Annotated in this window: 41 protein-coding genes and 1 pseudogene (1 of these 42 cut by a window edge); 18 read left to right on the top strand and 24 right to left on the bottom strand. The window is 73.3% G+C overall.

The window, feature by feature from the left end; translation table 11 throughout:
- Positions 1–344 precede the first annotated feature (344 nt).
- Both OIU81_RS26525 and OIU81_RS26520 read left to right on the top strand, forming a co-directional pair.
- Positions 345–1,955, top strand: coding sequence for a multicopper oxidase family protein (locus tag OIU81_RS26525; RefSeq protein ID WP_329151695.1), 1,611 nt, complete (start codon positions 345–347; stop codon positions 1,953–1,955).
- Positions 1,956–2,098: 143 nt separating this feature from the next.
- On the top strand, positions 2,099–3,853 hold the full coding sequence (locus tag OIU81_RS26520) for an NAD+ synthase (protein ID WP_329151693.1): 1,755 nt from the start codon (positions 2,099–2,101) through the stop codon (positions 3,851–3,853).
- Positions 3,854–3,933: 80 nt separating this feature from the next.
- On the opposite strand, the gene OIU81_RS26515 is transcribed toward OIU81_RS26520, so the two are convergent.
- The 4 genes from OIU81_RS26515 to OIU81_RS26500 all read right to left on the bottom strand — a co-directional run bounded on the left by OIU81_RS26515 (position 3,934) and on the right by OIU81_RS26500 (position 8,984).
- Complete coding sequence (locus OIU81_RS26515) at positions 3,934–5,169, bottom strand: MFS transporter (RefSeq protein ID WP_329151691.1); 1,236 nt, start codon at positions 5,167–5,169, stop codon at positions 3,934–3,936.
- A gap of 240 nt (positions 5,170–5,409) precedes the next feature.
- Complete coding sequence (locus OIU81_RS26510; protein WP_443074165.1) at positions 5,410–6,414, bottom strand: endonuclease/exonuclease/phosphatase family protein; 1,005 nt, start codon at positions 6,412–6,414, stop codon at positions 5,410–5,412.
- 279 nt (positions 6,415–6,693) lie between these two features.
- Positions 6,694–7,368: a TetR/AcrR family transcriptional regulator gene (locus tag OIU81_RS26505; protein WP_329151689.1), complete on the bottom strand. Its 675-nt coding sequence runs from the start codon at positions 7,366–7,368 to the stop codon at positions 6,694–6,696.
- Positions 7,365–8,984, bottom strand: a complete 1,620-nt coding sequence (locus OIU81_RS26500; protein WP_329151688.1) for an MFS transporter — start codon at positions 8,982–8,984, stop codon at positions 7,365–7,367. Before OIU81_RS26500 ends, OIU81_RS26505 begins: the two co-directional genes overlap by 4 nt.
- A 192-nt stretch (positions 8,985–9,176) precedes the next feature.
- Between OIU81_RS26500 and panB the strand changes: the two genes are divergently transcribed.
- Both panB and OIU81_RS26490 read left to right on the top strand, forming a co-directional pair.
- Entirely contained in the window at positions 9,177–10,037 is an 861-nt protein-coding gene (panB, locus tag OIU81_RS26495) for a 3-methyl-2-oxobutanoate hydroxymethyltransferase (protein WP_329151686.1), read from the top strand.
- 382 nt (positions 10,038–10,419) lie between these two features.
- Positions 10,420–13,317 carry an ATP-binding protein gene (locus OIU81_RS26490; RefSeq protein ID WP_329151684.1) on the top strand — a complete coding sequence of 966 codons (2,898 nt, stop codon included), beginning with the start codon at positions 10,420–10,422 and terminating at the stop codon, positions 13,315–13,317.
- On the opposite strand, the gene OIU81_RS26485 is transcribed toward OIU81_RS26490, so the two are convergent.
- The 6 genes from OIU81_RS26485 to OIU81_RS26460 form a co-directional block, all read right to left on the bottom strand.
- Positions 13,284–14,339 (bottom strand): class I SAM-dependent methyltransferase, encoded by a 1,056-nt coding sequence (locus OIU81_RS26485; protein ID WP_329151683.1) that lies wholly within the window; start codon positions 14,337–14,339, stop codon positions 13,284–13,286. The two genes, OIU81_RS26490 and OIU81_RS26485, sit on opposite strands and share 34 nt — an antisense overlap.
- Positions 14,336–15,523 carry a glycosyltransferase gene (locus OIU81_RS26480; RefSeq protein WP_329151682.1) on the bottom strand — a complete coding sequence of 396 codons (1,188 nt, stop codon included), beginning with the start codon at positions 15,521–15,523 and terminating at the stop codon, positions 14,336–14,338. The genes OIU81_RS26485 and OIU81_RS26480 overlap by 4 nt, the downstream gene beginning before the upstream one ends.
- A complete protein-coding gene (locus OIU81_RS26475) occupies positions 15,520–16,329 on the bottom strand; it encodes an alpha/beta fold hydrolase (RefSeq protein WP_329155368.1) in 810 nt (269 codons plus the stop codon). The genes OIU81_RS26480 and OIU81_RS26475 overlap by 4 nt, the downstream gene beginning before the upstream one ends.
- Positions 16,326–16,592 carry an acyl carrier protein gene (locus OIU81_RS26470; RefSeq protein ID WP_329155366.1) on the bottom strand — a complete coding sequence of 89 codons (267 nt, stop codon included), beginning with the start codon at positions 16,590–16,592 and terminating at the stop codon, positions 16,326–16,328. The genes OIU81_RS26475 and OIU81_RS26470 overlap by 4 nt, the downstream gene beginning before the upstream one ends.
- 74 nt (positions 16,593–16,666) lie before the next feature.
- The gene (locus tag OIU81_RS26465) at positions 16,667–21,331 is read right to left on the bottom strand and encodes a polyketide synthase (protein WP_329151681.1); all 4,665 of its coding nucleotides are present in this window, start codon (positions 21,329–21,331) and stop codon (positions 16,667–16,669) included.
- A 1-nt stretch (position 21,332) separates the two neighbouring features.
- Positions 21,333–28,361 (bottom strand): SDR family NAD(P)-dependent oxidoreductase, encoded by a 7,029-nt coding sequence (locus OIU81_RS26460; RefSeq protein WP_329151680.1) that lies wholly within the window; start codon positions 28,359–28,361, stop codon positions 21,333–21,335.
- A gap of 281 nt (positions 28,362–28,642) precedes the next feature.
- Between OIU81_RS26460 and OIU81_RS26455 the strand changes: the two genes are divergently transcribed.
- Positions 28,643–29,671: an ATP-binding cassette domain-containing protein gene (locus OIU81_RS26455; RefSeq protein ID WP_329151679.1), complete on the top strand. Its 1,029-nt coding sequence runs from the start codon at positions 28,643–28,645 to the stop codon at positions 29,669–29,671.
- Positions 29,668–30,498: an ABC transporter permease gene (locus OIU81_RS26450; RefSeq protein WP_329151678.1), complete on the top strand. Its 831-nt coding sequence runs from the start codon at positions 29,668–29,670 to the stop codon at positions 30,496–30,498. Before OIU81_RS26455 ends, OIU81_RS26450 begins: the two co-directional genes overlap by 4 nt.
- 60 nt (positions 30,499–30,558) lie before the next feature.
- On the opposite strand, the gene OIU81_RS26445 is transcribed toward OIU81_RS26450, so the two are convergent.
- Complete coding sequence (locus tag OIU81_RS26445) at positions 30,559–33,939, bottom strand: AfsR/SARP family transcriptional regulator (RefSeq protein WP_329151676.1); 3,381 nt, start codon at positions 33,937–33,939, stop codon at positions 30,559–30,561.
- Positions 33,940–34,108: 169 nt separating this feature from the next.
- Here OIU81_RS26445 and OIU81_RS26440 point away from each other — a divergent pair, with 169 nt between their 5' ends.
- On the top strand, positions 34,109–34,897 hold the full coding sequence (locus OIU81_RS26440) for a site-2 protease family protein (RefSeq protein WP_329151674.1): 789 nt from the start codon (positions 34,109–34,111) through the stop codon (positions 34,895–34,897).
- 40 nt (positions 34,898–34,937) lie between these two features.
- On the opposite strand, the gene OIU81_RS26435 is transcribed toward OIU81_RS26440, so the two are convergent.
- The 6 genes from OIU81_RS26435 to OIU81_RS26410 all read right to left on the bottom strand — a co-directional run bounded on the left by OIU81_RS26435 (position 34,938) and on the right by OIU81_RS26410 (position 40,259).
- On the bottom strand, positions 34,938–35,165 hold the full coding sequence (locus OIU81_RS26435) for a hypothetical protein (protein ID WP_329151671.1): 228 nt from the start codon (positions 35,163–35,165) through the stop codon (positions 34,938–34,940).
- Between the two features lie 98 nt (positions 35,166–35,263).
- Complete coding sequence (gene npdG / locus OIU81_RS26430) at positions 35,264–35,995, bottom strand: NADPH-dependent F420 reductase (RefSeq protein ID WP_329151670.1); 732 nt, start codon at positions 35,993–35,995, stop codon at positions 35,264–35,266.
- Positions 35,996–36,105: 110 nt separating this feature from the next.
- Positions 36,106–36,954: a carbohydrate ABC transporter permease gene (locus OIU81_RS26425; protein WP_329151669.1), complete on the bottom strand. Its 849-nt coding sequence runs from the start codon at positions 36,952–36,954 to the stop codon at positions 36,106–36,108.
- Positions 36,951–37,937: a carbohydrate ABC transporter permease gene (locus OIU81_RS26420; protein ID WP_329151668.1), complete on the bottom strand. Its 987-nt coding sequence runs from the start codon at positions 37,935–37,937 to the stop codon at positions 36,951–36,953. Before OIU81_RS26420 ends, OIU81_RS26425 begins: the two co-directional genes overlap by 4 nt.
- A complete protein-coding gene (locus OIU81_RS26415) occupies positions 37,934–39,268 on the bottom strand; it encodes an ABC transporter substrate-binding protein (RefSeq protein ID WP_329151667.1) in 1,335 nt (444 codons plus the stop codon). The genes OIU81_RS26420 and OIU81_RS26415 overlap by 4 nt, the downstream gene beginning before the upstream one ends.
- A gap of 307 nt (positions 39,269–39,575) precedes the next feature.
- On the bottom strand, positions 39,576–40,259 hold the full coding sequence (locus tag OIU81_RS26410; RefSeq protein ID WP_329151666.1) for a FadR/GntR family transcriptional regulator: 684 nt from the start codon (positions 40,257–40,259) through the stop codon (positions 39,576–39,578).
- Positions 40,260–40,422: 163 nt separating this feature from the next.
- On the opposite strand from OIU81_RS26410, the gene OIU81_RS26405 reads away from it, so the two are divergent.
- The 3 genes from OIU81_RS26405 to OIU81_RS26395 all read left to right on the top strand — a co-directional run bounded on the left by OIU81_RS26405 (position 40,423) and on the right by OIU81_RS26395 (position 43,646).
- Positions 40,423–41,406, top strand: coding sequence for a dihydrodipicolinate synthase family protein (locus tag OIU81_RS26405; RefSeq protein ID WP_329151665.1), 984 nt, complete (start codon positions 40,423–40,425; stop codon positions 41,404–41,406).
- 131 nt (positions 41,407–41,537) lie between these two features.
- Positions 41,538–42,167 (top strand): hypothetical protein, encoded by a 630-nt coding sequence (locus OIU81_RS26400; protein ID WP_329151664.1) that lies wholly within the window; start codon positions 41,538–41,540, stop codon positions 42,165–42,167.
- Positions 42,168–42,239: 72 nt separating this feature from the next.
- Positions 42,240–43,646: an MFS transporter gene (locus OIU81_RS26395; protein ID WP_443074049.1), complete on the top strand. Its 1,407-nt coding sequence runs from the start codon at positions 42,240–42,242 to the stop codon at positions 43,644–43,646.
- Positions 43,647–43,696: 50 nt separating this feature from the next.
- On the opposite strand, the gene OIU81_RS26390 is transcribed toward OIU81_RS26395, so the two are convergent.
- Positions 43,697–43,939 carry a hypothetical protein gene (locus OIU81_RS26390; RefSeq protein WP_329151661.1) on the bottom strand — a complete coding sequence of 81 codons (243 nt, stop codon included), beginning with the start codon at positions 43,937–43,939 and terminating at the stop codon, positions 43,697–43,699.
- 65 nt (positions 43,940–44,004) lie between these two features.
- Between OIU81_RS26390 and map the strand changes: the two genes are divergently transcribed.
- Both map and OIU81_RS26380 read left to right on the top strand, forming a co-directional pair.
- Positions 44,005–44,862, top strand: coding sequence for a type I methionyl aminopeptidase (gene map / locus OIU81_RS26385; RefSeq protein WP_329151659.1), 858 nt, complete (start codon positions 44,005–44,007; stop codon positions 44,860–44,862).
- 214 nt (positions 44,863–45,076) lie between these two features.
- Complete coding sequence (locus tag OIU81_RS26380) at positions 45,077–45,784, top strand: biliverdin-producing heme oxygenase (protein WP_329151657.1); 708 nt, start codon at positions 45,077–45,079, stop codon at positions 45,782–45,784.
- Between the two features lie 42 nt (positions 45,785–45,826).
- Here OIU81_RS26380 and OIU81_RS26375 read toward each other — a convergent pair whose 3' ends face one another.
- A complete protein-coding gene (locus OIU81_RS26375; RefSeq protein WP_329151655.1) occupies positions 45,827–46,492 on the bottom strand; it encodes a PhzF family phenazine biosynthesis protein in 666 nt (221 codons plus the stop codon).
- Positions 46,493–46,824: 332 nt separating this feature from the next.
- Between OIU81_RS26375 and efeO the strand changes: the two genes are divergently transcribed.
- The 4 genes from efeO to OIU81_RS26355 all read left to right on the top strand — a co-directional run bounded on the left by efeO (position 46,825) and on the right by OIU81_RS26355 (position 51,279).
- Positions 46,825–47,979 carry an iron uptake system protein EfeO gene (gene efeO / locus OIU81_RS26370; protein WP_329151654.1) on the top strand — a complete coding sequence of 385 codons (1,155 nt, stop codon included), beginning with the start codon at positions 46,825–46,827 and terminating at the stop codon, positions 47,977–47,979.
- A 28-nt stretch (positions 47,980–48,007) separates the two neighbouring features.
- A complete protein-coding gene (efeB, locus tag OIU81_RS26365; protein WP_329151653.1) occupies positions 48,008–49,357 on the top strand; it encodes an iron uptake transporter deferrochelatase/peroxidase subunit in 1,350 nt (449 codons plus the stop codon).
- 67 nt (positions 49,358–49,424) lie between these two features.
- Positions 49,425–50,417, top strand: a complete 993-nt coding sequence (gene efeU / locus OIU81_RS26360) for an iron uptake transporter permease EfeU (RefSeq protein ID WP_329151652.1) — start codon at positions 49,425–49,427, stop codon at positions 50,415–50,417.
- Positions 50,404–51,279, top strand: a complete 876-nt coding sequence (locus OIU81_RS26355) for a hypothetical protein (RefSeq protein WP_329151650.1) — start codon at positions 50,404–50,406, stop codon at positions 51,277–51,279. Before efeU ends, OIU81_RS26355 begins: the two co-directional genes overlap by 14 nt.
- Before the next feature lie 114 nt (positions 51,280–51,393).
- Here OIU81_RS26355 and OIU81_RS26350 read toward each other — a convergent pair whose 3' ends face one another.
- The 5 genes from OIU81_RS26350 to OIU81_RS26330 form a co-directional block, all read right to left on the bottom strand.
- On the bottom strand, positions 51,394–52,137 hold the full coding sequence (locus tag OIU81_RS26350; protein ID WP_329151648.1) for a bifunctional DNA primase/polymerase: 744 nt from the start codon (positions 52,135–52,137) through the stop codon (positions 51,394–51,396).
- Positions 52,138–52,299: 162 nt separating this feature from the next.
- Entirely contained in the window at positions 52,300–52,896 is a 597-nt protein-coding gene (locus OIU81_RS26345; RefSeq protein WP_329151646.1) for a TetR/AcrR family transcriptional regulator, read from the bottom strand.
- A 121-nt stretch (positions 52,897–53,017) separates the two neighbouring features.
- Positions 53,018–53,974, bottom strand: coding sequence for a small ribosomal subunit Rsm22 family protein (locus OIU81_RS26340; protein ID WP_329151644.1), 957 nt, complete (start codon positions 53,972–53,974; stop codon positions 53,018–53,020).
- Between the two features lie 65 nt (positions 53,975–54,039).
- Positions 54,040–55,095: a serine hydrolase domain-containing protein gene (locus OIU81_RS26335; RefSeq protein ID WP_329151642.1), complete on the bottom strand. Its 1,056-nt coding sequence runs from the start codon at positions 55,093–55,095 to the stop codon at positions 54,040–54,042.
- Positions 55,096–55,172: 77 nt separating this feature from the next.
- On the bottom strand, positions 55,173–56,495 hold the full coding sequence (locus tag OIU81_RS26330; RefSeq protein ID WP_329151640.1) for a multidrug effflux MFS transporter: 1,323 nt from the start codon (positions 56,493–56,495) through the stop codon (positions 55,173–55,175).
- 32 nt (positions 56,496–56,527) lie between these two features.
- Between OIU81_RS26330 and OIU81_RS26325 the strand changes: the two are divergent.
- Positions 56,528–56,710, top strand: a pseudogene (locus OIU81_RS26325) (hypothetical protein); the annotation flags it as partial.
- Positions 56,711–57,222: 512 nt separating this feature from the next.
- A protein-coding gene (locus tag OIU81_RS26315; RefSeq protein ID WP_329151637.1) for an SDR family oxidoreductase crosses the window boundary here: on the top strand, positions 57,223–57,671 show its start. 487 nt of this gene lie beyond the right edge of the window; 449 of the gene's 936 nt are visible here — the first part of the coding sequence; it begins with the start codon at positions 57,223–57,225; its stop codon lies beyond the right edge, outside the window.

Raw genomic sequence — 57,671 nt, 5'->3', positions numbered from 1 at the left:
GGCGATACCGGCGCGGACGACCGCATCCGGCGGCCGGGCCGGGCGGTGGTCCCCCGATTGGCGGCTCATACCGGGAGGGCCATACCCCTAGGGGGTAGGGTCCCAGGGGTGGAGCCTCCCCGGCTGCCGCCGGATTGTCGTTCCGTCGAGAGGGACGCGATGTGCGAACAGGGCAAGGCCGCCGCGTGGCGCGGCGAGCTGCTGCTGTTCACGGCCCTCCGCGCCCGGCCGCCGGTGCTGCGCACGGAGGAACGCGCCCGGCCGCCGGCACCCGTCACGGCCGGCGGCAGCGCCCTTCGCCTCCGCCCCCACCTCACCACCGAGACCCCCACGAGGTGCTCCCCATGCGTACGCACTCCCGCCGCGCCGTGCTCGGCGCGGGTATCGCCGTCGCCGGCAGCGGTCTGCTGCCCGCCGGTGCCACCCACGCATCCGGCTGCGTCCGTACCGGCACGCGCGACAAGAACGGCATGGACCTCTCACACGGGCCCGGCGGCGACACCCCGCCGGACGGCTATGTCTCCCCCGACGGGCCGGAGGTCGCCGAGGCCGAGCGCAAGCGGGGCTCGGGCCCGGTGCGCAGCACCTCGCTGACGGCCACCGAGACCGAACTGGACCTGGGCGGTCTCACCGTCCGGACCTGGGCCTACGACGACCGGCTGCCCGGCAGAGAGCTCCGGGTCACGGCGGGCGACCGGCTCGCCCTGACCCTCGCCAACCACCTGCCGCAGTCCACGACCCTGCACTGGCACGGGCTGGCGGTGCGCAACGACATGGACGGCGTCCCCGGCCTGACCCAGCGCTCCCTCGCGCCCGGCGCCTCCTTCGACTACCACTTGACGATCACCGAGCCCGGCACCCACTGGGTGCATCCGCACTCCGGCACCCAGCTGGACCGCGGGCTGTACGCGCCGCTGATCGTCGACGACCCCAAGGAACCGCTCTCGTACGACAGGGAGTGGATCGTCATGATCGACGACTGGGTCGACGGGGTCGACGGCAGCGACCCGGACTCGGTGCTGTCCGAGGTGAGCGGGGGCCGGTTCCACGGCGGAATGAGCCATGACGGCACGGACCTCGGCGGCGCGAGCGGCGGCAAGGGGACCGGGGGCACCTCGAACGGCCCGTCACGGATGCTGATGGGCGCCAAGAGCAGGCTGCTCGGCGGCGACCCGGGCGATGTGGACCACCCGTTCCACCTCATCAACGGCCGGAGCACCAAGGACCCGGAGATCTTCCGGGCCCGTCCCGGCGACCGGATCCGGATCCGCTTCATCAACGCGGGCAGCGACACCGCCTACCGCGTGTCGCTCGGCGGCCACCGGATGACCGTGACCCACACCGACGGCTGGCCGATCGAGCACACCGACACCGATACGCTGCTGCTCGGTATGGCCGAGCGCTATGACGTCCTGGTCACGGCCGGGGACGGGGTCTTCCCGCTCACCGCGCTCGCCGAGGGCAAGAAGCGCTCCGCGCTGGCCGTGCTGCGCACCGGAGGCGGCGAGGCGCCCGACGGGGCCACCCGGCCCAGGGAACTGCGCGGCCGGGTGCTGACCGCGGAGCGGCTCCGGGCCGCGGAGTCGGTACGGCTCACCCCGCGCGACCCCGACCGCACGCTGGTGATGACCGCCACCGGCTCCATGGGCAGGTGGAACTGGGCGATCAACTCGAAGCCGTACACCTCGTCCCAGCGGTACCCCGTCGAGGCGGGTGAGCGGGTCCGGATCCGCTTCCGCAACCACACCCGGATGTGGCACCCGATGCATCTGCACGGCCACACCTTCGCGCTGCCCGACGACGGCCCCCGCAAGGACACCCTGGTACTGCTGCCCGGCCGGTCCGTGAACGTCGACTTCGACGCCGACAACCCCGGGCTGTGGATGGTCCACTGCCACAACGTCTACCACTCGGCGTCCGGGATGATGACGGTCGTCGGCTACCGGAAGAAGTAGGAAGAAGTAGCAGGAGAGAAGAGAGGGGAAGTGGGGGGCAGCCGGCTCACGGGCCGCTCCCCGGGCGGTCGTCACCCCCGCGCGACACCGGCGACACCGTCTCCGACCCCCCATTGCGTCAGAAAGACGATTACACTGGCGGGGTGCCTCACCTTCGCCTCGCCCTCAATCAGATCGATTCGTGTGTCGGCGACCTCGCCCGGAACGCCGAGACGATCCTGCACTGGACCCGGCACGCCGCCGGCCAGGGCGCACACCTCGTCGCGTTCCCCGAGATGGCGCTGACCGGCTATCCCGTCGAGGACCTCGCGCTGCGCTCCTCGTTCGTCGAGGCGAGCCGCAACGCGCTGCGCGCACTGGCCGGCCGGCTGGCCGGGCAGGGCCTGGGCGACCTCCCGGTGATCGTCGGCTATCTCGACCGCGAGGACCGCGACGAGCCCCGCTACGGCAGGCCCGCGGGCGCCCCCCAGAACGCCGCCGCCGTGCTGCACCGCGGCGAGGTCGCCCTCACCTTCGCCAAGCACCACCTGCCCAACTACGGGGTCTTCGACGAGTTCCGCTACTTCGTCCCCGGCGACACCCTGCCCGTCATCCGGGTGCACGGGGTGGATGTCGCGCTCGCCATCTGCGAGGACCTGTGGCAGGACGGCGGCCGGGTGCCGGCCACCCGCAGCGCCGGCGCCGGGCTGCTGGTGTCGGTCAACGCCTCGCCCTACGAGCGGGACAAGGACGACACCCGGCTGGAGCTGGTGCGCAGGCGGGCCCGGGAGGCCGGCTGCACCACCGCCTATCTGGCGATGACGGGCGGGCAGGACGAGCTGGTCTTCGACGGTGACTCGCTCGTCGTCGACAGGGACGGCTCAGTGATCGCACGGGCACCGCAGTTCGCGGAGAGCTGTGTGCTGGTCGATCTGGACCTGCCGGCCGCGGCCCCCGCGCCCCCCTCGGGCATCCTGAACGACGGGCTGCGCGTCGACCACCGCGTCCTCACTCCGGACCCGCTGCCGTACTACGCACCCCGGACGCCCGGGGGTGCGGCCGAACGCCTCACGGACCTCGAGGAGATCTACTCCGCGCTGGTCGTCGGGCTGCGCGCCTATGTCACCAAGAACGGCTTCCGCAGTGTGGTGCTCGGCCTCTCCGGCGGCATCGACTCGGCGCTGGTGGCCACCCTGGCCTGCGACGCGCTGGGGGCGGAGCAGGTCCACGCGGTGGCGATGCCCTCCCGCTACTCCTCGGAGCACTCCCTGACCGACGCCGCCGAACTCGCCCACCGTACGGGCCTGTCCTTCCGTACGGTGCCGATCGGCCCGATGTTCGACGCCTATATGCAGGCGCTGCCGCTGACCGGGCTGGCCGAGGAGAATCTCCAGTCACGGCTGCGGGGCACCACCCTGATGGCGCTCTCCAATCAAGAGGGTCATCTGGTCCTCGCCCCCGGCAACAAGTCCGAGCTGGCGTGCGGCTATTCGACCCTCTACGGCGATTCGGTCGGCGGCTACGGCCCCATCAAGGACGTCTACAAGTCCGTCGTCTACCAGCTGGCCCGCTGGCGCAACCAGGCCGCCGCCGACCGCGGCCACACCCCGCCGATCCCGGAGCACACCCTCACCAAGCCCCCGAGCGCCGAACTGCGCCCCGGCCAGGTCGACACCGACTCGCTCCCCGACTACGACGTCCTGGACCGCATCCTGGAGCTCTATGTCGACCGCGACCGGGGCCGCGAGGAGATCGTCGGCCGGGGCTTCGACGCCGAGCTGGTGACGCGGGTGCTGCGGATGGTCGACCGCGCCGAATACAAGCGCCGCCAGTACCCGCCGGGCCCGAAGATCTCGTCGAAGGGCTTCGGCAAGGACCGCCGGCTGCCGATCACCAACCACTGGCGGGAAGGCGACTGACGGCCGCCGGGGCCCGTGCCGCCGCCCGGCGGCACGGGCCCCGGCCCGTGCCGCCGCCCGGCCGTTCGGCTCGTGCGCCCTCAGCTCCGGCGGGCCCCGGCCGGCAGTTGCGTGCCGGCGGGCGGCTCCGCGTCCGCCGTGTCGCTGCGGGCCACGATGCGGGAGGCGTCGTGCGCGCCGCGGTCCAGGAAGCCGGCCAGCAGGGCGACGGCCAGGCCCAGGGCGGCCAGCACCGCGCCGACCAGGGGCGGGGAGGTCCAGCCCCAGCCGGCCGACAGGGCCAGGCCGCCCACCCAGGCACCGCCGGCGTTGGCGAGGTTGAAGGCGGACTGGTGGGAGGCGGCGGCCAGGGTCGGGGCCTGCTGGGCCTTGTGCATGACCAGCATCTGCAGCGGCGTGGTGGTCAGGAAGCCGACGGCGCCGATGAGGACGACCGTCACCAGCGCCGCCCCCTTCAGGTGCGCGGTGAAGTGAAAGGCCGTCAGGACGAGGGCCAGGGCGGCCAGTGAGACGTAGAGGGTGGGGCGCAGGGCCCGGTCGGTGAGCGGGCCCGCGGCCAGGGCGCCGAGGGTCATCCCGATGCCGAAGAGGGCGAGCACCACCGGGACCGAGCCCGCCGCGAAGCCGGTGACCTCGGTCAGCATCGAGGCGAGATAGCTGTAGACGGTGAAGACCCCGGCGAAGCCGAAGACGGTGGTGAGCAGGCCGAGCAGCACCTGGCGGTGGCCCAGCGCACGCAGTTCGCGGCCCAGGCCGGTGCGTTCGCCGGCCGGCAGCGGCGGGAGCAGCCGGACCAGGGCGGCCATGGCGACCAGGCCGATGGCGGCGACGACGAGGAAAGTGGCGCGCCAGCCGAGCTGCTGGCCCAAGAGGGTCGCGGCGGGGACGCCGACGATGTTGGCGACGGTCAGGCCGAGGAACATGGTGGCGACCGCGCGGGCCTGCCGGCCCTCGCGCACCAGCCGGGCGGCGACCACCGCGCCGACGCCGAAGAACGCCCCGTGCGGCAGACCGGCCAGCAGCCGGCCGGCGATCAGCAGGCCGAAGGTGGGTGCCAGGGCGGAGGCGAGGTTGCCGACCGTGAAGACCGCCATCAGCGCCACCAGCATCCGCCGGCGCGGAATGCGTGCGCCGAGGGCCGTCAGGAGCGGGGCGCCGAGGACGACGCCGAGGGCGTAGGCGGAGACGAGGTAGCCGGCGGTGGGGACCGAGGTGCCCAGGTCGTCCGCGACCTCGGGCAGCAGGCCCATCATCACGAATTCGGTGGTGCCGATGCCAAAGGCTGCGACTGCGAGGGCGAGCAGAGCCAAGGGCATGAAAGACCTTCCCGGGGTGTGCGTGCGGACGGGCACACGGAGAGCGGACCGCGAGCGCTGAGCACGGTGGAACCGTCAGCGCTAAGTACCTTTACGGAACAAAGTCTCTCAGGCGCGGTATTCCGGCCGGGGAACGGGGCGTGACGAGCCCGTTTCCACCCGCCGTCGGCCGGGCGCCGCCCCTCCGCCCGTCCGCCCGTCCCTCCGCCCGTCCGTCCGCTGTCCGCCGTCCGCCGTCCGTCAGATCTTCACCGAGGCCGCGACCGGCAGGTGGTCGCTACCGGTCGACGGCATCACCCAGGCCTTGACCGGGGACATCCCCTTCATCATGATCTGGTCGATCCGGGCCATCGGGAACGAGGCCGGCCAGCTGAAGCCGAAGCCGTCGCCCGCCGCGCCCTGCGCGGAGCGCATCTGGGAGGTGACCGGGGCCAGCGAGCGGTCGTTCATGGTGCCGTTGAGGTCGCCGAGCAGCACGACCTTCTGCACCGGGTCCGCGGCGATCGCCTCACCCAGCGCCTTGGCGCTGGCGTCGCGCGGGTTGGCGGTGAACCCCTTCTGGGGGTTGACCCGTACCGACGGCAGATGGGCGACGTAGACGGCGAACTGCTGGCCGTCGACGGCGGTGACGGTGGCCCGCAGCGCGCGGTTCCACCCCATCTTGGTGTCCACCGGCCGGGTGTCGGTCAGCGGGCGCTTGCTCCACAGGCCGACCGTGCCCTCGATCGTGTGGTACGGATACGCCTTCGCCAGCCCCTGGCGGTAGGTCGACAGGGCGTCCCCGGACAGCTCCTCCAGGGCCACCACATCGGCGCCGGACGCCACGATGTCCTTGGCGGTGCCGGCCGGGTCGGGGTTTTCGGCATTGACGTTGTGGGTGACGACGGTGAGGTTGCCGCCCTCGCCGGCCTTGTCGGTGACCTGGCTCCCGAAGAGGTTGACCCACACGATGGCCGGCAGCAGCAGGGCGACCAGCGCGGTGGCCGAGCGGCGCAGCACCGCGGCGATGAGCAGCAGCGGGATGCCCAGCCCCACCCACGGCAGGAAGGTCTCCAGCAGACTGCCCAGGTTCCCCACGGTGTTGGGGATCCGGGCGTGCAGGATCATCACCAGCCCGAGCAGGACGGCCAGCACCGCGAGCACGATGCCCCGCCGCCAGGTGCCCTCGGGGCGCCACCAGTTCCGCAGGCGTTCGGCCCGGGAACCGGCCTGCCCGGGGGTGTGCCCCTGCCCCGGTTCCGTCATGTATGCCTGCGCCATGTAGCTGCCCTCGCTGCCTTGCTCGCTGCGCCTCACCTGTGATCTCCGACCCTAGGCGATGACCCGTAATGTGCTTTCTTAGAAGTGAGGACGGCGCGCTGCCGGGGCGGGGTTCCGGCCTCGGCATGTGTGACAACGGCTGTGACAGAACGGGCATGCTCCGGTCATACGGCACACGGGAGCGGACCGGTCGTGCCGGGCGCGGCCGCGGCCTCGACGGAGGGACGCTCCGGGTGGCCCAACCCTGCCGGGGCGCCGCGGAGTTCAGCCCGCCGCCGTCGCCGCCGTGGGCCGTACGCCGGGCCGTACGCCCTCCAGGACGAGGTCGACGAGGTCCGCCGGGAGCCCCTCGGGCAGATCCGTGCGGTCGTGGAGGAGGGCGCGGGCCAGCATCGGGCCCACGAAGAGGTCGGCGAGGGTGTCCAGGTCGTGGTCGGCGCGGATCTCGCCGTTCGCCACCCCGCGCCGCAGCACCCCGAGCAGCGCCTCGTGGCGGGCCCGGATGACCGTGGCGTGGTACTCCGCCCACAGCTCGGGCTGGGCCCGGACATGGCTGACGACGGTGCGCAGCAGGGCCGAGCCGCGCTTGGCGAGGCCGCGGTGGCGCAGGAACTCCAGCAGCGAGACCAGGTCGTCGCGGACCGAGAGGCCGGCGGCCGGCGGGCTCGGGACGTCCAGCGACCGCATGACGTCGAGCATCAGGGCGCTCTTGCCGGACCAGCGGCGGTAGACGGTGGCCTTGCCGACTCCCGCCTCCCGGGCGATGCGTTCCATGGACAGCTCACCTATGGAGACACCGTCCTCGATCAGGCTGAGCACGGCCTCGATGATGGCGGAGTCGGCCGCTGCGCTGCGCGGCCGGCCGCGGCGCCCGGGGACCGCCGGTTCCGGCTGCCCCCCGTCCGCCGCGACCTCGTGGTCCTCCGCCGCCCGGTTCATCGCTGCACGCCCGCCTTCCGCTCTTCCTGGGGCTCCGCCGGCTGCGGTGCCGGGACCATTTTGCCTGGCAGGAACGCCGCGGCCACCATGGTGCCGATCATCGCGACGGCGGCCGAACCGAGCGCGGTGATGTGCATGGCGTGGACGAAGGCGTCGTCGGCGGCGGTGGTCAGCGGCCGGCCGGCCGGGCCCAGCCGGGCCGCGAGGGAGAGGGTCGCCTCGATGGACTCGCCGGCCGCGTGCCGGACGGCGGCCGGCAGTCCGGGCAGCGCGTCGAGCGTGCCCTGGATGCGGTCGCGGTAGCTGGTCGACAGCAGCGAGCCGAGGACGGCCACGCCGAGGGTGCCGCCGACCTGCCGGAAGACGTTGTTGAGCGCCGAGCCGGAGCCGGCCTTCTCGCGCGGCAGCGACTGCATGACCGCGACGGTGGCCGGCGGCATGATGTGCGCCATGGCGGAGCCCTGGATGAAGAAGAGCGCCTCCATGAGCCACAGCGGGGTGGCGGTGTCCAGCAGCAGCAGGCCCACCATGGTGGTGGCCACCACGAACATGCTGAAGGTGCACACCGCCCGGGCGCCGTAATGGTCCACCGCGAGCCGGGCCCGCGGCGCGAAGATCAGCTGAGCCGCGGCCAGCGGCAGGATCAGCAGCCCGGCCTGCAGCGGGGAGTAGCCGCGCACGCTCTGGACGTAGAAGACGATGAAGAACGTCACGCCCGTGAGCGCGAAGAAGACCAGCGCGATGGCGGTGATCGCGGCCGAGAAGGCGGGGACGCGGAAGTAGCCGATGTCGATCGACGGGTGGTCGCTGCGCTTCTGGTGCACCACGAAGACGGCCAGCACCAGCACCCCGCCGGCGATCGGGCCGACCACCTGGGCCTCGGTGAAGTCGGCGAGCTGGCCGCCCTTGATGATCCCGTAGACCAGCAGCACGAGTCCGATGACGGACAGCAGCACCCCGGCCGGGTCCAGCCGGCCGGGCCGGGGGTCGCGGGAGTCGGGCACCAGGATCAGCATCGCGACCAGCGAGAGCACCACGATCGGCGCGTTGATCATGAAGACCGAGCCCCACCAGAAGTGGTCGAGCAGCAGGCCCCCGGCGATCGGGCCGACCGCGATGGCCACGCCCACCCCGCCGGCCCAGATACCGATCGCCTTGGGCTGCTCCTCCCGCTCGAAGACGTTCATCAAGATGGCGAGGTTGGAGGGCATCACGAAGGCGCCGCCCACCCCCATCAGCGCGCGGAAGGTGATCAGCTCCGCGGGCGAGCCGGACACCCCGGCGAGTACCGACCCGGCACCGAACACGGCCAGGCCGAAGAGCAGCATCTTCTTGCGGCCCAGACGGTCGCCCAGCAGTCCCGCGGTGAACAGCAGCCCGGCGAAGACCAGGGTGTAGGAGTTGATCGCCCACTCCAGCTCACTCTGGGTGGCGCCCAGCCCGACGGGGGCGGGGGTGGCGATCGTCTTCATGGCGACGTTGAGGATCGAGTTGTCCAGCACCACGATCAGCAGGCTGAGCATGAGAAGGGACAGGATCGCCCAGCGGCGGCGGTGGATACGGTCCGGGATCCGGCGGTCGGGGGGTGTGCCCGGGGCGGGGGGTGAGGTGACCATTTGGTCACCCTATGCAGTCACCGATACGGTCCCGTTCCGTATCGGAAGGAATCGCGGGCGGGTAGGGCCACCCGGGTGACCGAACGGGGTCCGGCCGCTCCCCTTTTCCTTTGCGGGCGAGCCGTGCCAGCATGGACGGGAGTCCGGGGACACCGTCAGGGTGCCTCGAGATGAGGAACAGGAGACGTCATCATGACGCAGCCTTCGCCTGCCCAGAAGCCGGTCGCCAAGTCTCTGTACGGGGGCTCCGGGTCGCGCCGGATCACCGTCCGGGACATCGCCGCCGCCAAGGAGCGCGGTGAGAAGTGGCCGATGCTCACCGCCTACGACGCGATGACCGCCTCCGTCTTCGACGAGGCCGGCATCCCGGTGCTGCTCGTCGGGGACTCGATGGGCAACTGCCACCTCGGCTACGAATCCACCGTGCCGGTCACCCTGGACGAGATCGTCATGCTGTCCGCGGCGGTCGTCCGGGGCACCACCCGCTCCCTCGTCGTCGGCGATCTGCCGTTCGGCACCTACCAGGAAGGGCCGGTGCAGGCGCTGCGCAGCGCCACCCGGCTGGTGAAGGAAGCCGGGGTGGGCGCCGTCAAGCTGGAGGGCGGTGAGCGCTCCGCCGACCAGGTCGAGCTGCTGGTGTCGTCCGGCATCCCGGTGATGGCGCACGTCGGGCTGACCCCGCAGTCGGTCAACGCCTATGGCGGCTACCCCGTCCAGGGGCGCGGCGAGGAGGCGGCCCAGCAGCTGCTGCGGGACGCGAAGGCGGTGCAGGACGCCGGTGCGTTCGCGGTCGTGCTGGAGGCCGTACCCGCCGAGCTGGCCGCCGAGGTCACCCGGTCGCTGGCCGTTCCGACCGTCGGCATCGGCGCGGGGGCGGACTGCGACGCCCAGGTGCTGGTGTGGACCGACATGGCCGGGATGACGGCCGGCCGGCTGCCGAAGTTCGTCAAGCAGTACCTCCAGATGCGGGAGTTGCTCGGCGGGGCGGCCAAGGCGTTCGCGGAGGACGTCATCGGCGGCGCCTTCCCGGCCCAGGAGCACACCTTCCACTAGGCAGGTCCGGCGGATCACCCCGGGCGACCGGGCGGCCGCCCCACGACCGGCCGGCAAGAACGGCGGTGTCCTTCTTGCCGGCCGGCACCTGCCGCGGCGGATGCCGGCGCCTCACGCACGGCCACCGCTCCCGCGCCCCTCAGCGCACACCACGTGGACCGGTCGGCGGGCACCGGGCCATCCGCCGGAAGTCGTAGGACGCGCACGCGTCTACTCCACTTGGCATAGACCCGGTGACATCCCTGGTGGGAGGACTCGGCCGCCGCAGGGCGGCAGACTGAACGCCATGCTGCGCGTCCTCCTTGCCCCTCGCCCCCGTGCCCGCCTGTTAACTTCGGCGAAGCCTGGGACCGACCGACGACGAGGCTAGGGGAATGAGCGCGTGAGTTTCGGACCGCGGCACACCGAGTGCGGGCAGGACCGGCCACTGGTCGGCCGCAGTGCCGAGCTGGCCACACTGGAGGCGGTGGCCGCGCATGTGGTGTCCGGCCGGTCCTACGTGGTGCAGATCGAAGGCCCCGCGGGCATGGGCAAGTCGGCTCTGCTGAACGGCTGGTGCCGTCGCGACCAGCGGTTCCGGGTGCTGTGGGCGCGCTGCCGTCCGCTGGAGCGGGAGTTCGCGTTCGGCGCGGTGCGCCAGCTGTTCCAGCCCGTCATGGAGTCGGCCACCGAAGCCGAGCGGGCAGCGCTGCCGGCGGGGACGGAGGCGGCGGCACTGCGGGTGCTGGAGGACGGCGCCCGCACGGACACCCCGGCGACCGGACCCCGCTCGAGCGCCACGGCGCTGGACGGACTCGACGCTCTCGCCCTGCACCTGGCCGACCGGCAGCCGCTGCTGCTGGCGATCGACAACCTGCAGTGGATCGACACACCGTCACTGCGCTGGCTGGCCCGTTTCGTCCTGCGCGCCGACACCCGCCCCGTCCTGGTGGCGGTGGTCAACCGCACCGGCGAATTCCGCAAGCCCGACCCGCTGTTCGCCGAACTCGTACGGCCCGACCACTGCCACAAGATCGCCCTGGAACCCCTCGACGTCCCCGGCGTGCGGCAACTGGCGCAGCACATGTGGGGAACGGAGGAGCCCGACGCGCCCTTCTCCGCCGCCTGCCATGCCGCCACCGGCGGCCACCCGCTCTTCCTGTGCGCGCTGCTGCACCACGCGCAGCTCGCCGGCGTGCAGCCGACGGCGGAGTTCCGCGACCGCCTGCGCACCGTGACGCTGTCCACCCTCAACCGGGAGGTCATGCACCGGCTCTCCCAAGGGTCCCGAGAGGCGGTGGAGTTGACGCATGCCCTGGCGGTCCTGGGGGATCGCAAACCGGCCGAGCTGCTCGCCGCGTACTGCGGGAGCGGCGAAGCCGTGGTGCGTGCGGCGGCCGCCGATCTCTGGTCGCTCGGTCTCCTGCGGTCCGGTGGCGACCCCTGCTTCGTCCACCAGGTCGTGCGGGAGACCGTGCTGGCGACGATGTCGCCCGAGGAGCGCGGCCAGGGACACGCCAGGGCGGCACACGTGTCGTATCTCGCCGGCCGGCCCGACGAGGAAGTGGCGGCCCACTTGCTGGCGGCCGGCCCGGTGGAGGGGGCCTGGGCGGTAACGGTGCTGCGCAGAGCGGCCGACGAGGCGCTGCACCGCGGCGCGCCGGAGGTGGCGGTCACCTATCTGCGTTCCGCGCTGGGCCAGCGTCCGGGGGCGGCCGAGCGCGGCCCCATCCTGCTCCAACTCGGCGTCGCGGCCGGTCACTACGACGCCGACCTGGCGCTGTCGTACGTCACCGGCGCGCTGGAGGTGCTGACCGAGAAGACCGCCCGGCGCGACGCCCTGGGCGTACTGACCTACTGCCTGCTGTTCTCCCAGCGGCCGCGCGGGGTGCTGTCCAGCGTGGACCGCCTGATCGCGGAGCTCTGCGGCGAGACGGAGAACGGCGGCGCCGACCGTGAACTGGTGCTGCGCATGCGGGCGCTGCGTTCCTGGCGGGAGTACGAGCGGCCCGCGGCCCGGACACCGGAGCCGTCGGCGCCGGTGGCCGTCGAGGGCCTGGTCGGCCGCACGCCGGGGGAACGGCAGCTGCTCGCCCTCCACGCGTTCCACTCGCTCAAGGCGGCGGTCCCGGCCCCATACGTGGCCGAACTCGTCGACCGCGCCTGCGTCAACCTGCCGGTCTTCTCCCACGATCTGTTTCCGCTGCACTACTTCGTCGCGCAGACCCTCTTCTACCTCGACGAGCTCGACAGGGTGGACCGGTTCATCCGGCAGCTGACCCAGGGGGTCGAGGTCAAGGGCCTGGAACTGCTCGACTCCTCGCTGTCGGTCCTGCAGGCCGCGCTGGCGTGGCAGGGAGGGAACGTCACCGAGGCCCTCGTCACGGCCCAGGCGGCCGCCGGCCGGCGCCCCGCCGCCGGCACCCGGCCGTACGCGACCACCCTGGACATCATCAGGATCAACGCGCTCCTCGAACAGGGGCACCTCGACGCGGCCGAACAGGTGGTGCTCACCCGCTCCCCCAAGGAACCGCAGGAAGCGGGCTGGGAGAGGCCGTTGTTCCTCATGAGCCTGTCCGCGCTGCGGATGTCCCAGGGCGAGCCGCGGACCGCGCTGGCCCTGCTGCGGGAGTGCGGCCACCACCTCGACGCCGCGGGGACGGTCAACCCGGCGATCTGCCCCTGGCGCTCCCGGGCCGCCGCCGCTCACCTGGCGCTGGGGGACGCCCCGGCGGCGCACGCCCTCATCGAGCAGGAACTCGACCTCGCCCGGCAGAGCCGCATCCCGCGGGCCCTCGGCGTGGCGCTGCGCGCGGCCGGGAGGGCGGCGGAAGGAACCCGCGGGCTGGATCTGCTCGGCGAGGCGGTGAGCGTACTCACCGCCACCCCGGCCCGCCTCGACCTCGCCCGCACGCTGGGCGACCTCGGCGTCGCGCTGCTGCGCAGGGACGACCGGAGCGGCGCCCGCGACGCCCTCCAGCGCGGCCTGGAGCTGGCCACCGGATGCGGTGCCACCGCGCTCGCCACCCGGCTGCGGGGCCCGCTGCACGAGGCCGGCGGGCGGGCGGCCAGACCCGGCGGGAACCTGCTGACTCCCGGCGAGGAGCGCGTCAGCGCACTGGCCGTGCAGGGGTACAGCAACAAGCAGATCGCCGAACTGCTCGTGGTGTCCCTGCGGACCGTCGAGACCCATCTGACGGGCGCCTACCGCAAGTTCGGGATAGCCGGCCGCCACCATCTGGCCGCCGCCATGGCCGGCCCCGGCCCTCACCCGTCATCGCGGCGGACGAGCAGCCGGTAGGCGTTCGACAGACCGGCCCGGTGGGCCACGGGTGTGAGGAGCCGGTCGAGCAGCCAGCCGGCCGTGAGGAGCGGGAGGCCGGCGGCGAGCACGGTGCCGCGCAGCACACGGCGGACCGTGCCGGGTGGCGCGGCGTGCCACGGTTCGTCCCTCCGGGGGGCCAGGCTGTTCACGGCCAGCCATCCGGCGGTGAGCAGGTCCACGGGATCGTGCGGCTCCGCGTGCTCCTCCGCGACCACCGTGAACCCGAGTTCCGTCAGCCGCCGGCGCAGGTTCCCCACCGGGATGAGGTGCAGGTGCTGCGGCTGTAGCCAGGGCAGCCACCAGCGGCCGAGGAGCCGGCCGAACCAGCACCGCGGGTCCGGTACCTCGATCAGCAGGTGGCCGCCGGGACGCAGCGCCCGGTGCGCCGCTGCCAGCTCGCGCCCGGGGTCCGTGCTGTGCTCCAGGTAGTGGAACATGCTCACCACGTCGTAGTGCCCGGCGAGTTCCCCGGCCAGCGCCACGAAGCTGCCGCGGTGGCCGCGCCGTACCCAGCCCCGCTCCTGGGCCGATTCGACGCCCGCGCCGATGTCCAGCCCGTCGAAGACCGTACGGGGCAGGAGGGCCCGTGCCGCGTCGCAGAAGTGCCCGTGTCCGGTGCCCACGTCGAGCCAGGTCTCCGGCTCGGCGTGGGGCGTCACGGCGCCCGCCCTGAGCCGGTAGGCCCTGTCGTGCGCCCGGAAGAGCGTCGCGAGGTTCTCCTCACCCAGTCCGTCGTAGAAGTCGCGGTAGTAGAACTCCAGCCCGTCCTCGTTGAGTTGGGGGTTTTGAAACGTGTGGCGGCACTCCCGGCACCGTTCCAGGACGAACCGGCCGGGTTTGTGCTGGAGCAGATCGGGGGTCCGCAGCCGGACCTCCAGCTGCTCCGACCCGCACCAGGGGCAGTCGGTGCGCCGCGGCCGGAAGAACCGCGCCACGCCGCGGGCGAGGTCGTCCTGGTAGCGGGGGCGAAGCGCGGCGACCTGTGCGGCCCGGTTCATGGGCGAAGCCTCTCTGCGGCGGTGCGGACGGCGAGGCGTTCGAGGTGTGCGGCCGCGGCGTCCGCGCCGCCGGCGGCGCGGAAGGACCCGCGCACCCGCTCGGCGGCGGCCCGGTAGCCCGGCTCGTACAGAACGGCGTCGAGTGCCGTGCCGAGGTGGCCGGCCGTCACCCGGTTGAACCGCACCCGCAGCCCCGCACCGGCCTCGGCCACCTGGGCGGCGACGGTGGGCTGGTCGTCCCGGATCGGTGCGACCACCAGCGGCAGTCCGTGCCACAGCGCCTCGCAGACGGTGTTGTGCCCGCCGTGACAGATCACCGCCTCGCACCGTTCCAGGAGCGCCAGTTGGGGCACGCTCGGGCGCACGAGTATCCGGTCGTGGGAGACGTCCAGGGTCCCCGAGGGGTCGACGACGACGGCTTGGAGACGGTCCGACCGTGCCCGCACCGCCTCGGCGCACTCGGCGAGGAAACGCGGCCCGACCTCGCTGTTGGCCGTGCCGAGGGTGATCAGCACGGTGGCGCGCCCGGAGTCCAGCCACTCCCAGGGGAAGTCGCCCGGCGAGGGGCGGGGAGCGATCGACGGACCGACGAACCGCACCTGGTCGCCGAAGGATCCGGCGGGCCCCACCAGTGCCTCGGTGCTGAACGCCAGCACGAGACGGCGGGACATCCGCGGGTCCGCGTCGCCGGCCGGATCGCCGATCCGCTGCCGCAGGCCGTGGATCAGCCCGGCCACCCAGGCCTCCACCTTCGGGATGCCCGCGAACGCGGTGAACCCCGCCGAGGTGGTCGCGGAGGTGGCCCAGGGCACACCGAGCCGCTCGGCCACCAGCCCGCCGGCGACGGCCTGCTGATCGGCGACCAGGACATCCGGACGGAACTCCCCGACCGCGGCACGGACGCCGGGTGCCATGGTCTCCGCCAGCGGCCCGAGGAACATCTCCCAGAGGAATTTCAGCGCCGCCGGGCCCCGGAGGGAGAGCGGCCGGACCAGGGCCGGGTCGTCCAGCGGCGGCGCGGCACAGGGGAACACCGTTGCCCGCTCCCCCGCGAGGGGTGCCACGACAGCCGGCAGTCCCGCCCAGGCCACCTGGTGACCGCGCCGGACCAGGTGTGCCGCGACCCCGAGGGTGGGGTTGATGTGGCCGACCAGCGGCGGCACCACGAAGAGGAACCTGCTCACGGGCTGCCGGCCTCCGCCCTCGCGTCGTGCGCGCGGACCCATGCCGAGATCAGCTCGCTCACCTGCTGCGTGGCACCCATCAGGACCCAGTGCTCCTGGTCCGGCACCACAACGGTCCGGCAGTCGTCGAGCAGCGACTTCAGCCACGGCTCCTGGACCGCGAGTTCCGACTCGCTGCCGTAGATGGCCAGGACCGGACAGCGCACCGACCGGATCTGGTCCTCGTCCAGCACCTGGCTGGCCGGGACGTCCCGGGCCATGGTGCTGGAGTGCAGCAGCCGCGACGCCGACCGCACCCGCCGGGTCGCATGCGGCCCGTGTTCCTCCGCCAGCCGCTCGTGCAGGTCCGCACGGGCGAACTCCACGCTCGCGCGCTCAAGGTTGACGGCCATCTTGCGGGACCAGGCGTCGGTCGCCGGCTCCGATTCGATCAGCGAGACGCTGGCCACCCGCTCCGGGCGCCGCGCCGCGTAGCTGAACGCGATCGTGCCGCCGTAGGAGTTGCCGACGAGGTGGACCGGCCCGGTCACCTCCAGCCGGTCGAGCAGCGCGTCGAGGTCCCCGACGAAGTCCTCCAGCAGGTAGCCGTCCGCCCGCCGCTCGCTGCGCCCGTGCCCGCGCAGGTCGTACATGATCACGTCGATCCCCGCGGCGGCGAACACCGGTGCCAGGGTGAAGTAGTAGCTGACGAGGCTGTCCACGAGCATGCCGTGGACGAACACCACGGTGGGCGGCGGCGCGGTGCCCGTGGTGTTCCGGGCGGGCATCCGCTCCACATGCAGCGCGACGCCGTTGGCGTGGATCATCGCCACGGCTCAGCGCCCCCGGATTCCCGCAGGCAGCCCACCACGAACGTGACGAGCTGACCGACCGTGAGGTAGATGATCTCTTCGAGTTCGAGTCCGGCCAGGAACTCGGCGAAGTTCACCCGCTCGCCGTACCGCGCCGCCAACCGGCCGCCGAGAGTGACCAGATCGATGCTCTCCAGGTCCAGGTCGTCGTGGAACTTGGTGTCCATGGTGATCTCGACGTCCTGCTCTCCGTACTCGTCGAGCACGGAGTGGAGCATCCCGGCGATCTCGCCGAACACGGCGGTCTCATCGGGCCCTTCGGCAAGGACCGGATCCTGCGCCTGACTGCTGTTCAACGCTTCCTCTTTCCTTCGTCGGCCGTGCCCGTCGTCCAGGCGACGACGTAGTCCCTGCTCGGCAGGTCGGCCATGTTGCTGATCCGGCGGCAGTGCACCCGGTGCACGCGGCTCCCGGAATCCACCACCAACTCGTCCGGCTGTGCGGCGACCACCCGGAAATCCCGCGGCCGCCCCCGCAAGCCGGTGCCCTCCGCCTTCGACGCGGCCTCCTTCGCCGCCCAGAACCGGGTGAACCACAGGGCTTCCGGTTCCTGTGTCCCGGCGCACCGCGCCACCAGGAGCTCGCGCTCGGCCCGGCCGAGCGCCATCATCTGTGTCTGCACGGGCCGCTCGGTGATCTCCTCGACGTCGATGCCGACCCCGCCGGGCCCGTGCGTGCCGCGGGGCCGTACGAGGGCCACGCCGGTCTCCGCGCAGTGCGCCAGCGTGACGTCCAGCTCGGGAAGGACCCGGCCGTGGAGGCCGGCGACCCACGGCCGTCCGCTGTCGTCGTTGCGCACCCGGATCTCGGCAGGGAAGACCGGGCCCGCACCGTGTTCCCACAGCCACCGGCGGACCGCGTCCTTGACCGCGATGCGGCCCAGCAGCCACTGGCGGCGGCCGCGTGGCGGACACCGCTCGTAGTCGGCACGTTCGGCGCTGCTCAGATGGTTGCGCATGACGAGATCGCGCGAGGCGAGGTCCGGCCACCGGTCGTGCACGAGCCACCAGCCGCCCTGCTCTTCGCGGGACAGCGTGTGCCGCTCGGGGAACCGTTCCTGAACCCTGGTCTCCAGGCGGTTGTCGAAGCGGCGGTCCTGCCAGCCGTTGATCTGCGCCCATACCCGGCCGTCGGCGACGAGCTGCATGTCGGCCTCCACCGCGGAGTCGGTGACCGAGGTGATCGTGATGAGACACTCCAGCCGGGCACCCGGTGCGGGATGCGGGCCGAAGAAGCGCATCTCCTTCATCCGCACCGGGAACACCACGGTCCGCTCGGTCAGGGTGGTGATGATCCAGTAGCCGAGGAGCTGCCCCACGTTGTCCAGCAGGGCGCCGGGGGCGGCCGGGGTGGTGAGCACCCCGCGGACATGCGCCTCCCCGATCGCGGTCAGCTCGGTGACGCCCTGGAACAGGGGGCCGTGGAACATCCAGCGCTCGCCGTACAGTTCCTCGGCCGTGATCTGCGGACGCCGCTCGTCCCGGGGATCCCACGCCCACGGGCGGGGCGGATCGTCGGGATGCTCCGCCGCCAGTTCGACCTCGGCAGCGGCGAACTGCCCGAAGGCCACGCCGACCCGCCCGGGCCCGCGCGCCGCCACCGTCACGGGTACCTCGACCGGCGGGCTGGCCGTCGCCCACCGCTTCAGGTGCACCCCGTGCACCCCTACCGCCCTGGTGCCGGGCGCCGCCCGCTCGGCGAACTCCAGCATGTGCTGGATCACCGTGGTGGCCGGGACCACCGGCCAGCGGTCCGACTCGTCGGGCCAGTCGGGGCGCTGGGAGAAGAGACAGTGGTCGAGGAGGTAGGGCATGGTCGCCGTGGACACCCGCAGCACGGCGCTGAGTTCGCCTCCGGACGGGGCCGGAGGGCTGTGTGGTGCCGGAGGGGCCGGCGCTGTCGGGGGTGCAGGTGCTGCCGGGGGTGCAGGTGCTGCCGGGGGTGCAGGTGCTGCCGGGGGTGCAGGTGCTGCCGGGGGTGCAGGTGCTGCCGGGGGTGCAGGTGCTGTCGGGGGTGCAGGTGCTGCCGGGGGTGCAGGTGCTGTCGGGGGTGCAGGTGAGCGCGGGTGCGCCGTGCCGGCGGCCGTGATCACCGCCGCGGCGGTGTCCGCGGTGTCCTTGAGCAGTGCGCCCAGTTCGCCCGCCAGGGGGAAGCGGGCGGCCAGCTGCTCCAGCGGGGCCGGTTCCGCGCCGGCGGTGGCCGCGTGTCCGCCGGCGAGCGCCGGGCGCAGGTCGTTCAGCGTCCGCTGGTCGAGGGAGACCAGCGGCCCGCCGAGGTCCAGCCGGACCGGCGCGGGCTTGGCCGGCGCGCCGCGGCCGGCCGCCGGCGGACCGGGTTGCGGATCCCCGCCGTCCACCCACAGCGCCGTGGCGACGTGCTGCAGTTGGGCCAGTCCGCTGCGGTGCGGGGAGCTGGCGGCCACCGTCAGGTGCGGCCGGCCGTGCAGCGTGTTGCCGATCAGCGCGCCGGCCTGGCCCGTTCCCGCCTGTACGAACACCCGGAAGCCGGCCGCGTACATCGCCTCGATCAGCGGGCGGAAGCGCACCGGCTCCAGCAGATGACGGAGGAACAGCGCGCGCACCTCCGCCTCGGCGGGCGGATACACCGACGCGGTGGTCGCCGACCACACGGGCACGGTGGGCGGATACAGCGCGAACCGGGCGGCGGCCTGGCGAATCGGTTCGAGGTAGGGGGCCAGCATGGGGGTGTGGAAGCCGGACCGGAACGGCAGGACGCGGCCGAGGACGTGGCGCGCGCGAAACCAGCGCACGAGGTCGTCCACCGGGCCGGGCGGACCGCACACCATCGCCTGGTCCGGCGCGTTGTCGTGGGACAGCACGATCTCGGGGCGGTCCACGAGGGCGGCCGCGACCCGGTCGGCCGACGCACCCAGGACCGCGAAGGCCAGGTCGGGCACCCGCAGCTCGTCCGGGTCGAAGGACGCCACGAACTCGTCCACCGCGGGGCCGGCGAACAGCCCCCCGGCGATCATCGCGGTCCACTCCCCCACACTGTGGCCCGCGACCGCGTCCGGCACGATGCCGATGCGGCGCAGGGCGGCGTCCAGCACCCGTCCCACGCCCACCACCTCGGCACCGTGCCGGCCGACGTCCGCCACCTGCGCCGGCCGCCCGGCGCGGGCTTGGGGGAGCAGGCCGGACAGCCCGAAGTGTTCGGCGACATCGGAGACATGGGGCTGGAACTCCGCTTCGAGCCCCGGGAAGACGAATGCCACCCGGCCGCCGCCGTCCGTGCCGAGCAGGGGCTCGGGGGTGAACCACACGTCGCCGCGGCCCCGCCAGGAACGGCCCTTGGCCACGGCCCTCCTGGCCAGCGCGAGGCGTTTGGCGGTGGGGTCGACGATGCCGAGCCGGCTGCGGCCGTGGCCGCGGGGGGCCCGGTCGTCGAGGCCGGCCGCCAGCACGGCCGGGTCCTCGGCGTCCAGCAGCGTGGCGAGCTGCTCGGGGCTGTCGGCGGTGAGCCGCAGCACCCGTTCCTTCTCCCGCACCGCGGCCGTGGGCCGGATCCGCCGGCCGGCCACGGCGCCGGGCGCCGCTTCGAGCACCACGTGCGCGTTGATGCCGCCGAAGCCGAAGGCGTTCACGGCGGCCCGCCGCGTGCCCGCATCGGTCTCCCAGGGCTCCGCCGAGGCGATCGGGCGGAACCGGGTGGCGGCCAGCGCGGGGTGTGGATCCTCGCAGTGCAGCGTCGGCGGCAGCACCGCATGGTGCACCGCGAGCGCCGCCTTGACCAGGCCGGCCACGCCCGCGGCCGGCATGGTGTGGCCGATCATCGACTTCACCGACCCGAGCACCGCCCGGTCGTTGCCGGGTGCAGGTCCGAACACCTCGGCCAGGGTGGCCAGTTCGGCGGCGTCCCCGGAGGGGGTGGCGGTCCCGTGGGCCTCCAGCAGCCCGACCGATCCGGGCGCGGCGGGGTCGAGACCGGCGCTCCGCCACGCCTGCCGCACCGCCCGCACCTGCCCGGCGGGGTCCGGGTTGACGAGGCTGCCGCTGCGGCCGTCGCTCGCCACCCCGACGCCCCGGATGACGGCGTAGATCCGGTCGCCGTCGCGCTCCGCGTCGGCGAGCCGCTTGAGGACCACGACGCCGGTGCCCTCACCGATCAGCAGGCCGTCCGCGGCATGGTCGAACGGGCGGATCCGCTGGCTCACGGACAGCGCGCGGAGCTGGGAGAACACACTCCACAGGGTGATGTCGTGGCAGTGGTGCACACCGCCGGCGAGCACCACGTCGCAGCGCCCGCTCGCCAGTTCGCCCACCGCCTGGTCGACCGCGACCAGCGAGGACGCGCAGGCAGCGTCCACCGTGTACGCGGGGCCGCGCAGGTCGAGCCGGTTGGCCACCCGCGAGGCGGTGAGGTTGGGCACCAGGCCGATCGCCTGCTCGGGTTCGTCCGGCCCGAGCTGCCGGGTGAACGCCTGCCGCACCTGCTCCAGCCGGTCGGCACCGAGGCCGGGCAGCAGCTCGCCGAGCGTGCGGACGAGCTGATTGGCCGTCCGTACCCGCTGGGATCCACGGGAGAGTCCGGGCGTCAGATACCCGCCGCGGCCCAGGACCACGCCGATCCGGTCGCGGGCGGGCAGCCGGTGCTCGCCGCCGGCGTCCGCGAGGGCATCGGCCGCCACCTTCAGCGCGAGGAGCTGGTCCGGTTCGGTACCCGCCACCGAGTGGGGCATGATGCCGAACCGGGTCACCTCGACGTCGGCCAGGTCGTCGACGAACCCGCCCCGCCGGCAGTAGACACGGTCCGAGCGTCCCACCGCCTGCGGATCGTAGAAGTCGGCGTCCCACCGTCCGGCGGGGACGTCGGTGATCGCGTCGAATCCGGCCGCGAGGTTCCGCCAGTACGCCTGGAGGTCTGCCGCCCCCGGCAGCAGGACGGCCATTCCGACGATGGCGACCCGGGGGCCCGGGCCGTGTGCGCAGGACGTCATCTCACCAACCCGATGCGGTGTAGATCACGGCATCGGCCGAGTCCTGGCCCCAGGCGAGTTCACGCAGCAGACAGAGCGTGCCCTCCTCGGGGTCGATCAGCCTGACGCCCCGGCGGACGTACTCCCGCGCGAGCTCCGGGGTGACCATTCCGTTGTGCTGCCCGGTGGGCGCCCACGGCCCCCAGTGGACCGTCAGCGCCCGGCGGCCGGCCCGTGCGGCCCACCGGCCGGCCAGGCTCTCCAGCGCGTCGTTCGCCGCCGCGTAGTCCACCTGACCGCGGTTGCCCAGGGCGGCCGAGATACTGCCGAAGAGCACGGTGAACCCCGGCCCGTTGGGCAGGTCCTCCACCGCGGCCAACAGGGTGCGGGCTCCGTCGACCTTGGTGTGGAACACCCGCCGGAAGGACGTGATCTCCTTCTCGGCCAGCATCCGGTCCTCGATCACCCCGGCGGCGTAGACGATGCCGTCCAGCCGGTTGTGCTCCGCGTAGATCTCCTTGACCGTCCGGTGCACCGCTTCGGCGTCGCGCATGTCCACGGAGTGGTACCGCACCGGGCTGCCAAGCCCGCGCAGCTCCTCGATCGTGGCGCGTACCTCCCGTTGCGCCAGGAGGCGCGTGACGGTCTGCTCGATCTGTGCCGGGGAGCGGTTGCCCCGCGCCGCGAGGGCGGCCGTCAGGGCCGCGCGGTCGGGCGCCGCGCGCGTCGCCTCGTCCTCCGGGCCGGTGGGCGCGGCGGTCCTGCCGACCAGCTCGATCCGGCAGCGGCCGGCCGCCGCCAGCGTCGCGGCGAACCGCGCGGTGATGCCCCGCGCCCCGCCCACCAGCAGCACCACCGCGTCGCGGTCCAGTCCGAGCGCCTCGGCCTCGGCCACGCCGTCGCCGGCCGGTCCGGCGCCCCTGGCACCCAGCGGACCGAGGCCGTCCTCGACCAGTTCGAGACCGTGGCGCCCGCCGGAGGACAGCGACACGACCGGGGCGTGCCCGGACGAGAGCAGTTCACCGGCCAGCGCGGTCGCCGTGCGTGCCGCCGAGGCGTCCGGGTCGGTCTCGACGAACCTGGCGACCGTGTCCGGGTACTCCCGGGCGATGGTCCGGAACATTCCGCGCAGTCCGTCCGCCCGGCCTTCGGACCAGTGGGCACCGCTCGCGCCGGCGGCCGGGGCGGCCGCGATCAGCCACCGCGGGCCGTGGCCCAACGCGGCCTGGAAGACCGGGAAGCCCTCCGGCAGGAGCGGATCCTCGGCAGCGGTCAGCGCCTCCAGATGGAACACGCCGTCCCACGGGCCGTCCTGATCCGTGAGCAGGTGCCCCGGGCCGAAGACGGCCGTCCGTGCGCCGTGTGCGGCGAGTTGGGCGGACAGGCTCTCGGACACCGGGCCGTGGCCGCCTATCAGCGCGATCCGCTTTCCGGCCAGGGCGGTGACGCTTTCCGCCGGCTCCGCAAGGGCGGTTCTGTGCAGCACCATCCGAGTGGGCGCCTCGGCGGCCACCGGCTCGGGGTTCGGATGCCCGGCCGGGGCCGGATGCCCGGCCGGAGCCTGCGCGGGCTCGTGCACGGGACGCGGCTCCTCGGGGCTCTCGGCGCCGTCGTCGTCCCGGTGCCGCCCGCTGCCGTGGAGCCGCGCGGCCAGCAGGTCCGCGAGGCCGGCGGCGGTGCGGGCCCGGGACAGCACGTCCAGCTCCGCGTCGTCGAGTTGAGGGGCGTCCGGGCCGCCCCGGGCGCCGGCACCGAGGCGCGCCGCGAGCTCACCGGCGATCTCGATCCGCTTGATCGAGTCGATGCTCAGGTCGGCTTCCAGGTCGAGGTCGGGTTCGATCATGTCCACCGGGTAGCCGGTGCGTTCGCTGACGATGTCCAGGACGGTCCGCAGCACATCGGCCTCGCCGACCGCCTCCGGCGCGCCGGCCGTCGGGGCGTCGCCGGGGGACGGCGGCGTGCCGGCCCGGGCGGCCTCGGAGGGGACGGGTGCACCGGGCGCGGACAGGGCCGCTTCGGCCGGCCGGAGCGCCGGGGGGAGGGGCGCGGCCGGGGGCGGGGGTGCGGCCACCGGCGTGCCCGGTGCGGCACCGAAGTAGGTGAGCAGCACATCGCGCTGCGCGGCGACGATCTCCCGGCTGGTGCGCAGGAATTCGGAGACCATGTGGTCCCGCTGGGCGACGGCGTCGCCGTGGTCTGCCTTCGTCACGGATATCTCCTGGATACGTCGGGCCGGCCGGAGCGAACCGGGCAGCGGGCTGCCGTCGGTGGTGCGCACCAGTTGCCCGTTGACGGTCCAGCCAGGTCGCTCGGGTGAGGTCGCCTGGCTCAGTTCGGTGGCGTCGCGGCCCTGGAACATCCAGCCGGTGCGCACCCGCACACCGGCCACGGCGAGCTGGGCGAGCGCGCCGAGGAAGCCGCGCAGTCCCCGGTGGTCCGGTGTCTCGCAGGCCACGGTGGAGTGCGGACGGTCATGGAGGATCTGGGACACCAGCGTGGTGAGCACCGAACCGGGTCCGACGGCCACGAACGTGCGGGCGCCCGCCCGGTACATGTCCTCGATCTGCTCGACGAAGCGCACCGGCGCGCCGATCTGGGCGGCCAGTTCGCCGCGCACGTCCTCGGGCCGTCCCGCATGGACGGCGGCCGTGCGGTTGGACCAGACCGGCACCTCCGGCCCGCGCACCGGGCGCTTGGCGAGCGCCCCGGCGAACCGCTCACCGGCACCGGCGACGACGGGGCTGTGGAAGGCGCAGGCCACGGGGATCAGCTTGGCGCCACAGCCGTTCTCCCGCAGCCGCTCCACCGCCGTCCCGACCGCCTCGGTGGGCCCGGAGATGACGGTCTGTTCGGGCGCGTTGTGGTTCGCGACGACGACGTGGTCCGCGAGGCCGGCGGCGCGCAACTGCGCGGACACCTGCGCGGCGCCGGCCGAGACGGCGGCCATGGCGCCCGGGTCCGTGCCGGCGGCGGACAGGATCGCCTCCGCCCGTGCCGCACTCAGCTCCAGCAGGGTCGCGGGGTCGAACGCCCCCGCGGCGCACAGCGCGACCAGCTCGCCGTAGCTGTGCCCGGCCATCATGGCCGGCTGCACTCCGGACCGCAGCAGCAACCGGTGCACGGCCAGTTCAACGATGCCCAGCGCGGGCTGCGCGACCCTGGTGTCGGTGATCCGGGCCCGCTGCCCGTCCGCCACGGCCGGGTCGAAGGCGGTCGGCGGGTAGAGGGCGTCGGCCCACTCCCGGCCGAGTTGGAGGTAGTGCTGGGTCTCGGGGAAGGCGACGAACAGCTCCGCGAGCATGTCCGGCCGCTGGCTGCCCTGACCGGGGAAGAGGAACGCCACGTCCGCCGCGGCCCCGGGCTCGCCGGCCGGGCCGTCCGCACCGGCGGCGAAGACTCCCGCCGACGGATCGTGCTCGCCCGCGAGCGCCCGCCGCAGCAGCCGGGCCAGCTCGTCCAGGTCACCGGCCACGACGGCCGACTGCGCCGGGTGTGCGCAGGTGTCGCTGCGGCGGGAGGCGGTCACCGCGAAGTCGCGCAGCCGCCAGGGCCGCCCGTGGTCGTCGTTCGTCGCGGCCAGCGTCAGCAGTTCCTCGATGGTCCGGTGGGCGTCCTTTCGGTCGGTGCCGCGGAAGACGAACAGCTCCGCCGGCCACGCGTCGAGCCCGTGCGCCGGTGGCGGCCCCCCGGCGTGGGCGCGCAGCACGACGTGGAAGTTGGTGCCGCCGAAGCCGAAGGCGCTGACCCCGGCGACCCGCTCGGCCGGCGGGGCCGCCCACGGCCGCGCCGAGGTGTGGAACGCGAACGGACTGCTGCCTTCCTGCCAGGCCGGGTTGGGCCGTTCCAGGTGCGCCGTGGGCGGCTTGACCCCGGTGTGCAGCGCCATGGCGGTCTTGATCAGACCGGCCAGGCCGGCGGCGCACTTGGTGTGCCCGATCTGCGACTTCACCGACCCGAGCGCACAACTGCCGGGGGCGGCTCCGGCCTCGGTGAACAGCTCGGTGAGGGCGGCCAGTTCGGTCCGGTCACCGACCACGGTCCCGGTGCCGTGGGCTTCCACCAGGCCGACCTGCGCGGGCGAGATCCCCGCGTTGCGGTACGCGCGTTCCAGGGCGGCGCGCTGTCCCTCCGGGCGGGGTGCGGTCAGGCCGAGGCCCTTGCCGTCGCTGGCGGTGCCGACGCCCTTGATCACGGCGTAGACCCGGTCCCCGTCCCGCTCCGCGTCGGTCAGCCGCTTGAGCGCGAGGCAGGCGACGCCCTCGCCGAGCGCGATGCCGTCCGCGGCGCTGTCGAAGGTGCGGGAGCGGCCGGTCGGCGACAGGGCGTGCACCGAGGAGAAGAGCAGATAGTCGTTGATGCCGTTGTGCAGGTCGGCGCCGCCGCACAGGACGAGGTCGCTGGTGCCCCCGGACAGTTCCTTGCACGCCACGTCCACCGCGGCCAGCGACGAGGCGCAGGCGGCGTCCACGGTGTAGTTGGCGCCGCCGAGGTCGAGCCGGTTGGCGATCCGGCCGGAGATGACGTTGGCCAGCATCCCGGGGAAGGAGTCCTCGGTGAGCCGGGGCAGCTGTGCGGCCAGTTCCGGGGGCAGTTCTCCCAGGTAGGCCGGCAGCAGGGTGCGCAGCGTGGCCGCGTTGGACAGGTCGCTGCCCGCCTCCGCCCCGAAGACGACGGAGGCCCGGGAGCGGTCGAAGTCCCGCCCCTCGCCCCCGGCGGGGGCACCCCCGGCGTACCCGGCGTCCTCCAGTGCCCGCCGCGCGGCCTCGAGTGCCAGCAGCTGCACCGGCTCGATGCTGCCCAGTGAGGACGGCGGGATCCCGTAGCGCAACGGGTCGAACGGGATGTCCGGCAGGAACCCGCCCCACTTCGACTCCGTGTGGGCCTCGTCCGCCTCGGGCGCGTAGTAGACCTCGGGGTCCCACCGCTCGGTGGGCACCTCGGTGACGGCGTCGGCTCCCGCGACCACGTGGGCCCAGTAGCTCGCCAGGTCCGCGGCGTCCGGGAACATGCAGGACATCCCGACCACGGCGATGTCCAGGGGAGCTGGGGGCGCGGCACCGTCCGCGGGCCGGGCGGCTCCGAGCCGGTCGCGCACCAGCGCGGCGCGCTCGGTGAAGAAGTCGGCGGCCGCGGTGCTGACCGACTCGTGCAGCGCGGGGATCGTGGTGACGTGGGACCGCAGCGCGGCCACGTCACCCGCCATGAACATGCCCTCGGCGAGCTGTCGGGCCGCCGGCACCTCGACCAGGTGCGCACCGGTCCGCTCGACGCCCTTGCTGGCGATCCGCAGCCGGCCGACATTGAGCCGTTCCAGCTGCTCCCACGCCTGCCGGTCGGCCACGCCCCGGGACTCCAGCTCCTCCTTGAGGGACCGGTAGCTCTCGGTGAAGGGGCTGGACACACAGCGCGTGGCGTGTCCGGGCGCGGTCTCCAGCAGTTCGGTCCGCCGCGCCGCCAGGACCTGCCGCTGGAACAGGGGCTGGACCGCGCCGCAGCTCACCGCCTCCTCGGTGAACAGGTACGCGGTACCCATGAGCACACCGACGGCGACGCCACGGGCACTCAGCCCGGCGGCGAGCGCGGCGACCATCGCCGAGGACCGCGCGTCGTGGATGCCCCCGGCGAACAGCACCCTCAGCTCACCGGGATCGGCGCCCCCGGCCGCGTCGAGGAAGTCGGTGAGGACGGCGATCTGCGCCTCCCACAGCGCGAAGCTGCTGCGCGGTCCGACGTGGCCGCCGCACTCGGAGCCCTCGAAGACGAACTTGCGGGCACCGGCGCCCAGGAACTGCGTGAGCAGCCCGGGCGAGGGCACGTGCAGGAACGTCTCGATGCCGGCTTCCTCCAGCGACGCCGCCTGCGCGGGCCGGCCTCCGGCGATGATGGCGCAGGAGGGCCGCAGCTCCCGGATGATCTCGAGCTGGGCCGCCTTGGTGTGCTCGGGCGCGAAGCCGAGTACGCCCACGCCCCACGGCCGGCCGTCCAGCGCGGAGCGGGTCTCCTCCAGCAGGGTCCGCGTCTGCTCCGGCCCGGCCAGTGCCAGGGCCACGAACGGCAGGGCGCCGCCCTCGGCGACCGCCGCGGCGAACGGTGCCTGGTCACTGACCCGCGTCATCGGCCCCTGGGCGAGGGGCAGGCGGGTGCCCAGCGCCCGGCTCATCGGGGAGTCACGGCGCAGCGCGTGCGAGGGGGCGTCGTCGCGCACCGCGTCGAGGACGGCGGCGGTGACCGCGCGGACCGCCCCGCCGACATCGCCCCACTGCCGTGCGAAACGGGAAGCCAGGAAGCCGTCCTGTCCGACGGGGAGCAGCTGGACCCGCAGGTCCTGGGCACCGAGCAGGCGGGCCGCCGCCGCCGGGTCCTCGGGCAGCGGCGGCGCGTCCGGCCCCCGGCGGCGCAGCACCCGGTGGCCGGCCGCCACCACCGTCTCCGAGCCGTCCATGGTCCGCACCGCCGCGGCCACGTCCGCGGGCAGGGCGGACTCCTCGAGCAGCGCCAACTGGGAGTCCAGCACGACTCCCACCGCGCCGCCGACCACGGCAGCGGCGGCGGTGTGCGGTCCGATACCGCCGCAGGCCCATACGGGCAGGGCCAACTCGGGCTCCGCCACCAGTTGCTGGAGCAGCACGAAGGTACTCAGGTCACCGATCCGCCCGCCGCTCTCCTGTCCGCGGGCGACCAGGCCGTGGGCACCGGCGCGGGCGGCGCCGATCGCCTCCTCCCGGCTGGTGACCTCGACGAGGACCCGGGTTTTGGCCGGCAGATCGCCCGGCCGCACGGGCGAGTCGGCGGCGAGCAGCACCGTGTGCACGCTCCCGCCCTCCACCAGGTCCGCGGCGGCCAGGGCGCACCCGGCGGCCATCCGGACCCCGAACGGCCCCGGCGCCCACTGCCGGAGGGATGCCAGCGCCTCCCTGGCCCGCCGGTCCCCCGCCCCGAGGTCGAGCACGCCCAGCCCGCCGGCCCGGCAGACCGCCGCGACGATTCTCGGATCGGGTTCACCGAACGGACTGATGCCCAGCACAGCTTCCGGCACGGGTGCAGTGGTCACAGGTACTCCGAAGACATCGTTCGCTCGTGGGGGGACGAATGCGCACGTGTGCTGCCGACGACAGAAACGCACACGTATGCGACTCGGTGGCCTCAGCCTCAAACGGGGAACGAGGCGTCGTCAACGAGCCCCGGAGAAGTCCGTGGTGCGCGGCGACCGGCCTTGCGGTAACCACGAGAAGGGGCCGCCGACGACCACGAGAGGTGCGCAGCGCCGGCGTCCCGGCCGCACTGTCGGCGGCCTGTCGGTGCGTTGTCGGTGGCGGCTGGCACCTTGGGGGCATGACGCGACAGACGATAACCACCAAGGGCGGCAACGCCGTGGAGGTGCGCGGTCTGGTCAAGCACTTCGGCGCGGTCAAGGCCGTCGACGGAGTGGACCTGGACGTGAAGGAAGGCACCGTGCTCGGGGTGCTCGGCCCCAACGGCGCCGGCAAGACGACGCTCGTACGCTGCCTGTCCACCCTCCTGGTGCCGGACGCCGGCCGGGCCGTGGTGGCGGGCTACGACGTGGTGCGCCAGCCCCGCGCACTGCGCCGCACGATCGGCCTGACCGGGCAGTACGCCTCGGTCGACGAAAAACTCTCCGGCCGGGAGAACCTCTACATGATCGGGCGGCTGCTCGATCTGTCCCGCAAGGACGCCCGCCGGCGCGCGGACGAGTTGCTGGAGCGGTTCTCGCTGACCGACGCCGCCAGGCGGCCCGCGGCCAAATACTCCGGCGGTATGCGCCGCCGGCTCGACCTGGCCGCCTCGATGATCGGCCGCCCTTCGGTCCTCTATCTGGACGAGCCCACCACCGGTCTGGATCCCCGCACCCGCAACGAGGTGTGGGAGGAGGTCCAGCGGATGGTGCGCGAGGGCGCGACGGTGCTGCTGACCACCCAGTACATGGAAGAGGCCGAGAAGCTGGCGCACGAGCTGACGGTGATCGACCGCGGCCGGGTGATCGCCGAGGGCGGGGTCGACGAACTGAAGACCAAGGTCGGCGGGCGCACACTCCAGATCCGGCCGTCCGAGGCCGGCGAGCTGGAGCGGATGGCGGCCGCCGTGACCCGGGCCGGCCTGGACGGCATCGCGGACGCCACGGCTGACCACGACGGGGGTGTGGTCAACGTACCGATCATCAGCGACGAACAGCTGACCGCGGTGGTCGCGGTGCTCGGCCGGCAGGGCTTCGCGCTCGCCGGCATCGACACCCATCTGCCCAGCCTGGACGAGGTGTTCCTGGCCGTCACCGGCCACAAGGCGTCCGGGACCGGCGCATCCGAGGACGACATGGACCAGCAGTACGCGGAGGTATCGGCATGAGTGCCGCAACGATGACGGCACCGCTGACCAAGCCGGGCGCCGACGAGGGCCGGATCGGCATCCGCGCCAACCTGCGGCACATCGGCGCGCTGGTGCGGCGCAACGCCCTGCAGATCAAGCAGGACCCGGAGTCGATGTTCGACGTCCTGCTGATGCCGGTCATCTTCATCCTGCTCTTCGTCTACGTCTTCGGCGGTGCGATCGCCGGCAAGGGCCATCAGGACCGCTACGTCCAGTACCTGGTGCCCGGCATGATGGGCATGATGGCGATGAACATCGCCACGGCGGTCGGCTCGGGCGTCAACGAGGACTTCCGCAAGGGCGTGATGGACCGCTTCCGGACGATGCCCATCGCCCGGTCCTCGGTGTTGATCGCGAAGATCGTGGTGGAGCTCGGCCGGATGCTGATCGCCACCACGATCCTGCTGGCGATGGGCTTTCTGCTGGGACTCAAGGTCACCGGCGGCCTCGTGCCCCTCCTCGCCGCGGTCGGGCTGTCCGCACTCTTCTGCGCCGGCCTGATGTGGATCTTCATCCTGCTCGGGCTGGTGATGAAGACGACGCAGGCCGTGCAGGGCACGGCGATGCTGATCCTGATGCCGTTGCAGTTCGGCTCATCCGTCTTCACCCGGCCGACCTCGATGCCCGGCTGGCTGGAGGCCTTCACCGAGGTCAATCCCCTCTCGACCCTGGCGGACGCGTCCCGGGCCCTGATCAAGGGCCAGGGCGCGGTGCTACACCCGACCCTGATCACCCTCGCCTGGGTGGTCGGCCTCACGGCGGTCACCATGCCGCTCGCGGTGGCGAAGTTCCGCAGCAAGACCTGACGGGCGTCCCGCAGGGGGCTTCCCTGCGGGACAGTCCGATCTGCGCTGTCCTGGCCCGCGTCAGATGAGGGCGGTGGCCTCCCCGAGGGAGAGGCCGCCGCCTTCGGTGTACGCGCGGGCGTAGGCGGCGTCGTCCAGCAGCGCCCGCGCCGCCGCCTCGGCACGGATGCGGCCGTCGCGGACGATCCGCACCGGCACGTGATCGGGAGCCCGCAGCGCGTCGTACGCGCCCACCAGACGCGCCACGTCCCACCCGGCCGGCGCGCCCCGCTCCGCGGCCAGCACCCGCGCGCCGGTGAGGAGTTGGGCGATCGGCAGGTCCGGCGCGACCATCTGCGTGACGGGCCCCTGGAGCAGCTCCAGCGCCGCCCGGAACCGCGGCAGCAGTCCCTCCCGGTGCCCCTCCTGGAGATCCAGCGCGATCAGCGAGGTCTCCAGCATCCCGGCGAACAGGTCCGGGGCCCGGGCGCTGAACACCTCCCCCACCGTGTGCAGTTCCCCCCGCGCCTCCTTCGGACGTCCGGTCAGCGCGAGGTGCCGGGCGAGGGTCAGCCGGGCGAACGGCTCGGTGTCCCGGGCGCTCTCGCCCCGGGCGGCATCCGCCAGCACCTCGCGCAGCATCCGCTCACCGGCCTCCGCCTGGCCGTCCTCGATCAGCACCGCGCCCAGCCGGCAGCGCAGCAGCAGGATCTGGCCGTGCGCCCCCAGGTACTCGGCGTGCACCATCGCCGCCCGGTAGTCGCGCGCCGCCAGCGCGTACGCGCCGCGCTGCTCATGGGTCTCGCCGCGCCCCGCCAGCGCCTCGGCCGCGCCCCAGGCGTCGCCCAGCTCCTGGAAGATCCGCAGCGCCTCGTCGGCGTCGCGGCCCGCCTGGGTCAGCCCGTCGAGGCGGTCGTTGAGGACCCTGGAGCGCAGTTGCAGCACATAGGCCAGCTCCCAGGTGTAGCCGAGGGAGCGGCAGGCCTGTACGGCGAGGCCGACCAGCTCCGTCAGCTCCGCGAAGCGGCCGGACATCATCACCGCGTAGTACCACATCACGCCGGGGACCTTGCAGGTCTGCGGCATGCCGCTGCGGTAGGCGGCGAGCATCCCGGCCAGGTCCTCCTGCGTCTCGGGATCGCGCAGCGCCTGGATGTCGCTGTCCCGGCTGGCGAGCGCGACCAACCGGACCTCGCGGCGGGCCTCCACCAGCTGGTCGGGGGCCATCGGCGGCGGGGCGTCGATGGGGCGCTCGGGCAGGTCGGGGGCCGGCTCGACCGGCGCGGCGAAGGGGTTGGGGCCGAGCCCGGCGGCCGCGGACGCCCAGTGGCGGCCGTCGCTGCGGTGGTCGCGCAGCGACCAGAACCACTGGAGGGACAGCACCAGGCACAGCACCTCGTGCTCGTCGCGCGCGGCGAGGGCACGGCGCAGCGCGGTGCGCAGGTTGTCGTGCTCCAGCTCCAGCCGGTCCATGGCCGCGCGCTGGCCGGGGCCGCGCAGCAACGGGTCCGTGGTGCGGGCCAGTTCGCGGTAGGCGACGAGATGGCGGCGCTCGGCACCGTCCCGCTCCCCCGCCTCGTCCAGCCGCTCGCCGGCGTACTCCCCCACCGTCTCCAGCAGCCGGTAGCGCATCTCGCCGTTCGGCGCCGGCGCCGCCACCACCAGCGACTTGTCGATCAGCGCGCCGAGCAGCGCGGGCACCTCGCGCCGGTCGACGCCGCCGCCGGCGCACACGTCCTCGGCGGCGGCCAGGTCGCAGCCGCCGGAGAAGACGGACAGCCGCCGCAGCACGGCCCGTTCGGGCGCGTCGGTCAGGTCCCAGGACCAGTCCACCACCGCGCGCAGCGTCTGCTGGCGGGGCAGCACGGTCCGGCTGCCGCTGGTCAGCAGGCGGAAGCGGTCGTCGAGCCGGTCGGCGAGCTGGCGCGGGGAGAGCAACCGCAGCCGGGCCGCGGCGAGTTCGACGGCGAGCGGCAGCCCGTCCAGCCGCCGGCAGATCTCGGCGCAGGCCGCCGCGGTCTCCTCGTCGGCCTCGACCCGGAAGCCGGTACGGGCGGCGGCCCCGCGGTCGGCGAGCAGTTGCAGCGCGACCGGGTCGGGCAGCGGCTCGACCGGGCGCAGCACCTCGCCCGGTACGGCAAGCGGCTCCCGGCTGGTGGCCAGCACCGTCACCCCGGGGCAGTGGGCCAGCAGCCGCTCGGCGAGTTCGGCGGCGGCGGAGATCACATGCTCGCAGTTGTCGAGCACCAGCAGCATCCGGCGGCCCGCGCAGTGCTCGGCGAGCCGGGCGAGGGGGTCCAGGGCGGTGGGGTCGGCGGCGGCGCGCAGGCCCTCGGCCGTGGAGCCGCGGACGACGGTCTCCCGGGCGCCGAGCGCGGTCAGCACCGCCTCGGGCACGGTCTGCGGATCGTCCACCGGCGCCAGTTCGGCCAGCCAGACGCCGTGCGGCCAGGCGTCCGGCAGCGCGGCCGCGGCGCTCTCGGCGCCCTCCTGGGACAGCCGTGTCTTGCCGGCGCCGCCCGGCCCCAGCAGCGTCACCAGCCGGTGCTCGGCCAGGTCGGAGCGCAGCCCCGCCAGGTCGGCTTCCCGGCCGACGAAGGAGGTGAGGCGGGCCCGGAGGTTGCCGGGGCGGGGGCGGGCGGCGGCGGGGACGGCGCCGTCGGACGGGGCGGCGGGAGCCGGGAGAGCGGAGGACGGGGGCCCCGCGGGCGGCGGGGGCACGGCGGGCGGTTCCGCCGCGGGCGGCGGGCGCAGCAGTTCCGCGTGCAGGGCGCGCAGTTCGGGGCCCGGGTCGGCGCCGAGGCGGTCGGCGAGACCGGTACGTATCTCCTCGTAGGCCGCCAGCGCCTCCGCCGGCCGGCCCGCGGCGCGCAGCGCACGCAGCCGCAGGGCCTGGAGCGGCTCGTCGAGCGGGTGCTCCTGGCACAGCGCGTGGAGCGGGGCGAGCGCCGGTTCGGCCCGGCCCAGGGCGAGTTCGGCGGCGAGCCGGGTGCGCTGGGCGTCCAGCCGGCGGCGCTCGGCGCCCGCGGCCCGGGAGCCCGCGTCCGGGAGGTCGGCGAGGGCCGGGCCGCGCCAGAGCGCCAGGGCGTCGTCGAGCAGCGCCGCGGCGCGGGCCGGGTCCGCCGCGCCGAGCGCCCGGCCGCCCTCCGTCACCAGCCGTTCGAAGCGGTGCAGATCGACCGCGTCGGGCTCGGCGCACAGCAGGTAGCCGCCGTCGGCCGAGGCGACCGCGGCGTGCCCCAGGGCGCGGCGCAACCGGCCGACCAGCGCCTGGAGCGCGCCGGAGGCGTCGGCGGGCGGGTCCGCGCCCCAGATGTCGGTGATCAGCACCTCGGGCGGCAGTGCCCGGCCGGGGCGCAGCGCGAGGGCGGTGAGCAGCGCACGCAGGCGTGCGCCGCCGAGGACGACGGGGGTGCCGTCGGCCCGGCCGGCCTGGGTGGTGCCGAGTATTCCGTAACGCACCGGCCCATTGTGGTGCACGGCGGCCACCGGCAGGCATCGAGCGTCACTTTCCGGGGCAGGGGCCCCCGGAAGGGTCCCGGCCACGCGCTCCGTCAGGGGGGTTGTGCGCCGGCCGCCGTCCCGCGGATACGGTCGGGGCTGCCCCTCACCAACCTCGGGAGCCCGCACCATGACCACAGCATTCCGGCGCGCGGACCGTCGCGTCAGCCCGGTCTTCCTCGCGCTCGTCGCCGTGCTGGCGGTGTCCGGCTGGGCCGTGTGGAGCCGGACCCTCGCGGCGAACACCGGCCTCGCGGTGTTCTTGTTCGTGGTGTCCGGCTGGGTGGTGTCGCTGTGCCTGCACGAGTACGCCCACGCCCGCACCGCGCTGCACAGCGGCGACCTCTCCGTGACGGACAAGGGCTATCTGACGCTGAACCCGCTGAAGTACACCCATGCGCTGCTGAGCATCGTGCTGCCGGTGATCTTCCTGCTGATGGGCGGGATCGGGCTGCCGGGCGGGGCGGTGTTCATCGAGCGCGGCCGGATCCGCGGCCGCTGGCGGCACAGTCTGATCTCCGCGGCCGGGCCGCTGACGAACGTGGTGTTCGCCGTGGTGTGCACGGCGCCGTTCTGGCTGCACGGCCTGGACGGGGTGCCGGTGCCGTTCCGCAGTGCGCTGGCGTTCCTCGCGCTGCTGCAGGTGACCGCGGCGATCTTGAACATGCTGCCGGTGCCCGGGCTGGACGGCTACGGGGTGCTCGAGCCGTGGCTGTCGCACTCGCTGCGGCGGCAGGTGGAGCCGATCGCACCGTTCGGGCTGCTGCTGATCTTCGGCCTGCTGTGGGTTCCGGAGCTCAACCGGGCGTTCTTCGACCTGGTCCACACGGTCCTGGGCGCCCTGGGCGTCTCGGAGGTGTACAGCTACCTGGGCCAGGAGTTCTTCCACTTCTGGCAGGGCCCGCCGCAGATCGGCTGACGCTCCGGGCGGGCCCCGCCCGGCCGGAGCCGGGGACGGGTCAGCCCGCCGCCCCGGCCCGCTGTGCCTTCTGCTGCGACTCCTGCTGCGCCCTGCGCACGTAGAACCACGCCATGTTGCTGGAGATGCCCGCCAGCAGGACCCAGACGATGCCGACGAAGCTGCCCTCCACGAAGGCGACGACGGCCGCGGCGACGGACAGGACGCACACGGCGAGGGCCATCAGGGCGAGTCGCCGGGCCGGGCCGGGCGCGGGCAGGAAGGACATGGGGGGCTCCTGTCGGGAGTGGTGCGGTCCTCCCCAGTGTCCCCCATGCCCCGCGGGCGCCGGACCGGGCCCGGCGTCCGGACGCCCCGGCGGCCGGCTCAGACGTCGGTGAGCCGCAGCCCCGCGTGCGCCTTGTAGCGCCGGTTGACCGAGATCAGATTGGCGACCAGCGACTCGACCTGGTGGGCGTTGCGCAGCCGGCCGGCGAAGACACCGCGCATGCCGGGGATGCGGGCGGCCAGCGCCTGCACCAGATCGGTGTCCGCGCGGGACTCGCCGAGCACCATCACGTCGGTGTCGATCTGCTCGGTTGCGGGGTCCTGGAGCAGCACCGCGGACAGATGGTGGAAGGCCGCGGTGACCCGGGACTCGGGCAGCAGGGCGGCGGCCTGCTCGGCGGCGCTGCCCTCCTCGGGCTTGAGCGCGAAGGCGCCCTTCTTGTCGAAGCCGAGCGGGTTGACGCAGTCGATGACCAGCTTGCCGGCCAGCTCCCCGCGCAGCGCCTGAAGGGTCTGGGCGTGGCCCTCCCAGGGCACGGCGACGATCACGACATCGCTGCGGCGGGCGCACTCGGCGTTCTCCGCGCCCTCGATACCCAGGCCGAGTTCGTCGGCGGCGGTCCGGGCACGCTCGGCGGCACGGGAGCCGATGATCACCTTCTGGCCGGCCCGGGCGAGCCGGTAGGCCAGGCCACGGCCCTGGTCGCCGGTACCGCCCAGGACGCCGACCACCAGGCCGGAGACGTCCGGGAGGTCCCACGGGTCACGCTTGAGGGCGGCCTTCACACGGGTCGCGACGTTCTCGGACCGGGCATCGTCAGGAGTAGTCATGACAGTGATGGTGTCACGCGCCGGCGGCGAGCCGGGCACGCACTCCTCATGCCATCACGCCGTCCCGCCGTCCCGCCGTCACACTGTTACGCCGTTACGCCGCCACACCGTCATGCCTTCACGCTGCCCTCGGTCAGGCCCGTGCGCCAGTACCGCTGGAGCACCGTCATCAGCACCATCAGCGGCACCACGGACAACAGCGCACCCCCCACCGTGTACTGGTAGAGCACCGGCTGCCGGTCGGCGTAGCCGGTCCAGGAGGTCAGGCCCAGCTGGACCGGGTAGAGGTCGGAGTCCGAGAGCATCACCAGCGGCAGGAAATAGTTGTTCCAGATGTGGACGAACTGGAACAGGAAGACGGTGACCAAAGCCGGGGTCATCAGCCGCAGCCCGAGCCCGCCGAAGATCCTCGCCTCGCCCGCGCCGTCGATCCGGGCCGCCTCCAGCAGCGAGTCGGGGACCGCGGCGGCCGCGTAGATCCGGCAGAGATAGACGCCGAACGGGCTGACCATGCTCGGGAGCAGCACCGCGCCATAGGTGTTCGCCAGGCCCATCGCGCTGAAGAGGAAGTAGAGCGGCAGGGCCAGCGCGGTGCCGGGAATCAGCACCCCGGCCAGCACCACGTTGAAGACCGCCTCCCGTCCGCGGAAGGGGAATTTGGCCAGCGCATAGCCGGCCGCGGCGGACAGCAGGGTGGCGCAGACCGCACCGGTCCCGGCGTAGAAGAGGGAGTTGGCGAACCAGCGGGCGTAGATGCCGTGGTCGTAGGTGAGGACGGCGGTGAGGTACTCGACCGGGTGCGGATGGGCGGAGAACCAGAAGCCGAACGTGCCGAAGAGGTCGGCGCTGTTCTTGGTGGCGGAGACGGCCAGCCAGTAGACGGGCACCAGGAAGTAGAGCGCGGCGACGGTGAGCAGCGAGGCGGTGATGATCCGGTGGCGGACCGGGGGCCGGGTCATCGGCGCTCCTTCCCGCGCCCGCCGACCAGCCGCAGGAAGCCGAAGGACAGCACACACGCCACCAGCGCGAGCAGCACCGCCTCGGCCGCCGCCACATGCTGGTTGTTGCCGACGAACGCCTCGCTGTAGGCGTGCAGATTGGGGGTGAAGCCGGAGTCGATGGCGGAGGCCAGCGGGCGCAGCACCATGGGTTCGGCGAACAGCTGGAGGGTGCCGATGATGCTGAAGACGCAGGTGAGCACGAGCGCCGGCCGGATCAGCGGAAGCTTGACGTGCCGGGCGATCTGCCAGGCCGAGGCGCCGTCGAGCCGCGCCGCCTCGTACAACTCCCCCGGGACGGCCTTGAGCTGAGCGATCAGCACCAGCATGTTGTAGCCGGTGAACTGCCAGGTGACGATGTTGGCGATGGACCACAGGACGGTGCCGCGGGAGAGGAAGTCGACGTCCCAGCCCAGCGTGCCGGCGATCTTCACCAGCGGGCTGATGCCCGGCACGTACAGGAATCCCCACAGGATCGAGGCGATCACCCCGGGCACCCCGTACGGCAGGAAGAAGGCGGTACGGAAGAAGGCGACCCCGCGGGCGCTCGCGCTCTCCAGCAGCAGCGCGAGGCCGGTGGCGAGCACGATCATCAGCGGGATCTGGACGGCGCCGAAGAGCAGCACCCGGCCGAAGCCGGTCAGGAACCGGTCGTCGGAGAGCGCATGGGTGTAGTTGGCGAGGCCGGCGAAGACGTCGTGCTCCCGGCCGCCGAGCCCGAGCGGGCCGGTGCGTTCGGTGGTGAACAGGCTCTGGTGGAGGGCGTAGCCGATCGGGGCGAGGAAGCAGAGGGCGAAGAGGGCGAGGAAGGGCAGCAGGAAAGCGGCCGCGGCGCGGGCACGGCGGGCCCCGGTGCCGCAGGCGCGGCGCGGGCGGGCGCGCGGGGCGGGGCCGGGCCCCTTCCCGGCCACCGGCTCCGGGCGGTGCAGCGTGTCCCGGCTCACCCGCCGCTCTCCACCTTCAGGCCCTTGTCCTTGAGGTCGGCGACGGTCTGCCCCTGCACCTTCGTCAGGACCGAGCGGAAGGAACTGCCGTCGGCCAGCGCGTCGGTGAAGGCGTCGCCGAGCCGCTGGTAGAGGGTGTCCACCCCGGGCCCCCACCGCCAGCTGGTGTCGACGTGCGCCCCGGCGTCGGCGAAGACCTTGCTGTACGCCTGGCCGCCGAAGAAGCTCTTGTCGGCGTCGAGATCGGCGGTGGTGTAGCCCGTCTTGGCGCTGGGGAAGCCGTAGCCGCCGTCGATGAGCAGGGCGATCGACTCGGGGTCGGTGTTGAGCCAGACGGCGAAGTCCAGGGCGTCCTTGGGGTAGTGCGCCCCCGCGAAGACCGCGGTGGTCGAGCCGCCCCAGTTGGCGAAGGCCTGCTCGCCCGCCTTCCACTGCGGCAGCGGCGCGGCCCGCCACTTCCCCTTGGTGCCCGGCGCGTTGCCGACCAGCAGGGCATCGCCCCAACTGGCGCCCACCCAGGCCGGGATGGCGCCGGTCTGCAGGTCCTTGTACCAGGCGTTCTGCCGGTCGGGGATGGTCTTGACGAGCCCCCGCCGCACGAGGGACTCCCAGTAGTCGGCGACCCTGCGGGTGGGTTCGTCGTCGAGCTGCACGCGCCAGGTGTCGCCGTGCGTCGCGTACCACGTGGCGCCGGCCTGCCAGGCGAGGCCGGCGAACCGGTTGCCGTTGGTGGGGGCGAAGGTCTCGATCCAGGCGCCCTGCTTGCGGATGGTCTTGGCGGCGGCCTCGTACTCGTCCCAGGTCCGCGGGGTGTGCACGCCCCACTTCTCGAAGAGGTCCTGCCGGAGGAACAGTCCCATCGGCCCGGAGGCCTGCGGGATGGCGTAGATGCCCTTGCCGAAGACGGACTGCTGCCACTGCCAGCCGACGAACTTGTCCTGGTAGCGGGAGGCGCCGAGCGGGGCGAGGTCGAGCAGGCCGTTGTCGAGGAGGAAGCTGGGGACGACCGGGAATTCGATCTGGCCGAGGTCGGGCGGGTTGCCGGCCTTCACGGCGGCGTGCATCTTCGCGTACTGCTCGCCGTTGACCGCCGAGACCTTCTCGACCTTGACCTGCACCTCGGGGTTCTTGCGGTTCCACAGGTCGACGGGCTTGTCGATGCCGGGCACCCAGGACCAGAAGGTCAGCTGGATCCGCTGCCCCTTCTTGCGTTCCCGGGGCGCCTTGCCGTCCGTGTCCCCGCCGTCGCCACAGCCGGCGAGCGCGAAGCCGGCGGCGAGGGCGGCCGCCCCGCCCAGGACCGTTCTGCGGGGCATGGGGTTGCTGGTCATACGAGGTCCTCCACGGGGATGCGGCGGAACGGAAGCATCGGGCACGTGGTGAAGTCGCCCGTCTCGCAGAGCAGTTGGGTCACCCCCAAAGGGCAAGGACGTAGGATGTCCCTTGTCCTGCGGCGACCATAGGGAGTGCCCAACTGACCGTCAAGGCGGCCTCCATGGCGCCCTGCGTGTCGGCAACGGCACCGCCGACACCGGGTGACATCCCGGTGAACGGGGGCGGTGCCACCACCACGACGCCTTCGCGGGACCGCCCGGCACCCCGCCGCCGTTCGCCGCTATGCCCCGCCGCCGTTCGCCGCTATTCGGTCAGCCGGCGCCGGATCCCGTCGAAGTGCCGATGTATCGCCTCCACGGCGCGGTCCCCGTCGCCCGCCTCCAGCGCGTCGACGATCTCCAGATGCTGACGGTAGGTCACCTCCGGGTCCGGCCGGTCGTCGGAGAGGTCCTCGCGCACCCGGCGCAGCGCCGCCCAGAACGCGTCCAGCACCTCGCTCAGCAGGTGGTTGCCCAGCGAGCGGTACAGCGCGAGATGGAAGGCCCGGTCGGTGGCGCTGAGCACCTCCCCGCCGCGCGCCTCCTCCGCCATCCGCTGCACCAGCCCCTTGAGGACGGTGAGGTCCTCGGCGGGCAGCGCGCGGGCGACGGCCTGAATCAGACCCGCCTCCAGCGCCTCGCGGACCTCCATCAGCTCGTACAGGCTCGCCTCGCCCTGGTGGTGGCGGACGGCGGCGCGGAAGGCGACCCCCTCGACGAACGGCTCCAGGGTCAGCGGGCCGACATAGGTGCCGAAGCCGTGCCGGATCTCCACGATGCGCATGGCCTGCAGCGCCTTGAGCGCCTCACGCACCGAGTTGCGGCTGACGTCGAGCAGGCCGACCAGGTCGGCCTCGGTGGGCAGCGGATCACCCGACGTCAGTCCACGGCGCAGGATCAACTGCTTGATCTGCGCCTGCACCTCCTCGGACATCGTCCCTCGCGCCATGGAAACTCCCTCTCCCGCTCCCGCGTCTGCCGTGCCGCCGGCCCGTCCGCCGCCCGCCCCGACGGGGCCGCGGATCCTTGACCGACCGCCTGTGAACAGGTCTATTGTGCTCGACATAGGACATCCCATGTCCTATGTCCTGACTCGGAGGTCCGGAGCTCTCATGGCACTGCCCGCACCCCTGCACGGCGTCATCCCCCCGGTCTGCACCCCGCTCGGCCCGCACGGCGAGATCGACACCGCGTCCCTGACCCGCCTGGTGCACCACCTCCTCGACGGCGGTGTGCACGCGCTGTTCGCCCTCGGCTCCACCAGCGAGGTCGCCTATCTCACCGACGTCCAGCGCCACACCGCACTGGAAACCGTCCTCGAGGCCGCCGCCGGCCGGGTGCCGGTGCTCGCCGGGGTCATCGACACCACCACCCCGCGGGTGCTCGACCACGCCCGGACCGCGGCCGCCCTCGGCGCCGACGCCCTGGTCGCCACCGCGCCCTTCTACACCCGCACCCATCCCCGGGAGATCGCCGCACACTTCCGCCATCTGCGGGCGGCCGTGGATCTGCCGCTCTTCGCCTACGACATCCCCGTGGCCGTCCACAGCAAGCTGGCCCCGGAGCTGGTGCGGGAGCTGGCCGAGGACTCCACCCTGGCCGGGCTCAAGGACAGCAGCGGCGACGAGGGCGCCCTGCGCCGCCTGCTCACCGCCCTCGGCGGCCGCACCGGCCGGCACCGCGGCCCCGCCCCCGGCTTCGCCGTCCTCACCGGTTCCGAACTGACCGTGGACGCAGCCCTGTTGGCGGGTGCGGACGGCGTCGTCCCCGGCCTCGGCAATGTCGACCCGGCCGCCTATGTGCGCCTCTACGACGCCGCCCGGGCGGGCCACTGGGACCGGGCGGCCGCCGAACAGGAGCGTCTGGTCACCCTGTTCTCCATGGTCGACGCCGGCCCCGAGTCCGAGATGGGCCGCAGCTCCGCCGCCCTGGGCGCGTTCAAGGCGGCCCTCCATCTCCTCGGCGTGACCGCCCGGGGCACCACCGCCTTTCCGCAACGCCCGCTGGGCGAGCAGGCCGTGGCGGAGGTGGCCCGCCGGCTCGACGCGGCCGGCCTGCTGCCGGCACGACAGGACCGAGGGGCACAGCGCGACTGAAGGGCCTGGAGGGGGAACTGGGGCGCCGGGGAGCCGAAGCGCCGGTGCGCCGCCGGCGCGCAAGTCCCGTATGGGTGACCCCCGTTGCATTCGCGCCCGTGGCGCGCCGTGGTGCGGCAGGATGCCGGGCCATGGATGCCGTACGCGTCGCCTTGCTGCGTGAAGTCCTCGCCGGGACCGAGTGGGTGCAGGCCACCCGCCGCTTCGCCGGGGCGCTGCGGTCCTCCGTCGCCCCGCACCGCGGCGGGCTGCTGCTGGTCGGCAGTACCGCGTACGAGCCCTGGCACCTGGCCGCCCACCTCGACGACGAGGCCGCCTGGTCGGGCCTGCCGGAGCTGTCCCCGACCCTGGTGCGCCATCGCGTCCCGGGCGGGGCACCGGCCCATCTGGCGGTCGGGCTGGGCCGGCTGGAGGCGGCCGGGCGGGGCGAGACGCTGCTGGTCGTCGCGCCGGGGGCACCGGGCGCCGGGCTGCTGGAGCGGGTGCACGACGCCCGCCGCAACGGCGCGACGGTGCTCGCCCTGGACGGCGGCGACCGCGATCTGCACGCCCTGGCCCATGACGCGCTCGCCGCTCCCCCGGCTCCGCCCGCCGGCGCCTCCGCGGCCTCGCCGGACCTCGACCTCGACACCGTCCAGCATCTGGTGAGCGCGGCCGCCGGGGAGAACTGCCTGCCGCCGTCCCGCGGCCGCCGCCGGTTCCGGGACCGGCTGGCCCGCCTCGCCGACCAGTTGACCGCCCCGCCGCCCCCGCGCTGGTAGCCCTCCGCCCGGCCGCGCACGGCCGGAAAAAACCCTTTGCGCCACCTTGTGCCCGCGGGCGAGGGTGCTGCGGTGACTTCGGACGGCCCCCCACGTGACTCCCCCTCGCCCACTGCCCGCCGGCGCCTGACCGCGCTGCTGCCGGATCTGGCGCCCTGGCGCACCTCGCGCGACTTCCGGCTGCTGTGGTGCGCGGGCGCGATCACGGTCTTCGGCACCTTCCTGACCGTCGTGGCGCTGCCGCTCCAGCTCAAGGAGCTGACCGGCTCCACCCTCGCGGTCGGTGCGCTGGGCGCGGTGGAGCTGGTCCCGCTGCTGGTCTTCGGTCTCTACGGCGGTGCGCTCGCCGACTCCGTGGACCGCCGCCGGCTGATCGTCGGCAGCGAGCTGGCACTCGGCCTGATCTCCGCGCTGCTGCTGGTCAACAGCCTGCTGCCGCACCCGCTGGTGTGGCCGCTGTACGCGGCGGCCGCGCTGTCCAGCGCGCTGACCGGGCTGCAGCGGCCGGCCCTGGACGCGATCGTGCCGCGGATCGTGCGGCACGACCAGCTCGCCGCGGCCGCCGCACTCAACGCGCTGCGCTGGCAGATCGGCGCCATCGCCGGACCGGCCCTGGCCGGCGGACTGCTCGCCCTTGCCGGACTGCGCTGGGCGTACGCCATCGATGCGGTCACCTTCGTGCTCTCGGTGCTGCTCTCCCGCAAGCTGGCGCCGTCACCCGCCTCGCACGACGCCGAGAAACCCTCGCTGCGCGGGATCGCTGAGGGCGCGCGCTATGCCTGGAGCCGCAAGGAGCTGCTCGGCACCTACGCCGTCGACGTGATCGCGATGCTCTTCGCCTTCCCGCTGGCGATCTTCCCGTTCCTCGCCGATGACCTCCACGCGCCCTGGTCGCTGGGGCTGATGTACGCGGCGCTGCCGGCCGGCTCCCTGCTGGTGAGCCTGACCAGCGGCTGGACCGGGCGGGTCCACCGGCAGGGCCGGGCGATCGTGCTGGCGGCCGCCGGCTGGGGCCTGGCGATCGCCGCCGCCGGGCAGCTGCGGCAGGTCTGGGCGGTGCTGCTCCTGCTGACCCTGGCCGGCGCCTTCGACATGGTCAGCGGCATCTTCCGCTCGGCGATGTGGAACCAGACCATCCCCGACGAGCTGCGCGGCCGGCTGGCCGGCATCGAGCTGCTGTCGTACGCGTCGGGCCCGCAGCTGGGCCAGGTGCGGGTCGGCGGGATGGCGGCGCTGACGGGCGTGCGGGCGGCGGTGTCGGCGGGCGGTCTGCTGTGCTTCGCGGGCGTCGGGCTGCTGGCCCTGGGGCTGCCGAAGCTGAGGGCGTACGACGCCAGGACCGACGAGCACGCCCGGCGGATGCGGGAGCGCCGGGCCTCCGCGGCGGACGCCCCGGCGGACGGCCGGGCCGGTGACCGGGCCGCTGACCAGGGCCGACCCGGGGCGGACGCCCAGGACACGGACCCGGCACCGGTCTGAGGCCGGACGAGCCCGGGTGGCAGGAGCCCCGCCGCCCGGCCGCTACGCGGCTACTCGTCCTCCCCGCCGCCCGTCCCCTGCCCCGCGCTCTTGTCGTGCCACTTCGGGTCGGTCTCCCACTCCAGATTCCGCTCGCGGGCGGTCTCCATGGCGTGCGACGCCTCCTCGCGGGTGTCGTACGGACCGAAGCGGTCGGCGGCGCGGCACTCCGGCCCTTCTTCGACCGTCTGGTGCTTGAGGCAGTAGAACCACTCGCCCGGCTTGCCGACCGTACGCCTCTTGAACAGCGCCATTGCCGCCTCCTGTGGATGTTTTGTGCCACCATCCTGCCCGACGGCCCGCGGATACACTCGCTGACATGTCTGGCCAGTCACTCCTTGCCCCGGGGAAGATCTCCCCCACCCGCCCCGTCCCTGCCTCGATCCCGCGCCCCGAGTACGTCGGGAAGGACGCGCCCACCCCGTACACGGGGCCCGAGGTGCAGGATGCCGAAACGATCGAGAAGATGCGGATCGCCGGCCGGATCGCCGCGCAGGCGATGGCGGAGGCCGCCAAGCTGATCGCGCCGGGCGTGACCACCGATGAACTGGACCGGGTCGCCCATGAGTTCATGTGCGACCACGGCGCCTACCCGTCCACCCTCGGCTACCGCGGCTTCCCCAAGTCCCTGTGCTCCTCGCTCAACGAGGTCATCTGCCACGGCATCCCGGACTCGACCGTCCTCAAGGACGGTGACATCGTGAACCTCGATGTCACCGCGTACCTCAACGGCGTGCACGGCGACAACAACGCCACCTATCTGTGCGGCGACGTGGACGAGGAGTCCACGCTGCTGGTGGAGCGCACCCGTGAGGCGCTCAACCGCGCGATCAAGGCCGTCAAGCCGGGCCGGCAGATCAACATCATCGGCCGGGTCATCGAGTCCTACGCCAAGCGCTTCGGCTACGGAGTCGTCCGTGACTTCACCGGTCACGGCATCAACTCCTCCTTCCACTCCGGCCTGATCGTTCCGCACTACGACAGCCCGCACCACACCACCGACATCAAGCCCGGCATGACGTTCACCATCGAGCCGATGCTGACGCTGGGGTCCCACGACTACGACATGTGGGACGACGGCTGGACGGTCGTGACCAAGGACCGCAAGCGGACCGCACAGTTCGAGCACACACTGGTGGTGACGGACACCGGGGCCGAGATCCTCACGCTTCCCTGACCGGGAGCGGGGCGGAGATCCGCACGCTTTCCTGACCGGGAGCGGGGCGGGCCTTTACCGACAGGATGTCGGGAACCGGCGTAGGCTGGCTGTCGACAGGACGTCGGGAACGGGCTGACTCAGGTAAGCCTCAGCAGTTGTCTGAGTCCAGGCGTCGGCGACCCGGCGCGGCCGGCCCGCTCCCGTCCGCCCCCTCGGTCCCCGGAGGCCCGCCTTGGAAGCGTCCAGCCCGCGTCCGTCCGCACCGGCCGTTCCGTCCGCACCATCCGCCCCTTTCACCCCTTTCTCTACAGTTATCCGCACCGCGTCCCACGAACAGCACACCGAGGCCGAGAACTCCTCCTTCATGAGCGATCTCCTCGGCGGCGGGCTCGGCATCCCGGCCTACCGGCGCTACACCGAACAACTGTGGTTCGTCTACCGCGCCCTGGAGGACGTCTCCGACACGCTCGCCGCCGACCCGGTGGCCGGCCCCTTCCTCCGTCCGGAACTGGCCCGCACCGCCGAGCTGGAGCGCGATCTCGCCCATCTCGGCGGGCCCGGCTGGCGCACCGGACTCACCCCGCTGCCGGCCACCGCCGCCTACGCGGACCGGGTCGCGACCTGCGCCCGCACCTGGCCGGGCGGCTTCGTCGCCCACCACTACACCCGCTATCTCGGCGACCTCTCCGGCGGCCAGCTCATCCGCGGCACCGCCGAGAAGACCTGGGGCTTCGCCCGCAAGGGAGACGGGGTGCGGTTCTACGTCTTCGAGGACATCCCCAACCCGGCCGCCTTCAAGCGCCGATACCGGGCGCTGCTGGACGCGCTGCCGGTCGACGACCTGGAGAAACAGCGCGTGGTCGACGAGTGCAAGCACGCATTCCGGCTGAACGGCGCGGTCTTCCGGGAACTGGGCGAGCAGTTCCCGCTGAGCGCCTAGCGGGCCACCGCGCCTTCCCCGCGACCGGCGGTCGTACGGGTACTACGGCGCCTGACGGCACACCCGCCCCCCGACGGAGATGATGCCGTCGGGGTGGAGGCGGGTGAGGATCTGCGAGCCGGCGCCCTGGCGGATGTCGAGCGGGCGGCCCAGCTCATGGGTCAGCAGCATGGCCGCGGCGCCCGTCGCCTCATCCTCGGCAATACTCTCGCCGCGCCGCGGGAAGCCCCGGGCCCGGACCACGCCGGCGGCCTCGTCCTGCCAGGCCCAGGCGTAGAGCCAGCCCTCGCCCGGCGGCGGCGCGGGCAGCGCGTCGACCTCGGCGGGCGAGGCATGGCGCCGGGTGGTGCGGGCCGGAACCCAGGCGGCGCGTCCGCGCACCCAGGTCAGATCCCCGTCGAAGTCGACCTCGACCGCACCGGCCGGCGGGCGAAGGATGCGCGGCGGCCGCCCCAGGCTCCGCAGCAACCAGGCCAGACCGACCAGCGGATGCCCGGCGAACGGGAGTCGGGAGCTCGGCGTATGGATGTCGACGGTGCCGCGGTCGGCGTCGTCGAGGAAGACGGTTTCGCTGAAGCCGAGTTCGGCCGCGAGCGCGGCGCGTCCCGCGGCATCGGGGACGGCCGCCCCGTCGCACACCACGCCGAGCAGATTGCCCGCGTCCCCCTCCGGGCCGCAGAACACCCGGAGCACGTCGAGTTCGGCCATCCGGACAGTGAAGCGCACGGCCGGCCGGGGCGCCCGGGCCGCCCCGCCCTCCGGCGCACACCGGTCCGCCGGGGGGCTCCACCGGCCCTCACCCGCCCGTCACACCCCGCCGGCACACCCGGTCCTTACCTTGACCGGCGCATGACGCTTCCGTGACCCGGCGCGGGCCGATCCGTAACCGGGCCGTTGTCCATGAGAGCGGGATCACGGGAAACCGCGGGCAGGAATAGGTAAGCCTCACGTAAGTTAGGGCTGCCTTAGTGGCGATCTCAGTGACCGTCTATCGTCCCGTACGTCGAATCCGTACATCCGAGCCCGCTTGGAGCCCCGTTATGCGAGCCCTTCGCACCTCCGCCGTCGCCGCCATAGCCGCGGCGACGGCCGTTACCGCTGTCGCCGGCTGCGCCGCGAAGAGCGACGGCAAAGGAGGCGGCGGCAAGGGCACGGTCGAGGTGACCGCCACCGACAGCAGCTGCGAGCTCTCGACCAAGGAGTTCCCCGCCGGACACGTCCGCTTCGCGGTGCAGAACAAGGGCTCCAAGGTCACCGAGGTGTATCTCTACGCTCCCGGCGACCGGATCGTCACCGAGCGGGAGAACATCGGGCCCGGCACCCACGCGGACATCACCGCCGAGGTCAAGGCCGGTTCGTACGAGATCGCCTGCAAGCCCGGCATGAAGGGCAACGGCATCCGTCAGAAGGTGACCGTCAGCGGCAAGGGCGCGAGCGCCACGCGCGACCCCAAGCTGGACGCCGCGGTCACCGCCTACCGCACGTACGTGCAGGAGCAGGCCGACCAGACCCTGCCGAAGGCGCAGAAGTTCGCCGACGCGGTCAAGGCCGGCGACCTCGACGCCGCGAAGAAGGCGTACGCCGTCTCGCGGGTCGGCTGGGAGCGCACCGAGCCGGTCGCCGAGTCGTTCGGTGACATCGACCCCAAGGTCGATGTGCGCGCCGACGGTGTGGAGAAGGGCCAGAAGTGGACCGGCTGGCACAAGCTGGAGCAGTCCCTGTGGGAGGAGAAGAAGATCTCCGGGGACGACAAGAAGCTCGCCGATCAGCTCATCACCGACCTGAAGGACTGGCAGAAGCGGGTCGGCAAGGCCGAGATCACCCCGACCAGCATGGCCAACGGCGCCAAGGAACTGCTCGACGAGGTGGCCACCGGCAAGGTCACCGGTGAGGAAGAGCGCTACAGCCACACCGACCTGATCGACTTCCAGGGCAACGTGGAGGGCGCTCAGAAGGCGTACGAGCTGCTCAAGCCGGTCGTCGGCAAGAACGACCCGGCGCTCGCCAAGGAGCTGGACAAGCAGTTCGCGGCGATTCGCGCGCTGCTCGCGGCGCACCGCGACAGCAAGTCCGCCGACGGCTTCGCCTCCTACGACACGGTCGACAAGGCCGAGCGCAAGAAGCTCTCGGACGGGGTCAACGCGCTGGCCGAGCCGCTGTCGAAGCTGGCCGCCGCCGTGGCCACCACCAAGTAACGGTTCGCCGCCAGGCCAGGGGGTCAGGATGACGCAGGACAACGGCACGACGACGCAGGACGGCACCGGAGACGGTGGCGGAGAGGGTGGCGGGCAGGACACCGCCGCGCAGAACGGCAACGGGCGGGCGCCCTCGCGGCGTGCGTTGCTCGGCTGGGGCGGTGCGGGCCTGGCGCTCGGCGCGGTCACGGCCGGCGGGACGGCGGCGGCGCTGCGTGCCGGCGGCGACGCCCAGCCGGCCGGCGCGGACGCGACCGCGGGAGCGGCCGTCCCCTTCCACGGCGCACACCAGGCCGGAATCGCCACCGCCGTGCAGGACCGCCTGCACTTCGCCTCGTTCGATGTCACCACTGACGATCGCGACGAGCTGATCGCGCTGCTCAAGGAGTGGACGAAGGCGGCGGCGCGGATGACGGCCGGGGACACGGTCGGCGACGGCGCGGTCGGCGGTCTGGCGGAGGCGCCGCCGGACGACACCGGCGAGGCACTCGGCCTGCCGCCGTCCCGGCTCACCCTGACCTTCGGCATCGGCCCGACGCTGTTCGAGAAGGACGGCAAGGACCGGTTCGGCATCAAGGCCCGGCGGCCCGAGGCGCTGATCGACCTGCCGCAGTTCCCCGGCGACAACCTCGACAAGACGCGCAGCGGCGGCGATCTGTGCGTCCAGGCCTGCGCGGACGACCCGCAGGTGGCGGTGCACGCGATCCGCAACCTGGCCCGGATCGGCTTCGGCAAGGTCGCCATCCGCTGGTCCCAGCTGGGCTTCGGCAAGACGTCCTCGACGACGCCGGAGGCGCAGACCCCGCGCAACATGTTCGGCTTCAAGGACGGCACCCACAACCTCGCCGGCACCGACACCGCCGCGCTCGACAAGCACGTCTGGGTCGCGGACGGCGCGGCGAAGGGCAAGGAGCGCTGGATGGCCGGCGGCTCCTACCTCGTCGCCCGCCGCATCCGGATGCACATCGAGACCTGGGACCGCACCTCGCGCAAGGAGCAGGAGGACATCTTCGGCCGCGACAAGGGCGAGGGCGCACCCGCCGGCCGGAAGCACGAGCGGGACACCCCGCACCTGAAGTCGATGCTGCCGACCTCGCACGTCCGCCTCGCGCACCCGGACTCCAACGGCGGGATCCGGATCCTGCGCCGCGGCTACTCCTTCACGGACGGGACGGACGGCCTGGGCCGGCTGGACGCGGGGCTGTTCTTCCTCGCCTACCAGCACGATGTGCGCCAGGGCTTCGTCCCCCTCCAGAAGCGGCTGGCTGCGGGCGACGCGCTCAACGAGTACATCCAGCACGTGGGTTCCGCGGTCTTCGCGGTGCCGCCGGGCGTCCGTCACGCGGACGACTGGTGGGGCCGGGAGCTGTTCGCCTGACACCGCCGGCGCCGGAACGTCATCGCCGCCGCCCCATGAACTGTACGAAGGAAGGGAAGAAACCGACGTGTTCGGCAACTACCTGATCGGTCTGCGCGAGGGACTGGAAGCCAGCCTCGTCGTCTGCATTCTCATCGCCTATCTGGTCAAGACCGGCCGGCGGGAGGCGCTGCGCCCGGTCTGGATCGGCATCGCGCTCGCCGTGGTCCTGTCGTTCGCGTTCGGCGCGGCGCTGCAATTCGGGTCCGAGACCCTGACGTTCAAGGCGCAGGAGGCGCTCGGCGGCTCACTGTCGATCATCGCGGTGGGCCTGGTGACGTGGATGGTCTTCTGGATGCGGCGCACCGCGCGGCATCTGAAGAAGGAGCTGCACGGCAAGCTGGACGCGGCCCTGCAGATGGGCACCGTGGCGCTGGTGGTCACCGCGTTCCTGTCGGTGGGCCGGGAGGGTCTGGAGACCGCGCTGTTCATCTGGACCGCCGCCCAGTCCGCCAACGACGGGGTACGGCCGCTGATCGGCGCGCTGCTGGGGCTGCTGACGGCGGTGGCGCTGGGCTGGCTGTTCTACCGCGGCGCGGTGCGGATCAACCTGGCGAAGTTCTTCACCTGGACCGGCGGCATGCTGGTGGTGGTCGCGGCGGGCGTGCTGGCGTACGGCTTCCACGATCTGCAGGAGGCGGACGTGCTGCCGGGGCTGACCTCCCAGGCGTTCGACATCAGCGCGCAGATCCCGGCCGACAGCTGGTACGGCACCCTGCTGAAGGGCATCTTCAACTTCCAGCCGGACCCGACGGTTCTCCAGGTCACGGTGTGGGCTCTGTATCTGATCCCCACGCTCCTGTTCTTCTTCGCCCCCGGTAGGGTGTCGCCGAATCGTGCCACCCCGGCGGCCAACCCGTCCGCCCCGGTCGCCCCGAAGGAGCCCGAGCCCCATGACACGCAGGTCGCCGTTCCGGGTGCCCGCAACACTGACGTCGGCAGCGGCGGCGCTGGTGATACTCAGCGGGTGCATGACGGTGCACGGCGAGAGGGAGATGCTGCCGGCGGTGTCGAAGACTGAGGGCGCCAAGGCGCTCCAGCAGTTCACCGACGGCTTCAACGAGGCCAACCGTCAGCTGAACCCCCAGCTCAATCCCTCGTTCGAGGGGGGCGCACTGCTCGCCATCGACCAGGCCGGGATAAAGGCGGCACACGCCGTCCGGCCGCAGGGCAACCCGGGCTTCCGGGCGCTGGAGTTCAAGGACGCGCAGTTCACGGTGCCCCAGCAGAAGGGCTGGCCGAAGTACTTCGTCGCGAACGCGGCCAGCAACCGCAAGAACGCCGCCGGTCAGTTCACCCGCTGGTTCCTGGTGTTCAGCCGCAACGGCATCGACGAGAAGTGGCGCGCGGTGTATCTGGCGACGTTCCCGGGCAACAAGGCGCCGGAGCTGAAGACGGACCGGGACGGCTACGCGGAGGCGGTGCCGGCCGGCGCGGACTCCGGTCTGACGGTCGCCCCGGGCGAGCTGAGCCGCAGCTACGCGGACTACCTCAACACCGGCAAGGGCAGCACCTTCGCCCCCGGCCGGGAGACCGACGGCTGGCGGGCGCAGCGCGCGAAGGACGCCAACCGCCCCGGTGTCCGCATCATGTGGGACGACACCGCCGCGACCTATCCGCCGGTGTCGCTGCGGACGAAGGACGGCGGTGCGCTGGTGTTCTTCTCGACCGTCTACCACCAGCAGAAGACGGTGTTCGCCGGCGCGACGATCACGGTGTCGGGGGCCTTGAAGGGCCTCCTGGAGGGCCCGCCGAAGAAGACCAACCGGATGGCCTTCACCACCGTCTCCGGCCAGACGGTGACGGTGCCGGCCAAGAGCGCCGGCGGGAAGGTCGCGGTGCTGAACCGGATCGAGGCGAAGACGGCGGTCCGGCCGCTGTAGCCGTCGTCCGCGAAACCGCTCGGTGCGGAAGGGGCCGTCGGGGTGACCCGGCGGCCCTTCGGCGTACGGAAGGGCGCGGACGGCGGGGAGTGGAGGCAGGGCGGGCGGGCCCGTTCAGCGGGCGATCGGCCAGGCCACAGCCTCGTGGTGGTGGGGCTCGCGGTCGTTGAACGCGGCGCAGGCGTCGGTGAGCGACTCCAGCAGCGTCAGCGGGTCGGGCAGCGTCAGCTCCGGGCCGCGCAGCCAGCTCACCGCGGGCTGCTCGCCGGGCAGCGTCGAGGGCGGCAGCAGCACATAGCTGCCGCGGCAGTGCCAGCGCAGCCCCGGGTGCTCGTCCATGGTCTCGGGGTGGCAGTCCAGCTCACAGGGCCACCACTCGTCCTCGTCGTCCGGGGTGCCGCGGGTGGCGGTGAAGAAGAGCATCCGGCCGTTGAAGCCGGCGCCGCTGAGGGTGATCGGTCCGACGTCGATGCCCGCCGCGTCCAGCCGTCCCAGGGCGCTGCGGCCCGCCTCGACGGGGACGTCCAGGACGTCGTGGGTGATGCCGGTGGCGGTGACGAAGTTGGCCTGCGGGAGGGTGCGGACCCAGGCGGCGACCTTGTCGCGGTCGGTGGTGGCGACGGTCTGCCAGCCGAAGGAGATGGGGTGGCGGCCGGGGGTGGGACAGCCGACGCGTTCACAGGAACAGCCGTAGCCGGAGGGATGCGCGGCCGGGGCCACCGGGAAGCCCGCGTCGGCCGCCGCCAGCAGCAGGTCCTCGCGGCTGCGCGCAGCCGCTGATCCCGTGTCCGTATCGCCGCCGTCCGATCCGCTCTTCGGCCGGCGCAGCCACTGGGAGAACCTGCTCTTGCGTTCCATCTATCCCCTCACTTCGAGCGGTGGTCTGGGATCAATGCTGCCACCATCCTGCGCCTCGGGTGACCGGTGTGCGGATCCGGGGTGAACGAAAGGGAGGCCAATACCGGCAATTCGGGTCATCGGCGACGGTTCACTGCCGTCGGCGGCGTCCGGGAGGTGTGTTCAGTCGCGTGGCCGCAGGCCACACAGCACCTGGTCGACAAGGGTGTCGACGTACTCGTGGGTCAATTCGCCGGTACGCATCAGCCAGCGCTGTGAGAAGGGACTCAGCAGCATCTCGACGGCCACCCGTACGTCGGTACCGGCGGCCACCTCGCCGGTTTCCTGCGCCGCCCGCAGCCGTTCGACGTAGACACGGGTGCCGGGCTCCAGCAGCCGGTCGACGAAGCTGCGGGAGAGCTCCTCGTCGTTCGCGCCGGCCGCCGCGAGGGCGCGGTAGGGGGCTTGGAACACCGGGTCGTTGAACTGGTCCGCGGTCGCCCGCAGCACGAACTTCAGGTCCGCGGTCAGATCGCCGGTGTCCGGCAGGCCCTTGGCGTAGTCCTCGTCGGCGCCGGCGGTGAACGCGTCCAGCAGCACGGCGGCCTTGGAGGGCCACCAGCGGTAGATCGTCTGCTTGCCCACCCCGGCCCGGGCGGCGATGCCCTCGATCGTGAGCTTGTCGTAGCCGACCTCACCGACGAGCGTGAGGGCGGCATCGAAGATCGCCCGACGGGAGCGTTCGCTGCGGCGGGAGGGGTCGGGAGCTTTGTCGGCCATGGGGCCGAGTTTAGCCAGCGGGAGGCGAGACGTATCGTCTTGGCCAGACGTGGTGTCTCGTCGCTCTTGCGTCGGGCGGGGGGGTGAGGGGCGGACGGGGCCGGCCTGGTGGTGCGGGGCCTCAGGGGTGTGGGGGCCAGGTGTCGCCCCAGGAGGTGTTGCGGGCCTGGCGGTAGTCGGTGCCGTGGCGTTTGGTGACCGTGGTGCGGTGGAGGCCGTCCGTGGTGCACAGGTCCAGGAGGACCTGGCCCTTGCGGAGTTGGGGCTTGCGGGTGACGCGGGCGGGGGCGGGCGTGGCGTCGAGGGTGGTGGCGGCGACGTAGCTGAACTTCTCGTCCTCGTACGGCAGAGAGCCGCCCTTGACCTGGCGGTGGAGGGAGGAGCGGCTGACCCGGGCGGCGAAGTGGCACCAGTCCTCCCCGGGGACGATGGGGCAGGTGTCACCGTGCGGGCAGGGGGCGACGATGCGCAGGCCGGCGTCGGTGAGCTGGGTGCGGGCCTCGCGGATGCGGAGGTAGCCGTCGGGGGTGCCGGGCTCGATGAGGACGACGGCGCGGGCGGTGGCCGCGGCGGCGACGACGGCGCGGCGGTCCTCGGGGCGGAGTTCGCCCAGGACGTAGGAGACGGTGACCAGGTCCGTGCCGGGCGGGACGGTGAGGCCGTCGCCGATCGTCCCGCGCTGCCAGCGGGTGTCGGGCAGGACACCGTCGGCGAGCTCCCGGCCCAGGTCGAGGGCGGGCTGGGCCCAGTCCAGGACGGTGCTGCGCGGGCCGTCCCAGGTGGCGGCGGTGGCCCAGGTGGCGGCGCCGGTGCCGCCGCCGATGTCCAGATGGGTGGCCGGGGACCAGTCGGGGACGCGGGCGGCGAAGGCGGCCAGGGCGGCGCGTACGGCCTCGAAGGTGGCCGGCATGCGGTAGGCGGCGTACGCGGCGACATCGGCGCGGTCCCGCAGGACCGGGGCGTCGGTGGGGGTGCGGCCCCGGTAGTTGCTGATCAGACGGTCCACCGCCTGCGCGGCCTGGGTGGGCGGCAGGCCGTCGAGCAGGCCCGCCAGCGCGGCGCGCAGTTCCTCGTGCATGGCGGAAATTCTACGGTGCGCCGCTGACTGCCCGGCTGTCCCGGCTGTCCCGGCTGCCCCGCCGCTCAGGCGCCGCAGGCCACCGCGCGGGCCAGCCGGGTGGCGGCCGCGGCGCGCGGCGCGCTGCCGCCGTTGCGGCGGCGGGGGTGGACGGTGTTGGCGAGCAGGATCAAAAAGGTGTCGGTGGCGCGGTCGATAACCAGGCTGGTGCCGGTGAAGCCGGTGTGGCCGGCCGCGCCGTGGCCCGCCAACTCGCCCATGAAATACGGCTGGTCGACGCCGAAGCCGAGGCCGGGCGGGTCGAGCAGGGCGGCGACCGCGTCCGGACCGAGGATGCGGCTGGTGCCGTAGGTGCCGCCGTTGAGCAGGGTGCGGCACAGCACTGCCAGGTCCTGGGCGGTGGCGAAGAGGCCCGCGTGACCGGCCACGCCGCCCAGTGCCCAGGCGTTCTCGTCGTGCACCTCGCCGCGGACCATCCCGCGGTCCGCCTTGGCCCAGGGCCGCCGCTGGTCCTCGGTGGCGGCCACGCCCTGCGGTGCCAGCGGGCCGTAGGAGGTGCTGGTCATGCCCAGCGGGCCGGTGATGCCCTCGTGGACCAGGGCGTCCAGCCGCTGCCCGGTGCGGTGCTCCAGGACGAGCTGGAGGGCGATGAGGTTGAGGTCGGAGTAGCGGTGGCCGGTGCCGGGGCGGCCGCTGGGGGACGCCGCCTGCGCCCACAGGAGCGCGAGTTGGGCGGCGCGGCCGCGGTGGTCGTGGAACGGCAGCTCGGGGGCGAGCCCCGAGGTGTGGGTCAGCAGCTGCCGGACGGTGAGGCCGGGGACGAAGGCGGGCAGGTCGGCCCGTACCTCGTCGTCGAGGGCCAGCCGGCCGCGTTCGATCTGCTGGAGCGCGGCGACGGCGGTGAAGAGCTTGCTGAGCGAGGCCAGGTCGAAGACGGTGCCGACCCGCATCGGCTCCCACAGGTCGCGCGGCAGGTCGATGCCGCGGTCCCGCTCGGGGTCGTAGGCCCGGTAGCGCAGCGCCCAGCCCGCGGCGGCCTCGGCGACGACGAGCGGGCCGCGGCCGGCCAGCAGCACCACGCCGGGGCACCAGGGCGGGCGGCCCTCGGGCAGCGCCTGCACCCCGCGGACCAGCCGTTCGACCCAGGCCGGGTCGAGCCCCGCCCGGGCCGGTGTGCCATAGGTGAGTCTCGGTGCGTTCAGAGCCTGGTCCTCTCGCCGGACGTGCTCGCGGTGCTCTCCCCCCTACGCTGCCACGGGCGGCACAGTCCCAGGAAGCTGACGAGCGCCAATACGGCGCACGAGAGCTGTACGAGCGCCATCGGTACGGCCGTCCGCTCCCCCGCGATGCCCACCAGCGGGGAGGCCACCGAGCCGAGGAGGAAGGTGGAGGTGCCCAGCAGCGCGGAGGCGGAACCGGCCGCGTGCGGGGTGCGCAGCAGCGCCTGGGTGTTGGTGCTCGGCATCACCAGGCCCATCGCGGCCATGAGGACGAAGAGGCCGGCGGCCATCGGGACCAGGCCGACGTGGCCGAATACGCCCGAGGACATCGCGAGGAGCGCGGCCGCGGCGAGCGCGACCACGGCCAGTCCGGTGCCCAGCACGGTGTCGAGGCGGACCCGGCCGACCAGGAGCTTGCCGTTGATCTGGCCGACCGCCACCAGCCCGACGGAGTTGAGGCCGAAGAGCAGGCTGAAGGTCTGCGGGGAGGCGCCGTAGATCTCCTGGACGACGAACGGCGAGGCGGAGATGTAGGCGAAGAGGGCGGCGAAGGCGAAGGCGCCGACCAGGAGGTAGCCGGCGAAGACCCGGTCGGCGAGCAGATCGCGCATGGTCCGCAGGGCCGCGCCGAGGCCGCCGGGGTGCCGGCGCTCCGGCGGGAGGGTCTCCTGCAGCCGGCGCCAGACGAGGAGGGTGAGCGCCACCCCGACGGCGGTGAGGACAACGAAGACGCCGCGCCAGTCGGTGATCCGGAGGATCTGGCCGCCGATGAGGGGCGCGACGACCGGTGCCACGCCGGAGATCAGCATCAGGGTGGAGAAGAAGCGGGCCATCGCGACGCCGTCGTACAGATCGCGGACCACGGCCCGCGCGATGACGATGCCCGCCGCGCCGGCCAGCCCCTGCAACAGGCGGAAGGCGATGAGGACTTCGGCGTTGGTGGCCACGGCGCACAGGGCGGTCGCCAGGACGTAGATCACCATGCCGGCCAGCAGCGGGCGCCGGCGGCCCCACTTGTCGCTCATCGGGCCGACGATCATCTGGCCCAGAGCCATGCCCGCCAGACAGGTGGTGAGGGTGAGCTGGACGGTGGCGGCCGGGCTGTGCAGGGCGGCGGTCACCTGCGGCAGCGCCGGCAGATACATGTCCATGGAGAGCGGCGGGACCGCCGTGAGTCCACCGAGGACGAGGGTGACGAGGAGACTGGTGCGGCGGGCCGCGGCGGGTGCTGCCGGCGCGGCCCGCTCGGCTATTGCGGGCACATCCTTGGTCTCGGCCGTATCGGGGCCGGGCTCCGTCATGGGTCTCTCCACAAGTCTTCGAGGGCTGCACCATGGTGGCACGCGCGGGAAGGCGTACGGCCGGTTCCGGACCCCTCCCTTGGGCGGAAGTCGGGCGTCCGCCGGTCCTAGGACCAACGGCCGGGCCGGGGCGCGAGCGCGGGGTGCACAAACTGCGCCAGGACAGGGGGGAGTTCACGGTGCCGCTGGCCGCCGTGGCCAAGATCTCCCACGAACCGGCCCGCAAGGGCGGCCGGCTGCGGCTGCGACTGCGGGCGGGCGGGCGCGGACCCGCTGTTGCAGGTCGCCGGCGGCAGCCTTCCGGACGACGCCAACCCGTACCAGGTGACGGTGGACCCCGGACGGGTCGACGTCGCCGCGTACTTCGTCGACGCCGTACGGCAGAGCGGCACGACCGCGCTGCCGGCGGCCGCGGTCGCGGTGCGGCTGCCGCACCCGTCGGCCGGTGTGCCGCTCCCCCGTCCGGGCAAGGCGCCGGGGGAGACCCCGGCGGCGGGAGCTCCCGCGGCACTCGCCCCGCCCGGCGCGGCGGCGCCCGCAGTGGACGACGACCACGACACGCTGCTGCGCCGGCTGCGCGAACTGGGCGAGCTGCGCCGCGACGGCGTTCTCACCGAGGAGGAGTTCACCGCGACGAAGGCGGCGGTCCTGGCGCGCTTCCACACCGCGGGCCGAGTTGCCGCGGCGTCACCCCGTGCGCCGCCGGCCGGCCGTTTACGCTGCCGCCATGGCACACAACACACCACGGGCACGGGCACCGCAGGCGACCCCGACGGCACGGGCGGGGCAGGTCGGCGGAACGGCGACCGCGCACCGGCCCACGCTGCCCGCCCCGTCCTCGCGGGCCGGACAGCACGTACAGACGGAGCCGGTGCCCCGGGACGCCCTGCGGAGCGAGGCGGCACCCCGGAAGATCGCGGTGGTCACCGGCGCCGGATCCGGCATCGGACGGGCGGTCGCCCACGCGCTGTCCGAGGCCGACTGGACGGTGGTGCTGGCCGGCCGGCGCGCCGAGGCCCTGGCGGACACCGCCCGGCTGGTGGGCCTGACGGCCCCCGAGAGCCCCGCGATGATGACGGTGCCGACCGATGTCACCCGCCCCGACCAGGTCGATGCCCTCTTCGGCGCGGTCCTCGAACGGTTCAGCCGGGTCGATCTGCTCTTCAACAACGCGGG

The organism is Streptomyces sp. NBC_01454 (genome assembly GCF_036227565.1).
In the GTDB taxonomy this organism is placed as follows: Bacteria; Actinomycetota; Actinomycetes; order Streptomycetales; family Streptomycetaceae; genus Streptomyces.
Note: the sequence above shows the minus strand (reverse complement) of the source record. Positions and strands in the feature narration are given on the sequence as shown.

Excerpts from the sequence above, each read along its gene's own strand:
- OIU81_RS26510 (WP_443074165.1), bottom strand. The coding sequence starts at position 6,414 with ATGACGGAACCGGGGCAGGGGCACACCCCCGGGCAGGCCGGTTCCCGG.
- OIU81_RS26405 (WP_329151665.1), top strand. The coding sequence starts at position 40,423 with ATGGCACTGCCCGCACCCCTGCACGGCGTCATCCCCCCGGTCTGCACC.
- OIU81_RS26330 (WP_329151640.1), bottom strand. The coding sequence starts at position 56,495 with ATGACGGAGCCCGGCCCCGATACGGCCGAGACCAAGGATGTGCCCGCA.
- npdG (WP_329151670.1), bottom strand. The coding sequence starts at position 35,995 with ATGACTACTCCTGACGATGCCCGGTCCGAGAACGTCGCGACCCGTGTG.
- OIU81_RS26465 (WP_329151681.1), bottom strand. The coding sequence starts at position 21,331 with ATGACGTCCTGCGCACACGGCCCGGGCCCCCGGGTCGCCATCGTCGGA.
- OIU81_RS26475 (WP_329155368.1), bottom strand. The coding sequence starts at position 16,329 with ATGATCCACGCCAACGGCGTCGCGCTGCATGTGGAGCGGATGCCCGCC.
- OIU81_RS26500 (WP_329151688.1), bottom strand. The coding sequence starts at position 8,984 with ATGGTCACCTCACCCCCCGCCCCGGGCACACCCCCCGACCGCCGGATC.
- OIU81_RS26435 (WP_329151671.1), bottom strand. The coding sequence starts at position 35,165 with ATGTCCTTCCTGCCCGCGCCCGGCCCGGCCCGGCGACTCGCCCTGATG.
- map (WP_329151659.1), top strand. The coding sequence starts at position 44,005 with ATGTCTGGCCAGTCACTCCTTGCCCCGGGGAAGATCTCCCCCACCCGC.
- OIU81_RS26415 (WP_329151667.1), bottom strand. The coding sequence starts at position 39,268 with ATGACCAGCAACCCCATGCCCCGCAGAACGGTCCTGGGCGGGGCGGCC.
- OIU81_RS26390 (WP_329151661.1), bottom strand. The coding sequence starts at position 43,939 with ATGGCGCTGTTCAAGAGGCGTACGGTCGGCAAGCCGGGCGAGTGGTTC.
- OIU81_RS26450 (WP_329151678.1), top strand. The coding sequence starts at position 29,668 with ATGAGTGCCGCAACGATGACGGCACCGCTGACCAAGCCGGGCGCCGAC.
- OIU81_RS26345 (WP_329151646.1), bottom strand. The coding sequence starts at position 52,896 with ATGGCCGACAAAGCTCCCGACCCCTCCCGCCGCAGCGAACGCTCCCGT.
- panB (WP_329151686.1), top strand. The coding sequence starts at position 9,177 with ATGACGCAGCCTTCGCCTGCCCAGAAGCCGGTCGCCAAGTCTCTGTAC.
- efeB (WP_329151653.1), top strand. The coding sequence starts at position 48,008 with ATGACGCAGGACAACGGCACGACGACGCAGGACGGCACCGGAGACGGT.
- OIU81_RS26375 (WP_329151655.1), bottom strand. The coding sequence starts at position 46,492 with ATGGCCGAACTCGACGTGCTCCGGGTGTTCTGCGGCCCGGAGGGGGAC.
- OIU81_RS26410 (WP_329151666.1), bottom strand. The coding sequence starts at position 40,259 with ATGGCGCGAGGGACGATGTCCGAGGAGGTGCAGGCGCAGATCAAGCAG.
- OIU81_RS26470 (WP_329155366.1), bottom strand. The coding sequence starts at position 16,592 with ATGCTCCACTCCGTGCTCGACGAGTACGGAGAGCAGGACGTCGAGATC.
- OIU81_RS26340 (WP_329151644.1), bottom strand. The coding sequence starts at position 53,974 with ATGCACGAGGAACTGCGCGCCGCGCTGGCGGGCCTGCTCGACGGCCTG.
- OIU81_RS26350 (WP_329151648.1), bottom strand. The coding sequence starts at position 52,137 with ATGGAACGCAAGAGCAGGTTCTCCCAGTGGCTGCGCCGGCCGAAGAGC.
- OIU81_RS26400 (WP_329151664.1), top strand. The coding sequence starts at position 41,538 with ATGGATGCCGTACGCGTCGCCTTGCTGCGTGAAGTCCTCGCCGGGACC.
- OIU81_RS26515 (WP_329151691.1), bottom strand. The coding sequence starts at position 5,169 with ATGCCCTTGGCTCTGCTCGCCCTCGCAGTCGCAGCCTTTGGCATCGGC.
- OIU81_RS26455 (WP_329151679.1), top strand. The coding sequence starts at position 28,643 with ATGACGCGACAGACGATAACCACCAAGGGCGGCAACGCCGTGGAGGTG.
- OIU81_RS26425 (WP_329151669.1), bottom strand. The coding sequence starts at position 36,954 with ATGACCCGGCCCCCGGTCCGCCACCGGATCATCACCGCCTCGCTGCTC.
- OIU81_RS26505 (WP_329151689.1), bottom strand. The coding sequence starts at position 7,368 with ATGAACCGGGCGGCGGAGGACCACGAGGTCGCGGCGGACGGGGGGCAG.
- OIU81_RS26485 (WP_329151683.1), bottom strand. The coding sequence starts at position 14,339 with ATGAACCGGGCCGCACAGGTCGCCGCGCTTCGCCCCCGCTACCAGGAC.
- OIU81_RS26525 (WP_329151695.1), top strand. The coding sequence starts at position 345 with ATGCGTACGCACTCCCGCCGCGCCGTGCTCGGCGCGGGTATCGCCGTC.
- OIU81_RS26440 (WP_329151674.1), top strand. The coding sequence starts at position 34,109 with ATGACCACAGCATTCCGGCGCGCGGACCGTCGCGTCAGCCCGGTCTTC.
- efeO (WP_329151654.1), top strand. The coding sequence starts at position 46,825 with ATGCGAGCCCTTCGCACCTCCGCCGTCGCCGCCATAGCCGCGGCGACG.